At 66.0% G+C, this 57,671-nt stretch carries 55 protein-coding genes and 1 pseudogene (2 of these 56 cut by a window edge); 40 read left to right on the top strand and 16 right to left on the bottom strand.

Annotated elements, in window-relative coordinates:
- The 9 genes from B1790_RS13465 to B1790_RS13425 all read left to right on the top strand — a co-directional run.
- On the top strand, positions 1-921 hold the 3' portion of the coding sequence (locus B1790_RS13465; RefSeq protein ID WP_079923678.1) for an MCE family protein. The gene continues 474 nt to the left of window position 1, outside the view; only the last 921 of its 1,395 coding nucleotides appear in the window; the start codon falls outside the window, past its left edge; its stop codon occupies positions 919-921.
- A complete protein-coding gene (locus tag B1790_RS13460) occupies positions 918-1,949 on the top strand; it encodes an MCE family protein (RefSeq protein WP_079923677.1) in 1,032 nt (343 codons plus the stop codon). Before B1790_RS13465 ends, B1790_RS13460 begins: the two co-directional genes overlap by 4 nt.
- Before the next feature lie 5 nt (positions 1,950-1,954).
- The gene (locus B1790_RS13455; protein ID WP_233165107.1) at positions 1,955-3,301 is read left to right on the top strand and encodes an MCE family protein; all 1,347 of its coding nucleotides are present in this window, start codon (positions 1,955-1,957) and stop codon (positions 3,299-3,301) included.
- 2 nt (positions 3,302-3,303) lie between these two features.
- Positions 3,304-4,608 (top strand): virulence factor Mce family protein, encoded by a 1,305-nt coding sequence (locus B1790_RS13450; protein ID WP_079923763.1) that lies wholly within the window; start codon positions 3,304-3,306, stop codon positions 4,606-4,608.
- A 44-nt stretch (positions 4,609-4,652) separates the two neighbouring features.
- Complete coding sequence (locus B1790_RS13445; protein ID WP_079923764.1) at positions 4,653-5,762, top strand: virulence factor Mce family protein; 1,110 nt, start codon at positions 4,653-4,655, stop codon at positions 5,760-5,762.
- A gap of 3 nt (positions 5,763-5,765) precedes the next feature.
- Entirely contained in the window at positions 5,766-7,205 is a 1,440-nt protein-coding gene (locus B1790_RS13440) for an MCE family protein (RefSeq protein ID WP_079923676.1), read from the top strand.
- On the top strand, positions 7,172-7,798 hold the full coding sequence (locus B1790_RS13435) for a mammalian cell entry protein (protein WP_142271290.1): 627 nt from the start codon (positions 7,172-7,174) through the stop codon (positions 7,796-7,798). Before B1790_RS13440 ends, B1790_RS13435 begins: the two co-directional genes overlap by 34 nt.
- Before the next feature lie 107 nt (positions 7,799-7,905).
- Entirely contained in the window at positions 7,906-8,370 is a 465-nt protein-coding gene (locus B1790_RS13430; RefSeq protein WP_079923761.1) for a hypothetical protein, read from the top strand.
- Positions 8,371-8,402: 32 nt separating this feature from the next.
- Entirely contained in the window at positions 8,403-8,909 is a 507-nt protein-coding gene (locus B1790_RS13425; RefSeq protein WP_142271289.1) for a CAP domain-containing protein, read from the top strand.
- An 18-nt stretch (positions 8,910-8,927) separates the two neighbouring features.
- Here B1790_RS13425 and B1790_RS13420 read toward each other — a convergent pair whose 3' ends face one another.
- On the bottom strand, positions 8,928-10,586 hold the full coding sequence (locus B1790_RS13420) for a long-chain fatty acid--CoA ligase (RefSeq protein WP_079923759.1): 1,659 nt from the start codon (positions 10,584-10,586) through the stop codon (positions 8,928-8,930).
- A 431-nt stretch (positions 10,587-11,017) separates the two neighbouring features.
- On the opposite strand from B1790_RS13420, the gene B1790_RS13415 reads away from it, so the two are divergent.
- The 12 genes from B1790_RS13415 to B1790_RS13360 all read left to right on the top strand — a co-directional run bounded on the left by B1790_RS13415 (position 11,018) and on the right by B1790_RS13360 (position 22,283).
- Positions 11,018-12,031, top strand: a complete 1,014-nt coding sequence (locus B1790_RS13415) for a PDR/VanB family oxidoreductase (RefSeq protein ID WP_142271288.1) — start codon at positions 11,018-11,020, stop codon at positions 12,029-12,031.
- Between the two features lie 83 nt (positions 12,032-12,114).
- The gene (locus B1790_RS13410; RefSeq protein WP_079923675.1) at positions 12,115-13,407 is read left to right on the top strand and encodes a cytochrome P450; all 1,293 of its coding nucleotides are present in this window, start codon (positions 12,115-12,117) and stop codon (positions 13,405-13,407) included.
- Between the two features lie 71 nt (positions 13,408-13,478).
- Positions 13,479-13,877, top strand: a complete 399-nt coding sequence (locus B1790_RS13405) for an SCP2 sterol-binding domain-containing protein (protein ID WP_079923674.1) — start codon at positions 13,479-13,481, stop codon at positions 13,875-13,877.
- Between the two features lie 35 nt (positions 13,878-13,912).
- Positions 13,913-15,058, top strand: a complete 1,146-nt coding sequence (locus tag B1790_RS13400) for an NAD(P)-dependent alcohol dehydrogenase (protein ID WP_233165106.1) — start codon at positions 13,913-13,915, stop codon at positions 15,056-15,058.
- An 85-nt stretch (positions 15,059-15,143) separates the two neighbouring features.
- Positions 15,144-16,433, top strand: coding sequence for a CdaR family transcriptional regulator (locus B1790_RS13395; protein WP_079923673.1), 1,290 nt, complete (start codon positions 15,144-15,146; stop codon positions 16,431-16,433).
- A 78-nt stretch (positions 16,434-16,511) separates the two neighbouring features.
- Positions 16,512-17,819 carry a LuxR C-terminal-related transcriptional regulator gene (locus B1790_RS13390; protein ID WP_079923672.1) on the top strand — a complete coding sequence of 436 codons (1,308 nt, stop codon included), beginning with the start codon at positions 16,512-16,514 and terminating at the stop codon, positions 17,817-17,819.
- Between the two features lie 158 nt (positions 17,820-17,977).
- Positions 17,978-19,120: an acyl-CoA dehydrogenase family protein gene (locus B1790_RS13385; RefSeq protein ID WP_079923671.1), complete on the top strand. Its 1,143-nt coding sequence runs from the start codon at positions 17,978-17,980 to the stop codon at positions 19,118-19,120.
- Between the two features lie 52 nt (positions 19,121-19,172).
- Positions 19,173-19,925: a 3-hydroxyacyl-CoA dehydrogenase gene (locus B1790_RS13380; protein WP_079923670.1), complete on the top strand. Its 753-nt coding sequence runs from the start codon at positions 19,173-19,175 to the stop codon at positions 19,923-19,925.
- Positions 19,926-19,959: 34 nt separating this feature from the next.
- The gene (locus B1790_RS13375) at positions 19,960-20,958 is read left to right on the top strand and encodes a nitronate monooxygenase family protein (RefSeq protein WP_079923669.1); all 999 of its coding nucleotides are present in this window, start codon (positions 19,960-19,962) and stop codon (positions 20,956-20,958) included.
- Positions 20,955-21,350 carry a nuclear transport factor 2 family protein gene (locus B1790_RS13370; RefSeq protein ID WP_079923668.1) on the top strand — a complete coding sequence of 132 codons (396 nt, stop codon included), beginning with the start codon at positions 20,955-20,957 and terminating at the stop codon, positions 21,348-21,350. The genes B1790_RS13375 and B1790_RS13370 overlap by 4 nt, the downstream gene beginning before the upstream one ends.
- A gap of 13 nt (positions 21,351-21,363) precedes the next feature.
- Positions 21,364-21,687: a hypothetical protein gene (locus B1790_RS13365; protein ID WP_079923667.1), complete on the top strand. Its 324-nt coding sequence runs from the start codon at positions 21,364-21,366 to the stop codon at positions 21,685-21,687.
- Positions 21,688-21,908: 221 nt separating this feature from the next.
- On the top strand, positions 21,909-22,283 hold the full coding sequence (locus B1790_RS13360; RefSeq protein WP_233165093.1) for a DUF732 domain-containing protein: 375 nt from the start codon (positions 21,909-21,911) through the stop codon (positions 22,281-22,283).
- Positions 22,284-22,339: 56 nt separating this feature from the next.
- On the opposite strand, the pseudogene B1790_RS35650 reads toward B1790_RS13360, so the two are convergent.
- Both B1790_RS35650 and B1790_RS35645 read right to left on the bottom strand, forming a co-directional pair.
- Positions 22,340-22,705 (bottom strand): annotated as a pseudogene (locus tag B1790_RS35650) (ClbS/DfsB family four-helix bundle protein).
- A gap of 59 nt (positions 22,706-22,764) precedes the next feature.
- On the bottom strand, positions 22,765-22,950 hold the full coding sequence (locus B1790_RS35645) for a ClbS/DfsB family four-helix bundle protein (protein WP_255407271.1): 186 nt from the start codon (positions 22,948-22,950) through the stop codon (positions 22,765-22,767).
- Positions 22,951-23,109: 159 nt separating this feature from the next.
- On the opposite strand from B1790_RS35645, the gene B1790_RS13350 reads away from it, so the two are divergent.
- The 3 genes from B1790_RS13350 (at position 23,110) to B1790_RS13340 (ending at position 25,540) form a co-directional block, all read left to right on the top strand.
- Positions 23,110-23,688: a class I SAM-dependent methyltransferase gene (locus B1790_RS13350; protein WP_233165092.1), complete on the top strand. Its 579-nt coding sequence runs from the start codon at positions 23,110-23,112 to the stop codon at positions 23,686-23,688.
- Positions 23,689-23,792: 104 nt separating this feature from the next.
- Positions 23,793-24,656, top strand: coding sequence for an SMP-30/gluconolactonase/LRE family protein (locus B1790_RS13345; protein ID WP_158083818.1), 864 nt, complete (start codon positions 23,793-23,795; stop codon positions 24,654-24,656).
- The gene (locus tag B1790_RS13340; protein WP_079923664.1) at positions 24,653-25,540 is read left to right on the top strand and encodes an SMP-30/gluconolactonase/LRE family protein; all 888 of its coding nucleotides are present in this window, start codon (positions 24,653-24,655) and stop codon (positions 25,538-25,540) included. Before B1790_RS13345 ends, B1790_RS13340 begins: the two co-directional genes overlap by 4 nt.
- A 57-nt stretch (positions 25,541-25,597) precedes the next feature.
- On the opposite strand, the gene B1790_RS13335 is transcribed toward B1790_RS13340, so the two are convergent.
- Both B1790_RS13335 and B1790_RS13330 read right to left on the bottom strand, forming a co-directional pair.
- Positions 25,598-26,380, bottom strand: a complete 783-nt coding sequence (locus B1790_RS13335) for a MoaF C-terminal domain-containing protein (protein ID WP_079923663.1) — start codon at positions 26,378-26,380, stop codon at positions 25,598-25,600.
- A 23-nt stretch (positions 26,381-26,403) separates the two neighbouring features.
- A complete protein-coding gene (locus B1790_RS13330; protein ID WP_079923662.1) occupies positions 26,404-27,192 on the bottom strand; it encodes an SDR family NAD(P)-dependent oxidoreductase in 789 nt (262 codons plus the stop codon).
- 393 nt (positions 27,193-27,585) lie between these two features.
- Between B1790_RS13330 and B1790_RS13325 the strand changes: the two genes are divergently transcribed.
- From B1790_RS13325 to B1790_RS13280, 10 genes are all read left to right on the top strand, one after another.
- Positions 27,586-28,581, top strand: coding sequence for a helix-turn-helix domain-containing protein (locus B1790_RS13325; RefSeq protein ID WP_079923661.1), 996 nt, complete (start codon positions 27,586-27,588; stop codon positions 28,579-28,581).
- A 135-nt stretch (positions 28,582-28,716) separates the two neighbouring features.
- Positions 28,717-30,291 carry an ABC transporter substrate-binding protein gene (locus B1790_RS13320; protein WP_142271287.1) on the top strand — a complete coding sequence of 525 codons (1,575 nt, stop codon included), beginning with the start codon at positions 28,717-28,719 and terminating at the stop codon, positions 30,289-30,291.
- A gap of 26 nt (positions 30,292-30,317) precedes the next feature.
- Positions 30,318-31,316 (top strand): ABC transporter permease, encoded by a 999-nt coding sequence (locus B1790_RS13315; protein WP_198951992.1) that lies wholly within the window; start codon positions 30,318-30,320, stop codon positions 31,314-31,316.
- On the top strand, positions 31,313-32,173 hold the full coding sequence (locus tag B1790_RS13310; protein ID WP_079923659.1) for an ABC transporter permease: 861 nt from the start codon (positions 31,313-31,315) through the stop codon (positions 32,171-32,173). The genes B1790_RS13315 and B1790_RS13310 overlap by 4 nt, the downstream gene beginning before the upstream one ends.
- Positions 32,170-33,954, top strand: coding sequence for an ABC transporter ATP-binding protein (locus tag B1790_RS13305; protein ID WP_079923658.1), 1,785 nt, complete (start codon positions 32,170-32,172; stop codon positions 33,952-33,954). Before B1790_RS13310 ends, B1790_RS13305 begins: the two co-directional genes overlap by 4 nt.
- 125 nt (positions 33,955-34,079) lie before the next feature.
- Positions 34,080-34,691: an isochorismatase family cysteine hydrolase gene (locus tag B1790_RS13300; RefSeq protein WP_142271285.1), complete on the top strand. Its 612-nt coding sequence runs from the start codon at positions 34,080-34,082 to the stop codon at positions 34,689-34,691.
- Positions 34,692-34,714: 23 nt separating this feature from the next.
- The gene (locus tag B1790_RS13295; protein ID WP_142271284.1) at positions 34,715-36,022 is read left to right on the top strand and encodes an aspartate aminotransferase family protein; all 1,308 of its coding nucleotides are present in this window, start codon (positions 34,715-34,717) and stop codon (positions 36,020-36,022) included.
- Between the two features lie 40 nt (positions 36,023-36,062).
- Positions 36,063-36,974 (top strand): SMP-30/gluconolactonase/LRE family protein, encoded by a 912-nt coding sequence (locus tag B1790_RS13290; RefSeq protein ID WP_079923655.1) that lies wholly within the window; start codon positions 36,063-36,065, stop codon positions 36,972-36,974.
- An 85-nt stretch (positions 36,975-37,059) separates the two neighbouring features.
- Positions 37,060-38,214 (top strand): MFS transporter, encoded by a 1,155-nt coding sequence (locus B1790_RS13285; RefSeq protein WP_158083817.1) that lies wholly within the window; start codon positions 37,060-37,062, stop codon positions 38,212-38,214.
- 221 nt (positions 38,215-38,435) lie between these two features.
- Positions 38,436-38,975 carry an aminotransferase class III-fold pyridoxal phosphate-dependent enzyme gene (locus tag B1790_RS13280; RefSeq protein ID WP_079923653.1) on the top strand — a complete coding sequence of 180 codons (540 nt, stop codon included), beginning with the start codon at positions 38,436-38,438 and terminating at the stop codon, positions 38,973-38,975.
- Here B1790_RS13280 and B1790_RS13275 read toward each other — a convergent pair.
- Positions 38,959-39,330: a nuclear transport factor 2 family protein gene (locus B1790_RS13275; protein WP_079923652.1), complete on the bottom strand. Its 372-nt coding sequence runs from the start codon at positions 39,328-39,330 to the stop codon at positions 38,959-38,961. The two genes, B1790_RS13280 and B1790_RS13275, sit on opposite strands and share 17 nt — an antisense overlap.
- Before the next feature lie 191 nt (positions 39,331-39,521).
- Positions 39,522-40,520 (bottom strand): helix-turn-helix domain-containing protein, encoded by a 999-nt coding sequence (locus B1790_RS13270; protein WP_158083816.1) that lies wholly within the window; start codon positions 40,518-40,520, stop codon positions 39,522-39,524.
- A gap of 197 nt (positions 40,521-40,717) precedes the next feature.
- Between B1790_RS13270 and B1790_RS13265 the strand changes: the two genes are divergently transcribed.
- Genes B1790_RS13265 through B1790_RS13250 form a run of 4 tightly spaced genes read left to right on the top strand, consistent with a single transcriptional unit; the run spans position 40,718 to position 43,887 of the window.
- A complete protein-coding gene (locus B1790_RS13265; RefSeq protein ID WP_079923650.1) occupies positions 40,718-42,046 on the top strand; it encodes an APC family permease in 1,329 nt (442 codons plus the stop codon).
- Positions 41,941-42,504 carry an SDR family oxidoreductase gene (locus B1790_RS13260; protein WP_079923649.1) on the top strand — a complete coding sequence of 188 codons (564 nt, stop codon included), beginning with the start codon at positions 41,941-41,943 and terminating at the stop codon, positions 42,502-42,504. The genes B1790_RS13265 and B1790_RS13260 overlap by 106 nt, the downstream gene beginning before the upstream one ends.
- Positions 42,501-43,307 carry an SDR family NAD(P)-dependent oxidoreductase gene (locus tag B1790_RS13255; protein ID WP_079923648.1) on the top strand — a complete coding sequence of 269 codons (807 nt, stop codon included), beginning with the start codon at positions 42,501-42,503 and terminating at the stop codon, positions 43,305-43,307. Before B1790_RS13260 ends, B1790_RS13255 begins: the two co-directional genes overlap by 4 nt.
- A gap of 49 nt (positions 43,308-43,356) precedes the next feature.
- Entirely contained in the window at positions 43,357-43,887 is a 531-nt protein-coding gene (locus tag B1790_RS13250) for a TetR/AcrR family transcriptional regulator (RefSeq protein WP_198951991.1), read from the top strand.
- A gap of 13 nt (positions 43,888-43,900) precedes the next feature.
- On the opposite strand, the gene B1790_RS13245 is transcribed toward B1790_RS13250, so the two are convergent.
- The 9 genes from B1790_RS13245 to B1790_RS13205 all read right to left on the bottom strand — a co-directional run bounded on the left by B1790_RS13245 (position 43,901) and on the right by B1790_RS13205 (position 54,552).
- The gene (locus tag B1790_RS13245; RefSeq protein ID WP_079923646.1) at positions 43,901-45,364 is read right to left on the bottom strand and encodes an APC family permease; all 1,464 of its coding nucleotides are present in this window, start codon (positions 45,362-45,364) and stop codon (positions 43,901-43,903) included.
- A gap of 89 nt (positions 45,365-45,453) precedes the next feature.
- Entirely contained in the window at positions 45,454-46,860 is a 1,407-nt protein-coding gene (locus tag B1790_RS13240) for an aldehyde dehydrogenase family protein (protein ID WP_079923645.1), read from the bottom strand.
- A 30-nt stretch (positions 46,861-46,890) separates the two neighbouring features.
- Positions 46,891-48,009: an NDMA-dependent alcohol dehydrogenase gene (locus tag B1790_RS13235; protein WP_198951997.1), complete on the bottom strand. Its 1,119-nt coding sequence runs from the start codon at positions 48,007-48,009 to the stop codon at positions 46,891-46,893.
- A 39-nt stretch (positions 48,010-48,048) separates the two neighbouring features.
- Positions 48,049-48,846 (bottom strand): HpcH/HpaI aldolase/citrate lyase family protein, encoded by a 798-nt coding sequence (locus tag B1790_RS13230; RefSeq protein WP_142271283.1) that lies wholly within the window; start codon positions 48,844-48,846, stop codon positions 48,049-48,051.
- A complete protein-coding gene (gene hpaH, locus B1790_RS13225; RefSeq protein ID WP_079923643.1) occupies positions 48,831-49,616 on the bottom strand; it encodes a 2-oxo-hept-4-ene-1,7-dioate hydratase in 786 nt (261 codons plus the stop codon). Before hpaH ends, B1790_RS13230 begins: the two co-directional genes overlap by 16 nt.
- Positions 49,617-49,638: 22 nt before the next feature.
- Positions 49,639-50,760, bottom strand: coding sequence for a 3,4-dihydroxyphenylacetate 2,3-dioxygenase (gene hpaD, locus B1790_RS13220; RefSeq protein WP_079923642.1), 1,122 nt, complete (start codon positions 50,758-50,760; stop codon positions 49,639-49,641).
- Positions 50,761-50,811: 51 nt separating this feature from the next.
- The gene (hpaE, locus tag B1790_RS13215; protein ID WP_079923641.1) at positions 50,812-52,344 is read right to left on the bottom strand and encodes a 5-carboxymethyl-2-hydroxymuconate semialdehyde dehydrogenase; all 1,533 of its coding nucleotides are present in this window, start codon (positions 52,342-52,344) and stop codon (positions 50,812-50,814) included.
- A gap of 19 nt (positions 52,345-52,363) precedes the next feature.
- Positions 52,364-53,062: a GntR family transcriptional regulator gene (locus B1790_RS13210; RefSeq protein WP_079923753.1), complete on the bottom strand. Its 699-nt coding sequence runs from the start codon at positions 53,060-53,062 to the stop codon at positions 52,364-52,366.
- The gene (locus tag B1790_RS13205; protein ID WP_079923752.1) at positions 53,044-54,552 is read right to left on the bottom strand and encodes a fumarylacetoacetate hydrolase family protein; all 1,509 of its coding nucleotides are present in this window, start codon (positions 54,550-54,552) and stop codon (positions 53,044-53,046) included. The genes B1790_RS13210 and B1790_RS13205 overlap by 19 nt, the downstream gene beginning before the upstream one ends.
- 138 nt (positions 54,553-54,690) lie before the next feature.
- Here B1790_RS13205 and B1790_RS13200 point away from each other — a divergent pair, with 138 nt between their 5' ends.
- Complete coding sequence (locus tag B1790_RS13200) at positions 54,691-56,610, top strand: FAD-binding monooxygenase (protein WP_079923640.1); 1,920 nt, start codon at positions 54,691-54,693, stop codon at positions 56,608-56,610.
- Positions 56,607-57,671, top strand: the 5' portion of a protein-coding gene (locus tag B1790_RS13195) for an NAD-dependent succinate-semialdehyde dehydrogenase (protein WP_233165090.1). Its footprint extends 423 nt past the window's final position; 1,065 of the gene's 1,488 nt are visible here — the first part of the coding sequence; the start codon lies at positions 56,607-56,609; its stop codon lies off the right edge, out of view. Before B1790_RS13200 ends, B1790_RS13195 begins: the two co-directional genes overlap by 4 nt.

Genomic DNA, 57,671 nt, shown 5'->3' with positions numbered 1-57,671 from the left:
CCGGTCAAGTTGAACGCCGTGCTCACCGCCGTCGCCGACGCGGTACGCGGCCGGGGTGAGCGCATCGGTCAGGCCGCAACGGATCTCAACGAGGTGTTGACCGCGCTCAACGGACGCAGCGATGTGATCCGTTCGGACGTCAACGCGTTGAAGGACGCGAGTGACACCTACACCGTGGCCGCGCGGGACATCGTGTCGATACTGGACGCAGCCAGTACGACGAGTTCCACGGTGGTCGACAATGCGAGCGCGCTGGACGGTCTGCTACTGAGTGCCGTCGGTTTCGCGCAAGACGCAACGACTCTCGTTGGCGCGAGCAAGGACAGCTTCGTCGCGGCCGTCAACAGTCTCGAGCCGACGACGGAACTCCTCGAGATGTACAGCCCGACCTTCACGTGCACACTCCAGGGCGCGCAGTGGACAATCGACAACGGAAAGGACGTCTTCGGGGGTGACGGTCGAACTTTCGTCGTCGACGTCGCCCTGTTGCCGGGCAACGATCCCTACCAGTTCCCCGACAACCTGCCGGTCGTGGCGGCGAAGGGGGGACCCGGTGGGCGGCCGGGATGTGGATCGCTGCCGGATGCGACGAAGAACTTTCCCGTGCGACAACTGATCACCAACACGGGTTGGGGTACGGGTCTCGACATTCGACCAAACCCGGGCCTGGGTCAGCCGTGCTACGCGAACTACCTCCCGGTCACCCGCGCGGTGCCGGAGCCGCCGAGCATCCGTAAATGCCTGCCCGGTCCAGCGCCGGGACCGCAGCCCTACCCGGGGGCCCCGCCGTACGGCGCTGCGCTGTATGGGCCTGGCGGTGTGCCGCTCTGGCCGGGACTGCCGCCAGCAGGCGCGGCCGCTGCCGATCAACCCGCCGCCGTGCCGCCCGACTCCGCACCACAGGAAGCAGGAACGCCATGACCAAGAACCTTCGAGGTGTCAGCTGGCGCCTCGGGATCTTCATGACGGTCTGTGCGTTGGCCCTCGGCGCGACCGTGGTGGTGTTCTCGCAGTTTCGATCCGGTGGTGACGCGACTGATTATGCCGCCCAGTTCACCAACGTCTCGGGCCTTCGGGAAGGGGACATGGTTCGTATTGCCGGTGTCGAGGTGGGCAAGGTGGGCGACATCGTCGTCAACCGCGACGCAACCGTGCGTGTCAGCTTCACCGCTGACCACCAAGCGGTCCTGACGCAGGGAACTCAGGCCGAGGTGCGGTATGACGACTTGATCGGTGGTCGCTACTTGGCGTTGGTCGAAAACGCCGGGGACCCAAGGGTCTTGACGCCGGGAGAGACGATTCCGGTGGGCCGGACACGACCCGCCCTCGACCTGGACTCGGTGACCGGAGGCTTCCGTCCGTTGTTTCGGGCGCTGAACCCGCAACAGGTCAACGATCTCAGCGGCGAGTTGATCGGCGCCTTTCAGGGTGAGGGGCCGACGATTGCGTCGTTCCTCAGCCAGGCCGCGGCCGTCACCAACACGTTGGCCGACCGCGACGTCCTCATCGGCCAGGTGGTCGACAACCTTGGCAGGGTCATGGGTTCCCTTGGCGGTCAGACTGATCAGCTCGACAAGGCGGTGACCAACCTGGCTGATCTGATCCACGGGTTGGCCGAGCGAAAGACCGACATAACCAACGCCGTGGCAGCAACGAGTGCGGCCACCGACACGATCGCCGACCTCCTCGCCGAGACGAGGGCCCCCATCCACCGGGTGGTCACGGAGTCGGATCGTGTCGCGGGCAACGTGTTGCTGGACCACGAGTACTTCGACCAAATCCTCAACACGCTGCCGGACAAGTATCAGATGCTCAACAGGCAGGGAATCTACGGCGACTACTTCAGCTTCTACTTCTGCGACGTGGTGCTGAAGCTGAACGGCAAGGGTGGCCAGCCCGTGTTCGTCAAGGTCGCGGGTCAAAGCACGGGGCGGTGTGCGCCGAAATGAAGATCATCGAGTCGATCTCGCAACGAAACCCGGCGACTCTGGGCCTCGGCGGAATTCTCGTCGTGATCCTGATCGTCGCCGCGGCACTGGGGAATCAGATGTTGCCGTTCGTCAACCAGAACAAGGCCTACTCCGCCTACTTCGTCGACGCCGGGGGCCTGTTCGACGGTGCGATAGTGCAAGTGTCGGGTTACCCCGTTGGAAAGGTCTCGTCGATCGAGCTCGAGGGACCGGGTGTGCTGGTCACCTTCGACGTCCCGGACGACATCCACATGGGCGACCGAACCGAGGCGGCAATCAGGACCAAGGGTCTTCTTGGCACCAAGGAACTCGACGTGACACCGCACGGAGACGGTGACCTCAACGGCGCAATTCCGATGGAGCGCACGACGTCCCCGTACCAACTTCCGGACGCTCTCGGCGAGCTGGCCACCACGATCAGCGGTCTGAATACCAACCAGCTGTCCGACTCGCTGGCCACCATGGCGCAGACCTTCGCCGACACCCCGCCACAGCTGCGTGACGCCGTGTCCGGTGTGGCGCGGTTCGCGGACACGCTGAACAACCGGGATCAGCAACTGCGCAGCCTGCTCGACAACGCGGCGAAGGCCACCGGGGTACTCGCACGTCGTACCGACCGAATCGTCGGTCTCATCCAAGACACGAACGCGCTACTGGTGCAACTGCGTTCGCAGAGCGCGGCGCTGGACGGCCTGGCTGGCAACATCTCCGCAGTCTCCACGCAGTTGAAGGCGTTCATCGCCGACAACCGCAAGGAGATGAAGCCCGCGCTGGACAAACTCAACGGCGTCTTGGCCATCGTCGACGCTCGCAAGGAGCGAATCCAGAAGGCGCTCAAGGGTTTGAGCACCTATTCGATGTCACTGGGTGAATCGTTGGGTTCGGGACCGTTCTTCAAGGCATACGTCGTCAACTTGTTACCTGGGCAGTTCGTCCAACCGTTCGTGGATGCGGCGTTCTCCGATCTCGGCGTGGATCCGTCCACCCTTCCGCCGTCGGAGCTCAACGATCCGCAGGTCGGTCAGCCCGCCACCCCGCCGCTGCCCGTGCCGTACCCGCGAACTGGCCAGGGCGGCGATCCTCGCCTCACTCTGCCCGACGCGATCACCGGCAATCCTGGCGACCCAGGGTGCGGACCGCCCGGCGTTCCGCTTCCTGGCCCCACCGGGTGCTATCCATACCGGGATCCGCCCCCGGCACCGGCCCCCGGCGGACCGCCGCCAGGACCGCCCGCCCCAGACCCCGCCGGTGGCCAGTCCGCACCGGAGCCCACGCCGTCACCCGTGTTCGTGCCGGCGCCCGGCGAACCGACTGCAGGAGGCCAACCGTGAAGATGATCGCGAATCCGCGCGGTGCACTCGCAGTGACGCTGGTGGCAGTCCTCGTCGCTGCGGTGTTCGCCGTCGTGAAGATCGCCGACCACGTCGGAAAGACCTTGGTGGTGGGGTACTTCGACAACAGCACCGGGCTCTTTGCCGGTGACGACGTTCGAATCCGAGGAGTCTCGGTCGGCAAGGTCGAGAAGATCGAGCCCGAACCGCAACGTAGCAAGATCACGTTCTGGTTCGACTCCAAGTACAAGGTCCCGGCGAACGTGAACGCCGTGATCCTGTCACCGCAGCTCGTCACCGGACGCGCCATTCAGCTCACACCGCCCTATACCGACGGTGCCATCATCGCGTCCGGCGCGGTGATTCCGCAGAATCGAACGGCGGTGCCCGTGGAGTGGGACGACGTGCGCGCCCAGCTGGAGCGGTTGACTGACATGTTGCAGCCGACTGCGCCAGGGGGAGTCAGCACGCTCGGGTCCCTGATCAACACCGCCGCTGACAATCTCCGCGGCCAAGGGGCCAACATCCGTGACACCGTCATCAAGCTGTCGCAGACCGTTTCCGCTCTTGGCGACCACAGCGAGGACATCTTCGGCACGGTCAAGAATCTGTCGACGCTCGTCACGGCGCTTCGCGACAGCGGTGACTTGCTTGGACGATTGAACGTCAACCTCGCCGAGGTGTCGGGATTGCTTGCCGACGATCCGAACGAGGTCGGCCGAGCCGTCCAAGACCTCAACGATGTCGTTGGCGACGTCACGACCTTCGTGGCGGAGAATCGCGAACCGATCGGCACGGCCGCAGACAAGCTGTCGTCCATCTCGGTTGCGTTGAACGACAGCCTGGGTGACGTCGAGCAGACGTTGCACAGCCTCCCGACCGTCATGGCGAACTTCAACAACATCTACGAGCCGGCCAACGGATCGCTCACCGGTGAATTGATGATCAACAACTTCGCGAACCCGATTTCGTTTCTGTGCGGTGCGATCCAGGCGGCGTCCCGGCTCGGTGCGGAGCAGTCCTCGAAGCTGTGCGCCCAATACCTGGCACCGATCATCAAGAACCGGCAGATGAACTTCCTTCCGCTTGGCGAGAACCTGCTCGTCGGTGCGCAGGCAAGACCCAACGAGGTCACCTACAGCGAGGATTCGATGAGGCCCGACTTCGTTCCGCCCCTGCCGCAAGCAGATTCGCCCCCGCCGGCTGGACCCCCGTTGGCTGCCGAAGCTCCCGGGCCGGCCACCGTGTCGACCGATCCCGCGGCCGGCTTGCCGGGGATGATGGCGCCGCCCGGAGGAGGGTCGTGAGTCTTTCGTGGAACCGCCGCGCTGCGGTGTGTGTGGTGACCGTGATGGTGGCCGGGTTGTTGGCGAGTTGCAGCTGGCAGGGGATCAACTCGCTGCCGGTGCCCGGCACCGAGGGTAGAGGAGAGGCGTCGTACCTGGTGCAGGCGCAGATGCCCGACGTCAGCAATATTCAGCCCAATTCGCGAGTACGCGTCGCCGACGTGACGGTCGGTCACGTGTCCAAGATCGAGCTGCAGAACGGCCACGCGCTGGTGTCGATGCGCCTCAACGAGGACGTGAACCTGCCGGCCAACGCCACGGCGAAGATCGGTATGACGACGATATTCGGTTCCCTGCACATCGAATTGGCGCCACCGACGGATGAACCGCCGCAGGGCAGGCTGCACGAGGGCTCGGTGATCCCCCTGGATCGGGCCGGGGCCTACCCGACGCCCGAGCAGACGCTGGCGGCGTTGTCGATGGTCCTCAACGGCGGCGGCATCGGCCAAGCCGGGGACATCACCGAAGCGTTGAGCACGGCGATGCGCGGTCGCGAGTCGGATGTACGCAGCTTGATCGAACAGTCCGACAAATTCGCCGCGACCCTCAACGACCAGAGCGGCGACATCATCGCAGCAACCGACAGTCTCAACAATCTCGTCGCGAAGTTTGCCGAACAACAGCCCGTTCTCGACCGCGCCGTCGAGACGATTCCCAATGCGCTGGCGGTGCTGAACGATCAGCGCTCCAATCTCGTCGAGGCGGCCGACCAGTTGGGCAAGTTCAGCGCACTGACCACCGACACGGTGAACCAGAGCAAGGAAAATCTGGTCAAGGAGCTGAAACACTTGGGACCGGTGCTCGAAGCTCTGGGCAACGCGGGGCCTAGCCTGACGAAATCCCTTGGCCTGCTTCCGACGTACCCGTTCCCCAGTGCGGACATCGACAAGTGGCAGCGCGGCGACTATGCCAACCTGACGGCGGTGATCGACCTGACGCTGAGTCGGATCGACGCCGGGCTCTTCACCGGCACCCGCTGGGAATGTGACCTGACCTGGTTGGAGTTGCAGTGGGGCCGCACGATTGGCCAGTTCCCCAGCCCCTGCATGGCCGGCGGACCGGGCAACGTCAGCAATCCGCTCACCGCGCCGTACCGCATGGATCAGGGGCGCTGACACATGCACCTGAATCGACTGTCGCGAATCCAACTCGCGGTCTTCACCGTGGTGGCACTCGTCGCGCTCGGCCTCATGACGGTCCACTACATGAAGCTCCCGGCAAAGCTATTCGGCATCGGGCGCTACACCGTCGCCATGCAGCTTCCCGTCACTGGCGGACTGTACGAAAGCGGCAACGTCACCTACCGAGGTACGGAGGTCGGGCGCGTCGAGTCCGTTCATCTGAGTGACTCGGGCGTCGTCGCCGACCTCTCGCTCACATCGAATGTCGCCATCCCGAGCGACCTCGAGGCGCAGGTGCACAGTCAGTCCGCGATAGGCGAGCAGTACGTGGAATTGTTGCCGCGCAACGACTCCGCTCCGCCGCTGAAGGACGGAGACGTGATCCCGCTCAAAGACACGTCGGTGCCGCGGGACGTCAACGGAGTGCTCGACGCGGTCAAGGCAGGCTTGCGGGCAGTACCGCGGGACAATCTGAAGACCGTGGTCGACGAGTCCTACACGGCGGTGGGCGGACTCGGCCCGGAGCTCTCCAAGATCGTCAACGGCGTCACGGATCTCTCAACCGATGCCCGGAAGAACTTGGACCCCATGCTTGCGCTGGTCGACAACGCCAAGCCGGTGCTCGACACACAGACCGATACCTCGGACGCCATTGCCGGGTGGGCGTCCCACGTCGCCACGGTGACGCGCGAGTTGCAGCAGCACGACGGCGACGTGGCTGGAGTGATCAAGCGGGGCGGTCCGGCGTTGGACGAAGCGCGTCAGCTCGTTCAACGCGTTCAGCCGACTCTGCCGATCCTGCTCGCCAACCTGGCAAGCGTCGGCAAGGTAGGTCTTGCGTATCACGACAGCATTCAGCAGATTCTAGTGCTGCTACCGCAATTGGTGTCGATCGAACAGGGATCGCTGGCCGCGAACGTCAACACCAAACAGGACTACAAGGGCGCGTATCTGAGCTTCAACCTGAATCTGAATTTGCCGCCGCCGTGCACGACGGGCTATCTGCCGGCGCAACAGAGGCGAAGCGCCTCGCTGCAGGACTACCCGGATCGAGCGCCGGGTGACCTGTACTGCCGGGTGCCACAGGATTCCCCGTTCAACGTCCGCGGCGCACGCAACACCCCCTGTGAAACCGTGCCCGGCAAGCGCGCGGCGACGGTCAAGGAGTGCGAAGGCGATCAGCCCTACGTCCCGATCAACGACGGGTTCAACTGGAAGGGCGACCCGAACGCGACCGTCAACGGGCAGGACGTCCCTCAGTTGCCGCCGGGCTCAGCGCCTCCCGCGGGTCCGCCGCCGACGGCGGTCGCGTACTACGACCCCGCCACCGGTTCCTACGTCGGACCCGATGGTCGCCAATACACCCAATCCGAGCTAGCTCAGACCGCAACGGAGGACAAGACATGGCAAACGATGCTGCTCCCTCCGACACCTTGACGCTGCCCGAAGCGGTCGAAGGCGTCGGCGACACCGACTGTGAAGTCGTCGATCAAGACATCGACGGCGACGTCCCACCCGACCCGCCCGAGCGGCGACCCAGGGCGTGGCACTCGGCGCTTCGACGTCCGGCCACCTTGGGGGTGGCCATCGTCGTCGTGTTGTCTACGCTTCTGGGCTGGTTGGGATTTCAATACCACCAGGCGAGTCACGCGCAGGCCGAGCGCGGACGCTTTCTGCAGACGGCGCGTCAAGCTGCCCTCAACCTCACTACGATCGACTGGGAGCACGCCGAGGACGACGTTCGCCGCATCACCGAAGGCGCTACGGGAGAGTTCTACGACGAGTTCGCCCAGCGATCGGACGCGTTCGTGGGGGTCGTCAAGCAAGCCAAGTCCGTGTCGGTCGGTACCGTGACGGAGGCCGGCTTGGAGTCGCAGTCAGATGGCGAAGCCCAAGCACTGGTTGCCGTTTCGGTCAAGACGTCGAACACCACGGGGAACGAACAGGTCCCGCGTGCGTGGCGGATGCGAATCTCGGTTCAACGAACCGGCGATCAGATGAAGGTCTCACGAGTGGAGTTCGTGCCATGAAACTACTGAAGTCCGCGTCGCAGGTCGAGGAGTCCGACGACACCGTGCTCGGCACAAGTCAGGCCAGCCCACCCGTCCCTCGCCGCCGGCTCGGCTGGAGGTCGGCCATGTCCTACGTCGTATTGCCCTCTCTAGCAATGGTGTTGGCCATCGGTTCCGGCTACCTCAAGTGGCAGACCGCAACGATCGACGGGGCGCAGGTGTCGGGCGCCGAGGCAGTTCGAGCGGCGACCGAAGGCACCATCGCGCTGCTGTCGTACCGCCCCGAGACCGTCAAGCAGGATCTCGACGCCGCTCGGGGGCGCTTGACCGGTCAGTTCCTCGAGTCGTATGCGTCGTTGACGAACGACGTGGTAATTCCCGGAGCCCAGCAGAAGAAGATCACCGCCACGGCGACGGTGCCGGCCGCGGCGTCGGTGTCCGCATCTGAGACTCATGCTGAGGTGTTGCTCTTCGTCAACCAGACGACCACCGTCGGTAACGATACTCCCTCGAACACGGCCTCCAGTGTGCGCATCGGGCTCGACAAGGTCGACAACCGCTGGCTCATATCGGAATTCGATCCGGTGTGATTGACCGCAATCCGTGGAGAGGACCCATCCCGATGCGTCTCCAGAGAGCGGCACTGTCGTCGATCAGTGCGTGCACCATGCTGGTGCTCGTTGCCTCGCCGGCCCACGCCGACAACGACGACAACACTTTGGTGCCCAACAACAAGCGGCTGAACCACGGCGTCGTGGCGAACGTGTACACCGTTCAGCATCAGGCGGGGTGTACCAATGACGTGAGGATCGACCCGCGGTTGCAACAGGCAGCCCGATGGCATGCGAACGACGTGTTGACCGACCGAACCCTGGACGGTGACGTCGGTTCAGATGGTTCCACCCCCCAGTCGCGAGCCGACGCCGCCGGGTACCGCGGCCAGGTGGCTCAGACCGTGGCGGTCAATCCCGCCCTGGCGATCAACGGCGTCGACGTGATCAACCAGTGGTATCACGATCCCGTCGACTTCGCCGTGATGGCGAACTGTGCGTATTCCGAGATGGGAGTGTGGTCGGTCAACAGCCTCGACCGCAGTGTCCTGGTAGCGGTATACGGTCAACCACAATAGCTTTGGGCGACGGCTTGGCTAGTTGGACGTGGTCCCTGTAGTCGTCCGAACCGGGTGACGTTGAGCCAACTCGCCCGTCGCGAGCATCGAGCGCAGCTGCTTCTTGTCGAACTTGCCGACGCTGGTCTTCGGCACCTCGGCGAGGTAGGCGTATTCGTCGGGCAGCTGCCACTTGGCGAACCGGGTCTCGATGTGCGCGTTGAGGACTTCCGGTGTTGCGAGATGGGCGTCGTCGACGACGACACAGGGGAGGGGGCGTTCAGTCCAGCGATCGTCGGGTTTGGCGATGACGGCGGCCTCGACGACCATCGGGTGAGACATCAACGCGTTCTCCATCTCTATGGACGAGACCCATTCGCCACCGGACTTGATCACGTCCTTCATTCGATCGGTGATCTGGATGTAGCCAAGGGCGTCGATCGTCGCGACGTCGCCGGTACGGAGCCAACCGTCGTGAAAGTTGTCGACGCTGGCCTTCTCGTCGAGGTAGTAACCCGAGGCGATCCACGGGCCTGCTAGTTCGAGTTCGCCGGATTCATCTCCGTCCCAAGGTAGTTCGTCCCCGTTGAGGTCGACGATCCGGGCTTCCACCAGGGGTGCGATGCGGCCGGTCTTCGAGCGGTACCGCCAATAGTCGTCTCCGGTCGCCTCGGTGGGTGCCTCGGCGATGGCGACGAGCGGGCTCGTTTCCGTCATGCCGAAGCCCTGAACGAGGGGCGCACCGAACGTGTCCTCGAATCGTTGCATGAGTGACAGCGGGACCGCTGCGCCGCCGCAGACCGCCCGGCGCAACGACCCCAGGTCATCGGGGCTCGATGACGCCGTGCGAAGAACGTCGGCCCAGATGGTCGGTACGGCCGCGGCGAAGGTAACCCCTTCGGACTTGATGAGGCGCACCAACGGGTCCGCTTGCAGAAAGCGGCTCGGCAGTATCAATGACGCGCCGAGCATGCCGCAGGTGTACGGGAGGCCCCAGGCGTTCGCGTGAAACATCGGCACCGCCGGTAGTACCCGGTCCGTGGAGCGGACGTCGAGTGTGTCGGTGAGGCACTCGGCCATCACGTGAAGAACGGTCGAACGGTGACCGTACAGCACGCCTTTCGGATTTCCCGTGGTGCCACTGGTGTAGCAGAGGCTGGCGGCGGCGGTGCCGTCGACGTCGGGGTAGTCGTAGCCGTCGGATTGCTCGGCGATGACGTCCTCATAGCGGCGAGCACCGGGCAACCGGGACGCGCCGTCTTCTCCTCCGATGACGATGAAGTGTTCGACGCACCCGATGGTGGGCAGTATCCGCTGGATTTGCGGGAGCAGGGACTCGTCGACGATGAGGACGCGGTCCTTGGCGTGGTTGACGACGTACGCCAGTTGGTCGTCCGACAGGCGAATGTTCAAGGTGTGCAGGACCGCTCCCATGCACGGCACCGCGAGATAGGCCTCCAGGTGTTCCTGGGTGTTCCACGCGAGAGTGGCCACGCGGTCACCGACGCGAACACCCAGGGCGTGCAGGGCTGCGGCCAGCTTGTCGGCCCGTCGGACGACGTCACCAAACGTGCTCCGAACGACTAAACCGTCGGCGTCGAGCAACGTCACCACTTCGGCGTATGAGTTCATCCCGCGCATGCGTCGCATGACGTGGTGAAGTGTGATGTCGAAGTCGTCTTGGACTAACGATTGCACGATTGTTCCCCTGGTTCCGCGCACAGGTGGCTCACTGCCGTCCGCCGACGAAGGAGTTGAACTCGTTGCGCACCAGTCGATGCGCAGCGTTCCGACCCAGGGTAGTGAGCCGATGTGGTGTCCGACGATCTCCCATTTGCAGGAGTACGGTCCGCCGACCGAGTTGCCGAGCCGTCAGAGTGCTGTGTACAACGGGTCTTCGGGGTGGACATGCCCGTGAGGCGCTGTGGCCATTTTCTGCCTCGCGGCCGTGGATGTGGAGCGCTGCCGGTCGATCGCGACCATGGTGCAGAAAACCGTCGTAGCGCGCTCGGCGGCTGGGCGTCGGCAGCGCGGACAGTCTCCAATCGCTTCCGGAACCCTCGTTCGAGGTATGGCGGTCCACCGTCTGGCGGCTGGTGGGGACGGCGCCAGATCAGCAAGCTCGACCCATGCGGGTTGGTACTGATGACGGCGGTGACGGAGTCCGAGTGCGCCACGTCCCGCTGACCGAGGAACAGACGATCGAACTGGCGGTGGTGGGCCGCGAAGAGCTGGCTGACGACGTCGTCGGCCTGGTGTTCGAGGACAGTGCGGGCGGAGAACTCCCGCGCTGGGCTCCCGGCGCACACGTCGACTTGCTGTTGACCGAGACCTTGGTGCGGCAGTACTCGCTGTGCTCAAGCCCCACGGATCGGCGGCGCTGGAAGGTCGGAGTGCTGCTCGAACCGGATGGCCGTGGCGGCTCGAAACACGTGCATCACACCTTGCGTGAAGGCGCCATGCTGCGAGTCCGCGGTCCGCGCAACCACTTTGCGCTACGACCCGCCAGCCGCTACCAATTCATCGCGGGCGGAATCGGCATTACGCCGATCATGCCGATGATCGAAGTGGCCGAGGCCGACGGCGCTGACTGGAGCCTCCTGTACGGAGGTCGGCGTCGCACCTCGATGGCCTTCGTCGACGAGCTCTCCCAGTACGGGGACAAGGTGACCGTGTGGCCGCAGGACGAGTTCGGCATGCTCGACCTGGCCAGCGTGCTAGACACCCCGCGCGAGGACACATTGATCTACTGCTGCGGACCCGAGGCCTTGCTCCACGCCGTCGAGAACGCCTGCGTCGCTTGGCCGAATGGTGCACTGCACGTCGAGCGATTCGCTGCGAACCCGGCGGCACGGAGACCGCCGCAGGATTCAGTCGACGACTTCGCGGTCGTCTGCCAGCGGTCGGGCGTCACGATTGAAATCGGCCCTGACGACACCATCCTCGACGCCTTGCGTGCGCGGGGGATCAGCATGCTGGCCTCGTGCATGGAGGGGATCTGCGGCACCTGCGAAACCCCTGTGCTCGAAGGGATCCCAGAGCACCGAGACTCCGTTCTCAGCGACGACGAGAAGGCCGAGAACGACTGTCTCATGGTGTGTGTCTCGCGGTCGAAGACACCCCGGCTGGTGCTTGATCTGTGACGGAGACCGCACCCCCAACGAGGTATGCAGTTGCCCCGTCTGCCGGATCGTCACCGGGTCGGCCGAGTGACAACCTTCATGACATGAGCAGCACTGCAGAGCATTCCCCGATTGTCAGCGACCCCGAACTCGACTTGTCGGCCCGATCGTTTTGGGCGCAGGACTTCGAGACGCGGGACAAGGCGTTCGGACGCCTGCGGGCAGAGAATCCGGTCTCCTATCACCGGCCGTACGAGTCCACCCTGCTGCCGCCGGAAGAGGACACTCCAGGATTCTGGTCGGTCACCAAACATGCTGACCTCCGCTACGTTTCGCGCAATCCGAAGCTGTTCTGCTCGGGCAAGGGCGTCCTGATGGAGGACATGCCCGAGATCGTCATCACCGCGACCGCGTCGTTCCTCGTCATGGACGGTGAGGATCATCGGAAGATGCGCGGCATCGTCGAGCAGGCGTTCACCCCCCGCAACGTCCGCAAGCTGACCGAGTGGATCGCCCAGCACGCGAGACAGCGGATGGACGAGATCGTCGACCGCGGCGAGGGCAACTTCTCGGAGGACTACGCCAAGTACGTGCCGGGGCGAATCTTCGCGCACTTCTTCGGCCTTGACCGCGACAGCGACGAACAGCACATCGTGATGGAAGCTGCCGAGCGGATGCTGGCGTGGGACGACCCACGCATGGCATTGGGCCGAGATGCGCTGACGACGCACGCGGAGGAGTCCGAACGGATCCAGGAGATAGCGCTGGCGCAAGCCGAGAAACGCCTCAAGGACCCCCAGGACGACCTCATCAGCTGGGTCGTCAACGCAGAGTTCGAAGGCCAAAGACTCGACGAGTGGGAAATCGGCGCATTCTTCTCGCTTCTGGGTTCGGCAGCCAACGACACCACTCGGCACTCCATCGCGCACGCGGTGCGCTTGTTCTCCGAGAACCCCGATCAGCGGGCCCTGCTGCTCGAGGACCTTCCTGGCCGAGTCGGTACCGCGACCGAGGAGATCGTGCGCCACGCAAGCCCGGTGATGCACTTCCGTCGCACCGCCACCGAGGACGTCGTGGTTGGTGACGCCGAGATCAAGGCCGGTGAGCACCTGGTGATGTGGTACTGCTCCGGCAACCGGGACGAAGACGTGTTCGTCGACCCGGCGAGGTTCGACATCTTGCGAAGCCCGAACGACCACTTGGGCTTTGGCGCCGGCGGTCCGCACTTCTGCCTCGGCAACGCCTTGGGTCGGCAGATGTTGCGGTCGGTACTCACCGAGATCTACACGCGCATCCCTGACATCACCATGACCGGCGAGCCGGATTACCAGATCAACAACTTCATCCACGGCGTGCACGCACTTCCCGTGCGCTGGACCCCGCCTTCGTCTCGCTAGACGACGATCACGAATACCTCTGCGGCGCTGGATGTGTCGCTACCTCCAGGACAAGGACATAGGAGAACGCAATGAGCTACTACGCAAACGCCGAAGAGATCTACAAGTATCTTGGAGGTGTCTTCCGGGCCGCCAACGGGACCGAGGTCGGGCCGAAGCTCAAAGCGGCCGACATCGACCTGCAGGTCTACTACACCGACCCCGACGCCGCGATGACGGTGCGGCTGCGGGAGCCGACGATCGAGGTCACCGACGGCGGCGACGACGCCGAGGCCGACGTCAAGCTGTACATGACCGCCGACATCGGCAACAAGTTCTGGCGTGGTGAGTACAACCTCGGCGTCGGACTGGCGAAGGGACAGGTGAAGGCCAAGGGCCCGGTCAACAAGATCCTCAAGCTGGTGCCGTTGACCAAGCCGCTGTTCCCGGTGTACCGCGACCTCGTGGCCGAGAAGGACGCCGCCGTCTAAGACGGCGCGACGACGAGGAGACGGCCTTGACCGACATCGCATCCGGCAGCCCAGCTGCAACCTCGGCGGACCGGTCCCAGCGAGGGGCCCGTGCGGCGATACTCCGCGCGGAGGGTGAGCCGCTGTCGCTGGAGGACGTGCACCTGGCCGAGCTCGCGGACGACGAGGTGCTGGTTCGCATCGCCGGGGTCGGGGTCTGTCACACCGACATCTCGGCGGCCAACGGGATGGTGCCGCTTCCCCTGCCTGCGGTCCTCGGCCACGAGGGTGCCGGTGTGGTCGAGGCGGTCGGCGCGACGGTCACCAACGTGGTCTCGGGTGATCACGTGGTGATCAGCTACGCGTATTGCGGCGAATGCGACACGTGTACGAACAAGACACCCGCCTACTGCGAACTGTTCGCACCGCTGAACTACTTCGGCGAACGACTCGACGGCACCGTGACGCTTCGGGCCGGAGACGAGGAGGTACACGGCAACTGGTTCGGGCAGTCCTCCTTCGCCAGCTTGGCGATCGCCAGCGCTCGCAACGTCGTCAAGGTACCCAAGGATCTGCCGTTGCATCTGCTGGGGCCGCTCGGCTGCGGTCTGCAGACCGGCGCCGGTGCGGTGATGAACGTGCTGTGTCCCGACGAAGGCGACAGTTTGGCCGTCTTCGGTTTGGGCGCTGTCGGTCTGGCCGCCGTCATGGCGGGCAAGGCGCTCGGATGTAGCAGTGTCATCGCCGTCGACGTCAACCCGGCGCGGTTGGAACTCGCCGCCACGCTGGGCGCCACTCACCTGTTCAACCCGGCCGAGACGAAGGATCTCGTGTGGGACATCGTGACAGCCGTTCCCAACGGGGTGAACTGCTCGCTGGACGCGGTTGGGTCGAACATCGTCATCCGCCAGGCGCTGGAGATTCTGCGATCGCCGGGACACTGCGCAACGGTCGGGTTTCACGGTCTGCAACACGACATCACCATCGACCAGGGCCATCTGCTGCTCGGCCGGCGGTTGTCCGGTGTCATCGAGGGAGACGCCGATCCGCAGACCTTCGTTCCGCTACTCGTCGACCTATACCGAGCTGGCAAGTTCCCGTTCGACCGGCTGATCTCCACCTTCCCGTTCGAGGGCATCAACGAGGCGATCGCCGCGTCGACGGGTGGCGACGTCGTCAAGCCCGTCGTCGTCTTCGATTGATCCAGCAACCACCTCAATCCCGCCGAGCGGTCGCAGCGAGGTGCTACGGTCAGCCCTCTCGGGACACCCGACGAGGAGGCTGCCGGTGGCACAGGACGGTGTGCTGGTGACGCCTGAGGACGCCGCCGCAGTTGCCGAGTCGGTGAACGTGTCAGAACTCGCCGAACGCATCGGTCTGCGCGCGGTCGAGGTCATCGCCGAGCTCCACGATTCGAACGACAAAGACCTCGTCCAGCTGACCGTCGAGGCCGCACTGAGCAACGTCGACGCCGTCCTCCGCGGCTTCGCCGCGTCGAGATCGCCAGCTTCGGCGCGACCACCCGGACAGACGCTCGGTTGGGTGTCGACGTTGGCCCAACGCGGAATCAGCGTCGCCGCGATTCCCCGGTGCTACGTCGTCGGACTCGGAATCTGTGACGCCGCGCTGCGCGAGGCGGTCAACCGGCTCGACGCCTCGGAGGAGGCCAAACGGCACTTGTCGAATGCCGCGTCGCAGTACCTGTTCGAGTACTGCGAGAAGATCTCGGGCGACCTGGTAGACCACTACGAACGCGAGCGCGAACTGTGGGTTCGCAGTGCGGATTCGGTGCGTGCCGAGTTGGTGACGGCGATCGTCTCCGGCCGGCCTGCCGACCCACGCGTTACCAGCGCCGCGTTGGGGTACAACCTCGACCGTTCGCACGTGGCCATGGTGGTGTGGAGTGACCCGCAAAGTCCCGACCGACCGCCCCTGCAGGCGCTCAAGCGAGCCGCCGCCGACATCGCCCATCATCTCAAGGGAATCGAACTGCTCGTCGTACCCACCGGCGCATCGATGGTGTGGGCCTGGACCAGCGGCCCCAGTGTCACCGCGTGGCCCCCCGAAGGATTGAGCGTCGACGCTCCGCTGATGGCCGCCATTGGCGCGCTGGCGCCCGGCCTTGACGGCTTCGTGCAATCCCACAAGCAGGCTCGCGACGGGAGACGGATGAGCGGCGTGTACTCCCGCCCCGGCGGCACCGTGACCGTTCATCGAGACGTCGCATTGGATGCGCTTCTTACCCAGGACCTGGCCGCGGCGGGCGTCTTCGTCGCGGACGAGCTGGGGGAGCTGAGCCTCGACAACGAGCGCAGCCGCAGGTTGCGCACGACGCTGAGCACGTTCTTCGCCGAAGGCCAGAGCTGGGGCCGCACCGCCGAGAGGTTGGGGGTCCATCAGAACACCGTCATGTACCGCGTTCAGCAGGCGAAGGACCTACTTGGACGGTCGCTCACGGAGCGTCGCCTCGAGCTGGAGGTGGCCCTGCGGTTGGCCGAGGCCGATGCGAAACTGAGCCCCGGCGGCCTGGCCAGCTCCGGCATACCCGACTTCCGATCGGAACGTGGCGAACTGTGACCAGCTTCCAGTAACCGCGAGCAAATTTGGAAGCCGCTTCCATTCTCATGTGCCGCGAGTCTCCATAGCGTCGTCGTTGTGACTACCGCCACCGTCGACATCGCCGTCGCCGCGGATGACCGTTGGCCTGCCGCCACCGAAGGTCTTCGCGCCGTCCCGCCCATTCGCGCGATCCGCGTTCCCGACGACGAGGACTGGGCGCAGGTTGGCGCTTCGCTGCGCGACGTTGCGTTGCGCGACCGGGTCCGCGCCGTCCTGGCGGAGTACGCGGAGTTGGTCGGTGTCGGTGGCGGCGACACGACCGGGGTCGACTGCGATTTCACCAGCATTCACGCCGCGCTGTCGTCGGCCTATGACAGCCTCGGCGCTCTCGCGGAGGCGTGCGCCGTCACGGCCATGGGGTCGGCCGCCGTCCGCCACCTGACGTTGATGTCCGAGATCGGTCAGCTGCAGGTCCAGGTCGCCCAAGCACAAACCAAGCAGAAGCAGGACCGCTTCGCCGCGGTGCGAAATGCCCTGTCCCGTCTTCACGGCGTCGACTCGACCGAGCAGATGCTCGAACGCGCGTCGGCGGAGTTGTGTCGGTGTGGCTTCGACAGAGCCATCATCTCGCGAGTCGAGGAGTCGACGTGGTGGGTCGAGGGTGTCCACGTCACAGCAGATGTGGAGTGGGCCGACGAGATCGCCCGGGTGGGGCGCGATCACCCGATGCAGATCGACCATCTGCTCGTCGAAAGCGAGATCATGCGTCGGCGCGCCCCGGTATTGGTTCGTGACGTGCAGCAAGACCCGCGCATCAATTCGGCCATCGGACAGGCCTCGTTGTCTCGGTCCTATGTTGCCGCCCCGATCATGCCCGACGGACGCATCATCGGAATGCTGCACGCGGATTGTTACAACAGCCGCCGTCACGTCGACGACGAAGACCTCGCCGTCCTGTGGATGTTCGCCGAGGGCTTCGGTTACGCGTACCAGCGGACCATGCTCAGCGAGCGACTTCGGTTGGCGCGCGACGAGATTCAGCACATGGCGCGTGGCATAGCCACCGCCGCCGACGACTTGTGCACACCGGAGACGATGCTCGGGAGTCCGCGGCCGCAGTCCAATGCGACGTCGCCGCCGCCGGTCGCCGCGTCGCTGGCCGCCAACACGTCCGTAGAGACACTGTTGTCGCGCCGTGAAGTCGAGGTCGTCTCGCTCATGGCACAGGGTATGAGCAACGGCGCGATCGCCACGCACCTCGTCATCTCCGAGGGCACCGTCAAGACCCACGTGAAGCACATCCTGCGAAAGCTGAAGGCCTCCAATCGCGCCGAGGCGGTGTTCCGCTACATGCGGATGGCGTCGGTGCACGGCACACCGGCGGCGGGCAGCGCGGTTCGTTGATCGCGGGTGGCTGGTTGCTACTTCACGTGGGGACCTCCCGTTCGCCGTAACCGCGTCCCCCAGGTGAGCACTTTCCACGCCGTGCCATTCCTTGCGACCGTGGGGGCACGGCAGTCTGTTCCAGTGCCAGCACTCATTTCACGTCCGAGGAGCACTCGGTGACCGTCGACCGCCTGCTGCCAAGCGATGAAGCAGGGGAACTCATCCAGCTCACGCGCACCATCGCCGACAAGGTACTTGCCCCGATCGTCGATGAGCACGAGTCGATGGAGACGTACCCCGAAGGGGTGTTCGCCACGCTGGGAGCAGCAGGGCTGCTAAGCCTGCCGTTCCCGGCGAGCTGGGGTGGTGGTGAGTTGCCCTATGCGGTCTATCTGCAAGTGCTCGAGGAGATCGCGTCGCGATGGGCCGCCGTGGCGGTGGCCGTCAGCGTGCACAGCCTGGCGTGCAACCCCATGGTCGTATTCGGTACCGATGACCAACGTCGGCAGTGGCTGCCCAGCATGCTGGGTGGCTCCACGGTTGGCGCATACAGCCTTTCGGAGGCCGGGGCTGGTTCCGATCCGGCAGCGCTGACGTGCCGGGCGGCACGAACCGCCGGAGGCTATCGCGTCAACGGTGCGAAGGCGTGGATCACCCACGGCGGCATCGCCGACTTCTACACCCTGTTCGCCAGGACCGGTGACGGTCCGCGGGGTGTCTCGTGCTTCCACATTCCGGCGGGTATCGAGGGACTCAGCTTTGGCAGCCCGGAGGAGAAGATGGGCTTGCACGCAGTGCCCACGACGACTGCGCATTACGACGACGTCTTCGTACCCGAAGAATGGCGAGTGGGAGCCGAGGGGCAAGGTTTGCCCATCGCGTTCGGTGCCCTCGACGCCGGTCGCCTGGGAATCGCCGCCGTCGCCGTCGGGTTGGCCCAGGCCGCCCTCGACGAGGCCGTTCGCTACGCGAGCGAGCGAGAGACGTTCGGCCGCAGGGTGATCGATCATCAGGGACTCGGATTCATGCTCGCCGACATGTCGGCAGCCGTGGTCAGCGCGCGCGCCACCTATTTGGATGCCGCCCGACGACGCGATGAAGGCCGCCCGTATTCGGCGCAGGCGAGCGTCGCGAAGCTCGTCGCGACCGACGCGGCGATGAAGGTCACCACCGACGCGGTGCAGGTGTTCGGTGGTGCCGGGTACACCCGCGACTACCGCGTCGAGCGCTACATGCGCGAGGCCAAGATCACTCAGATATTCGAAGGCACCAACCAGATTCAGCGCCTGGTCATCGCGCGCAACCTGGCGCGCACGTAGCACCACTCGACGACTCACCACGGGCGTGGCTCATGGGAGCGAAAGGACGTACATGGAGATCAAGGATGCCGTAGCGATCGTCACAGGAGGAGCCTCCGGCTTGGGGCTGGCCACCACGAAGCGTCTCCTGGATGCCGGTGCATCCGTGGTCGTCTTGGACGTGAAGGGCAAGGACGTCGTGACTGCACTCGGTGCGCGGGCGAGCTTCTCCGAGGTCGACGTCACCGATCCGGAGTCGGTGTCGTCCGGACTCGACGTCGCGGAAGGGGCTGGGCCGCTGCGCATCGTGGTCAACTGCGCCGGTGTGGTCAACACGGTCAAGACGCTGGGCCGTTCGGGACCGTTTCCCTTGGCCGACTTTCGAAAGGTCGTCGAGGTCAACCTCATCGGCACGTTCAACGTGATCCGGTTGGCCGCCGAGCGCATCGCCCGGACCGAACCCATCGGTGAGGAGCGCGGCGTCATCGTCAACACCGCGTCGGTGGCGGCATTCGAGGGACAGGTTGGCCAGGCGGCGTATTCCGCATCCAAGGGCGGCGTGGTCGGCATGACCCTGCCGATCGCCCGCGATCTCGCGCGCGAGTTGATTCGCGTCGTCACCATCGCGCCGGGGTTGTTCATGACGCCGATGCTGGCCTCCCTCCCCGAGGAGGCGCGGAGGTCGTTGGGGCAGCAGGTGCCGCATCCGGCTCGGCTCGGCGATCCCGACGAGTACGGCGCGCTCGCGGTGCACATCGTCGAGAACCCCATGCTCAACGGCGAGGTGATCCGCCTGGATGGTGCGATCCGCATGGGTCCGCGATGAGCAAAGAGAGTCCGATGAGAAGTGAGGTAGGCGAATGACTTTGACCACGAAGTTCACCGAGGTGTTCGGTGTCGAGCACCCCGTCGCGCAGGGTGGCATGCAGTGGGTGGGCCGCGCGGAACTGGTCGCGGCCGTGGCCAACGCCGGTGCGCTCGGGTTCATCACCGCGCTGACACAGCCGACCCCCGCCGATCTGGCCAACGAGATCGCCAAGTGTCGCGAGCTCACGGACAAGCCGTTCGGGGTCAACCTGACGATCCTGCCGTCGATCAAACCCCCTCCGTACGAGGAGTACCGCCAGGTCATCGTCGACGCGGGTGTAACGGTGGTGGAGACCGCGGGTTCGAACCCCGCGCCCCACCTGAAGATGTTCCACGACAACGGAGTCAAGGTGCTGCACAAGTGCACCTCGGTGCGGCACGCGGTCAAGGCGCAGAGCCTGGGGGTCGACGGCATCAGCATCGACGGCTTCGAGTGTGCGGGTCATCCCGGCGAGGACGACGTCCCGGGCCTCGTGTTGATTCCGGCCGCGGCCAAGGAGATCGAGATCCCGATGATCGCCTCTGGCGGTTTCGCCGACGCCCGCGGTCTGGTGGCCGCACTGGCCCTTGGGGCCGATGGCGTCAACATGGGGTCGCGGTTCATGTGCACCGTCGAATCCGGCATTCACCAGAACGTCAAGGACGCGATCGTGGCCGGCGACGAACGGGGGACCGAGTTGATCTTCCGCAGCCTGAACAACACGGGTCGTGTTGCCAGCAATACCGTTTCGCGTGAGGTCGTCGAGATCCTCGACCAGGGTGGCGCCTTCGAGGACGTCCGTCATCTCGTATCGGGGGCCCGCGGACGTGCGGTCTACGAGACGGGTGACCTCGACGCCGGCATCTGGTGGGTCGGGACGTCGATGGGCCTGATTCACGACGTTCCCACCGTGGCGGAACTGGTGCGGCGTATCGCCGAGGAGGCCGAGCATCTCATCGAGGGTCGACTCGCAGACATGGTGGTCCCTGCCGCTGCATCGGTGGCGTCGTGAGCGCCCCCACGATCGAGCGTTGGTACGACTTCATGCGGAGCGGCCGGACGGAACTCCTCGATTCGCTCCTTGCCGACGAGGTCGTCTTCTACTCACCGGCGGTGCACGCGCCCAAGCACGGTCGGTCGACGGTGAAGACCTTCCTGGTGGCCGCCGAGCAGCTGTTTACCGGTACCGACTTTCGCTATGTCGCGGAATGGTCCGAGACATCCTCCGCCGTGCTCGAATTCGCCGTCGAGATCGACGGCATGCAGATTGAGGGCGTCGACGTCGTGCACTGGAACATCGACGGGCAGATCACGTCCTTCAAGGTCTTGGTGCGCCCCTTCAAGGCGCTACAGACGGTGTCACGCCGCATGGCGGAGATTCTCGAGATCCATACGCCCGGGTAGGAAGGCGCACCCCATGGAGAACCCCATCCGTCCAGTCCTGCGACTGCTTAGGGCGGTACTCGTCGTCATCCTCGGGTTGTGCCTGTGGAACACGGTGCAAGCGAAGGCCGACGCGTCCGGGGGGCAGGTCGTCGGTCAGGGCACGTGGGCTCAGGAGGACGGCGCTCCGGCCGACGACCCGTGCCAATTGGCAGTCTCCTTCCTCTGCCGATTCATGCCAATCGCTCCAGATCTCGACCACAACCTCGATCTGACGCGGCTGCAGCCAACGGGGCCAGGGGCACCACTGCCCGAGGACCTGCCGCTGCCAGATGTCTGCGCGTTCGGCTGTGTGTAGCCATCGCACGTATTCGACCAGCTAACAGGGAGTTTCGCCATGGGTATTGGTACTCAGGTCGATGATTGGACGAAGCCGCTTGGCTCTCAGCGTAGTTGGGTGAATGTGGGCTGCGGCCTCCGGCGCCAGACAAATCTGATGAACCGCTCCGCGAACCTGGATCGTGGGGGACGGCGATCACTGGCATCTGCCTTGGTGGAATGCGCGCGCGGAGGAGTCCTGTGACCGTGCCGCCGAGCCCACCACGGGCGGTCACCGTGACAGTCGCAGTGGCCACGATGGCGGTCATCGGAATGTGCGTTGCGCCGCAAGCGGTTGCAGTTCCCGGACCAGAGGTGGAATACGTGTACAACGTCCTCGTGCGACGCCACTTCGACTTCCCCAACGGCGACGCACTCGGGTACGGATGGGCCACGTGTGACAAGGTCCGACACGGTGTCGCGTACGCCGACGTGCTGAGCGACGTGAAGCGCGAGGTGTTCCCGGACGACGAGCAATCGGCCAATTACGTTGTGTCGTATGCGGTCGGAATCCTGTGCCCGGCCGACATCTCGCGCCTGCGCGACTCGGCGGCGGGTTACCGTCCGCCCGGTTAGACCAGGCGCGCCTTCCGTTATCCGCGTCAGCTGACCGGACTGCCGGACAACCCGTTTCAGGCCAAGAAGTGGGCCACCAGGTCGACGAAGGCGGCGGGATCGTCGTCGTGAACGTAGTGACCGGCGCCGGGGATCTCGGCCCAGCGCACCAGCGGTTGACGTCGGACCATGTTCCGAAGCCAGGTTCGGATGCGGGCGCGCGCATTGGCATAGGGCAACGAGGTGTTGAGCGAGATCATCCGCCCCATGGTCCACTTGCCCTACCAGGGCGCGCCGTAGAGCTCGTCGTCGGTTTATCCCTCAACCAGGGCGAGGATCAGGTCCTTGGCCTCGACGAGTTGGGCGCGTAAGCCGTCCCAGTCGTAATCGTGATGTTCGGCGTAGTCGCGCTTGGCGAGAAGGCCGAATTCGTTCCACCTGATTCCGGCGGCCGGAAGCTCGTCGGGCAGACCCGCGGCGCGGCGCCGATGCCGGTGAGGACTTACTGATTCCAGCCGAGCAGGTAGGCCACCAGATCCGCTGAAGTCATCGTGATGTCCTTGACGTGTCCCTCGAGGACGGGCTGCCGTACGGCGTCGGGTGGAACCCGGTCGAGGTCGCCGCTGAGCTGAGCGAAGGTCTTCTCGACAGCGGCGAGAAGCTCGTCCTTCGACGTGGGAACGGCCATGCGATCCTCTCGTGTGCGCGGGTCGAGAGGGGTGGCCGCGGGTCGGGTCTCACCGTCGGCTCTAGCGACGACGTGGACCCCACGGAGAGCTCGTCGGCGGCTATGTTGTGTGCAACCCGAATGCGGATCGAGATGCCCGGGCCGTCGCTACGGAGATTGATGTGCAAGAGAATTGGTGACTTCCCCTATCCGCATCAGATAGCCGGGCTGCTGGACAACCCGCTGCGGCGGGCGCTGGAGAATTCGTCGGCTAGCATCGACGCGATCGGTCTCAATGGTGGCGAAAGCGTCGTGGAGATCGGACCAGGGCCGGAGTTCTTCAGCGTCGAGATCGCTCGACGGCTCACCACCGGACGGCTGGTTCTCTTTGACATCCAACCCGAGATGTTGGACAAGGCGCGCAGGAAGCTCGACGGTGCCGGGCACACGAACGTGGACTATCACGCGGGGAGCGCGGACGCCGAACTTCCCTTTGTCGACGGCCAATTCGACGCCGCGTTCCTGGCCGAGGTCATCGGTGAAGTGCCCGACAAGGACGCGTGCCTTCGGTCGCTGGCGCGGATCGTCAAGCCCGGGGGAGTGCTGATCTTCCACGAATCGTTCCTCGATCCGGATCGGTTGACTCTGACCGAGTTGCGCGCGCTGGCCGAACCGCACGGGTTCGAGCTGGCCATTGCCCGTGGGAGTCGGTGGAAGGACGTCGTCGTCTTTCGCAAGCCGCGGGCTCCCGCTGCGTAGTCGGTGACGGCCGTGCCGGCACGATCACGGTTTGACCACGCATGGTCAACGACAGAGGACTCACGGTCAAACGAGCGCCGTCGTGGGCGACGATCGTGGGGGACATGTCACAACTACGATGCGTCGCAGAGCGTCTGGGCCATCCCCAGGGGCCGGATGTCGCCGCTGACGGGTCGGTGGTCTTCGCCGAGACCTACACAGGTCGGATCCTGCGCTGGGACGCCGTTCGGGGCATCACCACGGTCGCCGACGTAGGCGGCGGACCAAACGCAGCTCGGTTCGGCCCCGACGGCTTTCTGTACGTCACCCAGAACGGCGGGCAGGCCGCGCAGTGGCGGTCATCGCGGCAACGGACACCTGCGCTACAGCGCCTTCTCCTCGGCGACGACGGCACGGCCACCGGTCCGCCGCAGACGGTGCTGACCGGCGTCGCCGGCGTGTCCTTTTGCGCACCACACGATCTGGCATTTGGGCCCGACGGGACGGTCTACCTGACTGACTCCGGAGCGTGGGATCCGGAGCGTCGTCCCGACCAGGGGCGAATCATCGCCGTCGACCCCGACGGGACGGGGCGCGTCGTAGCCGAAACCGGGGCGACCTTTCCCAGCGGCGTCGCGGTCGACGCCGAGGGGACGCTGCTGTGGTGTGAGTGCTACACCAATCGGGTGATTCGCCTGCGCCCCGGCGGCGTGCCCGAAGTCCTGTGCACGCTGCCCGAAGAACAGCTGCCGGAGTCCCTGCTTCTCGGCGCGGACGGCACGATCTGGATCGCCGGGCTGTTCGCCGGTGGGATCGTGGTGCTCGATTCTCGGGGGCGCCAGATCGATCTGATCGAGACCGGGGGCCTGCCCCTGAACTGTGTACTTTCCGGAAAGACCTTGTACGTCACCGATTTGGGCGACTACGACGATGACCGGCCCGATGATGAAGCCCAGATGGTGGGCCGGCTACTGGAGGTTGCCCTGTGAATGCGTTCCCGCACTTGGAGATCGTGTCCGAACCGCTGTGGCATCCGGAGAGCCCGGAGATGCTTCCCGACGGCGGCTTGCTCTTCGCCGAAACCGACAGCGGCCGAATCTGCGTGCTCTACCCGGATCTGTTGGCCACCTTCGCGGTGCCGGGCGGCCGGCCATACGGAGTGCTGCTTGGCAGCGACGGGCGCTACTACGTTGCGCAAAGCGGCCACCTCGATCCGAACCGGTGCGCGCCACGGTCCGTGCCACCCTCGCTGCAGCGGATCAGTGCCGACGGCACAGAGGTGGAAGTGTTGACCACCACCGCCGATGGTGTGGACTTCACCGCACCGAACTCTCTGACCTGGAGCGCCGACGGCATGCTGTACATGACCGACTCCGGCCATTGGGATCCCGATACGCGATCGGACCGGGGCTATCTCTACGCCGTGCGCGCCGACCACAGTGCCCATGTCGTGGCCGATCTGGGCCACACCTTTCCCAACGGCGTCGTGGTGGAAGCCGACGGTTCGGTGGTGTGGGTCGAGTCCTACACCGGACGGGTGGGCCGACTGCGGCGCGACGGCTCAACCGAACACGTGACGACACTGCCGGACGGGCACACCCCCGAGGCGGTCAAGGTCGACAGTGCCGGCAACCTGTGGATCGCGAACTTCGAAGGGGGCGGAATCGACGTCATCGCTCGCGATGGCACACCGCTGGAGCACATTACGGTCGGCGGCGTTCCGATCAACTTCCTGATCCACGACGGCTGGCTGTACGTCGTCGACTTCGGGCTCACCGCAACCGAAGACGAATTCGGCTACCGCCCGGGTCGCATCGTGCGGTTGCGCTCTGACCACACGATGGCACCGGTCATCCGGGGACGACTGGACTGACGGCCAACGGCACCCTGGCCGAGCGCGCAGTGACGCCGCTCGGCCAGGTTGCAACGCTCAGACGGCCAGCGGGTTCGGGTACTCGGTCTTGCTCAGCACCCGACCGTAGGCGCCGAAGGTGAAGTGTGTTGGCGCTGCGTCGGACTCGCTTCCGAAGGCTGCGCAATACGAGCGCAGCGCACCGAAGTCGAGGACCATCGAGGCGCCCATCGTGATGACCTTCTCCGAGAACGTCAACAAGTAGGTCTGGTCGCGCAACTTGTAGACCACGCAGGGGTCGGTGTCGGCCAAGGGATATTCCGCGCCCTTGAGGCAGTGCCAGACGTACCAGTCCGAGTTGAGGTAGAGGTGCTCGTAGACGTCTTGCTCGCTGTACACCCACATGGCTCGCACGCCGGCCAGTTCGGTGGTCGGGGCGAAAGGTTCTCCGACCGGCTCGGTCCCGCCGAGCACCAGGTGCTCGGTCCGCTGCCGGACCGTCGGGGTGTTGGGTTCGCGCGGGCCCAGCTCGTTGCGCACCCATACCGCGTGCCCGGAGGTGAGATCGACGATCACCGCGGACGCGGCGGCGGGCTCGCTACCGGACTCGTCGACGGCGACCAGGTACAGCCCGTCGTCGACGAGGAGCGCCTCGTAATCGTCGGTCTTGGTCGCGCCGCCATCCACCGACCAGCTCAGTGATCGGTCGTCGTGGAAGTGCAGCTGAAGTCGCGGCGCGCCGTCGGCGAGCAGGACCAGTTCGCGACCGGCCAGATCGCCGCTGCGCTCGGCCTTGTTCGCCGCGAAATTGTCACCTAGACCGAGGTTTTGCTCGCTCACGGTGGTGCTGTCGGTGCTCATGTGTTCGCTCTCTGTGGTGATGGTCAGTGGTAGTGGTTCATTGCCGTCTGCCCGCCGTCGACGGGTATGACGGCCCCGGTCACGAACGTCGGAGCGTCGATGATGAGGTAGCGGACCAGGTTGGCAACTTCGTCGGGACTGGCCGCCCGAGACATCGGGTTCATGTGGCGCAGCCATTCGGCGGACACGGTGTCGACGAAGTCGGCGATCATGGGGGTGCGGATCCACCCCGGAGCGACGACATTGGCCGTGATGTTGTACGGCGCGAGGTCGACGGCGAGGCTGCGCCCCAGTGAGTGCAGACCCGCCTTGGCGGCGTTGTAGTGCGCGAGTCCGGCGTCACTGACCATGCCGCTCACCGAACCGACCAGCACCATGCGCCCACCGCCCTGGGCCTTCATCCGCTTTGCGGCATGCATGCAGGCCAGCGCCGCGCCGTTGAGCACGACGTCGACCATCTCCAACCAATCCGCATGGGTCAGCTCGTCGAAGGGTGCCACGTGCAGTGCCGCCGCGGCGCTGACCAGCGCGTCGATGCGGCCGTGCTTCTCCTCGACGGCGGCGAACAGTCGGTCCACTTGGTCGTACTTGCCGACGTCGGTGACGACGCCGTCGATCTGCGCCTGATCGTCGATCAGTTGCAGTTTCTGTACGGCCTCCGCCAACGCATCGGGCCGCCGCCCGGCGATCGTGACGTGGTAACCCTGCTCGACCAGCGCAGCGGCGACGGCGTATCCGATGCCGCTGGCGCCGCCGGTCACCACCGCTACCGGCGCGTCGGCGCTCAGGGCTTGGGAGTAGGCGTTGGTCATCGATGATGCTCCGTTCGATTGGTCATGGGCTGAGCCGGGATGTCGGGGTCGACGGGCGGGTGGTGACGGAATTTCGGCACTCGCGGCGGTGACGCTCAAAGCCGTTGTCCGTCAACGTGTTTAGACGAAGAGATCGTCGATGTAGAGTGTCGACCCGGCGCGGATCGGCAGTTTTGGTCACGGCGGCGCTCCTTCGTGGTCCACGTGGCCTCTTGTGTCTAGTGCACCGACGGGCGAGCGGATTGACGCACAGACGCCTGATCTTGTTCGCCCGAATCGATGCGGTGAAGCCGGTGTTCGGCGGTACCATCCGGTTTTCGCCCCGAGTGGCTTCGTCGGACGGGGATCGGTCGACGCCATGCCGAAAGACCGTCCGACACGAGAGAGGTTCCGATGTCAGTTCTGATCGAGACGCTTGACCTGCCCAGTCGCGAGCGGGCCGACTTCTGGCGGAGTTCGATATCGGAGTCGTTCGTCCCGATGGACACGACGCTGTCGTCGCCGGTGGACTTCGCGGGCAGCATCCGGGGCGGTGCGCTCGGCACACTTCAGGCCTACGACGTGACCGCCGACGCGCACATTTCCCGCCGGACGCCCAAACAAGCCGCGGCTGCCCAGGGCGACTTCTTCAAGCTCAGCGTGCCGTTGCGCGGCTACTGCGTCGTCATGCAGGACGGGCGGGAAGCTCCGCTCACCCCCGGCGACCTGGCCGTTTACGACACCAGCAGGTCTTACACCCTGGCCTTCGAGGACACCTGCGAACTGTTGGTGCTGATGTTTCCGCAGCAGCTGCTGCGCATTCCGCGCGAGGTGTTGTCGGCGCTGACCGCGCAGCGGGTGTCCGGGCGGCACGGGGTGGGTGCGTTGGTGGCGCCACTGCTGAAGTCGCTCGTCGAGCACATCGACGAGGTCGACGCCTCCCAGTCACAACGAGTGGCCGACACCGTCCTCGATCTGTTGAGCACGGTCCTGGCCGACCAGATCGGCGGCAACCGCGAGCCTGCGCGAGGCGGCTCTGGTGCCATCCTGGTGCAGGCCAAGTCCTTCATCGAGTCACATCTGCACGATGTCGACCTCACTCCCGACGCGGTGGCGTTTTCGGTGCACATCTCGACGGGCTACCTACACAAGCTGTTCCGCCGGGAGGACACCTCGGTGGCCCGCTACATCCGGGACCGTCGGCTCGAACACTGTCGGCGTGACCTGGCCGACCCGCATCAAGCGTCGTTACCGGTGAGCATCGTTGGCGCGCACTGGGGTTTCATCGACGCCGCCCGGTTCAGCCGGGTGTTCAAGGCTGCCTATGGCACGTCACCACGGGAGTACCGGTTGAGTCGCGACGTCAACGGCGTCATCAACTTGGCTGCCGATCTCGGCATGGGGCACTGACCGCGGGCTGAGCGCCAAGGGCGAAGCGTCCACAGCAGGACAAGGTCCGGCGTGTGAGCGACAACTCAGTGCGGTTTCGGGCACCTAGCTTGATTTCATGCGAACGACGTGGATCAAGCGAACGAGGTCGGTGCGATGGATCTGAATCGCCGCGAACTATTACGACGTGGAGGGCTGACCGGACTCGCGCTCGTCGGTGGGGCCGCCGTTCTGTCCGCCTGCGGCGGCGGCGGTGGAACCGGCCCGTCGAACTTCGCGACCACGGTGGCTCCGCCCTCCGGCCCGCCGAAGCGGGGCGGCACCATGATTCATGGCACCGCTGGCGGAAGTACCGCCGACAGCCTGACGGCGTACAACATCAACTCCGGCGCGGACTTCTCGCGTTGGCGCGCTCAGTACGAAACGCTTTGGGCGCCAAACGAGAACTACGAAATCAAGCCGTTCCTGCTTGAGTCCTACGACGTCAATCCCGGACTCGACGTCTGGACGCTGCGCCTCAAGAAGGGCATCGAGTTCAGCGATGGCCGGACCGCGACGATGCACGACATGCTGTTCTCAATCCAGCAACTAATGAGTCCCGAGGTCGGATCGGCCCTTGGGATCGTCTCCGCCGGCATCGATCTGGCCAACACGACGGTGCTCGACGATCTGACGCTTCGCGTCAAGCTGAAGAGCGGTTTGGTCAACTTCCCCGAAATCATGTGCTTCGCCGCGCTGGTGCCGCGGGGGTATGACCCCGAGAAGCCGATCGGGACCGGACCGTACAAGATCTCGGAGTTCACCCCGGGCAGCCTCACGCAGTTCGTGCGCCATCCCAACTACTGGCAGAACGGCAAACCGTACTGCGACGAGCTGCACATCGTCGAGTTCCAGGACGAGTCGAGCCGCGTCAACGCGCTGTTGGACGGCCAGATCCTCGCCGCCGACAGCATGGAGTTCGCCCTGCTCGACCTCGTCAGGGGCAAGCCGGGGGTCAACGTGCTCCAGCAGAAGACCAACAGCTGGATCCCCTTGCAGATGCGTTGCGACAAGCCGCCTTTCGACGACGTCCGGGTCCGGCAGGCCTTCCGGTTGCTGATCGACCGCCCGGCCATGAACGAGGGCGCCTTCCAGGGCCATGCAGTACTGGCGAAAGACCTGTATTCGCAGAATGATCCGATCTTCGCGGCTGCGCTGCCCGACCGGGTGCGCGATCTCGACAAGGCCAAGTTCCTGCTCAAGCAGGCCGGTGCGGAGAATCTTCAGGTCACCCTCACCACCGGGGACCTGGGTACGGGGGTCCTGTCCATGTCGCAACTGTTCGCCGCGCAGGCCAAACAGGCCGGGGTGGACGTCGTCATCGACAAACTCGATTCGGCCAGCTTCTACGGACCGAACTACGGCACCTACCTCTTCTCCCCGAACGTCTCCGCGCCGGCGGACTACTTGCGCACCGTTCAGAGCTTTGACGGTCCAGACTCGCAGCAGAACTTCACCTTCTTCCACGACGACGCCTTCAGCTCGCTGTACTTCCAGGCCGTCAAGGAACAGGACTTCGGAAAGCGCAAGGAACTGGCGTTCGCCATGCAGCAGATCCAGTACGACACCGGTGGGCTGATCATCACCGGCTTCTACGACGCGTTCGACGGATACAGCACCAAGCTGAACGGGCTGGTGCCCAACGTATCCGGCTTGGGAATCTACAACTACGCCGACCTATGGCTGTCCTGACGGGGGCGCCGAACACCGAACTTCCAGTGCCAGCCGCCGGATCCGCCGGCGGCCGTCGCCGCGGCGGTCTGCTGTGGTGGACGGTGCGTCGGTTGGGGACCGGCGCACTGGTGCTGTGGTTCGTGTCGTTCATCGTCTTCTTCGCCACTCAGATGCTGCCGTCGGATCCGGCTCGGGCGATCCTCGGGCGCACTGCCACACCGGAACTCGTCCGTGCGCTACAACTCAAACTGCACCTCGACCGACCAATCATCGAGCAGTACTGGATCTGGTTCAGTGGCGTCCTGCAGGGCAATTTCGGCGAGTCGCTAGCCTCACACCAACCGGTGACGACGGTGTTGGCGCCCCGGATCGATAACTCGCTGTCCTTGCTGCTGATGGTGTCGGTGCTGATGGTGCCGTTGGCGATGGGCATGGGCATCGCTCTTGCCGTCCGGCGAGACAGCTTGATGGACCGAACGGTGACCAACACCTTCATCGCCACGATGGCACTGCCTGACTTCGTCGTCGGCACGCTCGTGCTGATCGTCTTGTCGACGTCGGTTCTGCAACTGTTTCCGGCTGCGTCGCTGATACCGCCGGGAGCCAGTCCGTTTGCCTCGCCACAGTTCGTGGTGTTGCCGGCGCTGACCCTGCTCATCACTACCGTGCCGTTCGTCGCGCGACTGGTTCGCGGCTCGATGATCGAGGCACTCGACTCCGAATACGTCGCGATGGCGCGGCTGCGTGGGGTGCCTGCCCGGACCGTGGTGTGGCGTCACGCGCTGCCCAATTCGCTGGTCCCCGCCCTGCAGGCCTCGGCGATGATGATGAGCTATCTACTCGGCGGCGTCGTCGTCGTCGAGTACGTCTTCAACTATCCCGGGCTGGGGCGGGCGCTCAACGACGCCATCGCCTATCGCGATCTGCCGTTGATACAGGCGATCACGTTCATCTTCGCCGCCGGTGTCGTGCTGTTCAATCTGATCGCCGACCTGTTGACGGTGTTGCTGACGCCCAAACTACGGACGAGGGACGCACGATGACATCTGCCACCGCTACGGAGCGCCGGGGACTTTCGGCGGCCATGCGCAACGGCCGCCTCGTCGTCGGTGGTGTCGGCACGCTGCTGATCCTGTTGATCGCGCTGGTGGGACCATTCCTGGCGCCGCACGCGGCCAGTGACATCGTCGGCGCGCCGTATCAGGCCCCTGGGCCCGGCTACCCCTTGGGCACCGACTACCTCGGCGGAGACGTGCTGTCACGGGTTCTCGACGGCGGACGCACGGTGGTGTCGATGTCGTTGTCCGCCACTGTGATCGGCGTGATCCTCGGTACCGCCGTCGGCCTGATCGCCGGCTATTCGCGCAACGTGTTGGACCGCGTCATCGTGTGGGCCATGGACGTGGTGCTCGCATTCCCGGGCCTGGTCTTGGTGCTGCTGTTCGTGGCGCTGCTCGGCCACAGCCCGCTGTTGCTGGTCACTGTGGTCGCCATCGGCTGGGTTCCGGTGGTGGGCAGACTGGTTCGCGGTGCGACGGTTCAGGTCGTCGAGCAGGAGTACGTCGAACTTGCCGAGATGATGGGCGTGGCCCGCTGGCGAATTCTGACCCGCGACGTGCTTCCCAACATCATCACCCCAGTGATCGTGCAGACCGGTGCCGTACTGACCTGGTCGATCGGCCTGATCGCCGGGATCAGCTTCCTCGGGTTTGGAATTCAACCGCCGCAGGCGGATTGGGGTCTCATGATCAACGAGAACAGACCGGGCCTTGCCCTGCAGCCATTGGCGAGTGTGCTGCCCATCGTCATGGTCGGATTGTTCGCGCTCGCCACCAACGCCTTCGGCGACGGAATCAACGAAATCGTCACCGGATCGAAGACTCGGGAGAACGGGTCGTGACCGCGACGCCAGTGGTGTCCGTTCGCGGACTGGAGATTTGTCTGACGCGCGGTGGTGCGCCGATCGTCGGACCGGTGGATTTGACCCTGCAGGCCGGCGAGATCGTGGCGCTGGTGGGGGAGTCGGGCAGTGGAAAGACGACGATCGGCTCCGCGCTGCTGGGCTACACCAGATCGGGTGCTGGTATCACCGCGGGCTCGATCACGTTGGCGGACAAAGAGATTCTGGCCCTGGACGCGGCAGCGTTGCGCGATGTCCGGGGCAGGCTGGTGTCATACGTGCCGCAGGATCCGGCCACCGCACTCAACCCCACCCGCCGAATCGGCGTTCAATTGCGTGAGACGGTGCTCGTGCACCAACCCGCAGTGGGTGGCGCCGAACTCGACGAACAGGTGCAGCGGGTGCTCGGCGAGGTCCGGTTGCCTGCTGACGCCCAGTTCCTCTCCCGATTCCCGCATCAGCTCTCCGGTGGTCAGCAGCAACGACTGGTGTTGGCAATGGCCTTCGTTCTGCGGCCGCGGGCGATCGTGCTCGACGAACCGACCACGGGTCTCGACGTCACCACGCAGGCACACGTCCTGCTCACCATGCGCGAGCTGTGCAAGCGTCACGACGTCGCGGCGCTGTACGTGACGCACGACCTTGCCGTGGTGAACGGGCTGGCGGACCGCGTCGTCGTGCTCTACGCAGGCCGGGTCGTCGAATCCGGCTCGGCCACCGAGGTCTTCGCGGCGCCGCGGCACCCCTACACGCGGGGGCTGCTGGCCACCATCCCCGACATGGACGCGCGACGCACACTGCTGCCGATCCCCGGCGTGGCCGCACGGCCGGGCACCCGTGACGAGGGTTGTGCCTTTGGGCCCCGCTGCGACTACCGCGCGCCAGAGTGCGACGTCAGCGTGCCCGAACTCGTCACCTCGGCCGGCGGACGACAGGTGCGCTGTGAACGAACTAACCTGTTGCCCACTGGACCGGTGACGTCGGCGTTGGCCCCTCCCAGGTCGGCCGCTCCGGCGTCGGGCCCACCCGCGGTGCAGATCGTCGACGTGACGTGCGCCTACAGCGGGGTTCAGGTCGTGCACGGTGTGTCCTTCGCCGTCGACGCCGGTCGGTGTCTTGCAGTGGTCGGTGAATCCGGATCGGGTAAGACGACGCTGTCGCGGGTGCTGGTCGGACTGGTCGAACCATCCGGCGGCGAGCTGCGGCTGGCCGGGGAGCTCCTCGCGGGCCGGGCGCGGTCTCGGCCGGCCGACGCCCGCAGGCAGATGCAGTACGTCTTCCAGAACCCGTTCCGCTCCCTCAATCCGCGCATGACGATCCGGCAGAGTCTGGCCGTCCCGCTGGCCCACTTCTTCGGGGTACGTGGTGCGGAGGCGCAGACCCGGGTAGACGAAGCGCTCGAACAGGTTTCGCTGTCGCGGCGACTCGCCGACGAACGACCCCGTGCGCTGTCCGGCGGCGAGCGCCAACGTGCCGCGATCGCCCGTGCTTTGCTGTGTGATCCGACGATTCTGGTGTGCGACGAAGTGACCTCGGCGCTCGACGTATCGGTGCAGGCATCGATGATCGACCTGCTCGACGAGCTGCGTCGGGACAACGATCTGACCCTGGTCTTCGTCACCCACAACCTCGCGGTCGTACGCGCCATCGCCGACGACGTCCTGGTGTTGCGCAGCGGGGCAGTCGTCGAATACGGCACCGTCGAGGACGTCTTGGACCGCCCCAGTCAGGACTACACGCAGGCGCTGCTGGCCGACACCCCGCGGCTGACCCATGCGTGAGCGACGGGCGCACAGCGGTCAGGTTCCGTGCCGACAAGGTCAGTAGCGACAACGACAACACCGCGCCACAGCGCGCAACCACAATCGAGCAGTACCCGGCAAGAACCAAGAAGAGAGCTGTTGCGATGACCGAGATTTCGTCGATCGACCCCACGCGCGCTGCGCTGATCGTGCTCGACATGCACGTCGGGGTGGCCGGACCTGGATCCGATGCCGGGGAGCACGCCGAGGCCCAGAACACGGTGGCCAACATCGCCGGTCTGCTCGAGGTCGCACGCGCCAATGAGGTGCTGGTGATACATGCCCACCATCGCAGTGCCACCGGCGTCCGGCCGGGTGGCCTCCTGCCCCCGCTGTTTCGGGAGCTGGCCGACGACCCCGACATGCAAGACAGTGCCGCGGACATGGCCATCATCGCCGGACTCGAGCCGCGCGACGGCGAAATCGTGGTCCACAAGGAACGTTTCGGTGCCTTTGCCGGGACCGGTCTGGACATGATCCTGCGTGCCGCCGCGGTCGACACCATCATTCTGACCGGCACTTACACCAACCTCTCGGTGGAGAGCACCGCCAGATACGGGGCCGACATCGGCTATCGGTGTGTGCTGGCGGCCGACGCGCTGTGCTCCATCAGTGCCGAGTGGCACGACGGCGCCTTGGAGCACGGGCTGTCGGTCATTTGTGAGATCGGGTCCAGCGCCGAGGTCGAGTCCGCGCTGGGAGTGGCGGGCCGGTGAGTTCTAGCGTGACCAATGGCTTGATGACTGCCGAGGAGGCCCGCGCATGGCGCGACGCCGACGGCAAGTACTTCTCGCACGGCGGTGAGGCCGATCCGCCGGTGCCGCCCTGGCTGCTGGTACGTGGTGACCGGTCGACGGTCTGGGACGTCGACGGCAACGAGTACCTCGACGCGCACGCCGGCGCGTGGCTGAGCCAAATAGGCCATGGCCGAACCGAAATGGCCGAGGTGGCGGCGGCTCAGATGTCCACCCTGGAACACTTCACCACACACGCGGAGTTCAGCAGCATCCCCGCCGTGGCGTTGGCGCAACGGCTGGTCGAGCTGTCCGGCATACCCGACGGCAAGGTCAGGTATGCCTGCTCGGGCTCCGAGGCCGACGACGACGCGCTGCAGATCGCCAGGAACTACCAACTGCTGCGGGGCATGCCGGACAAGAACGTGGTGCTGACCCTGGCGGGCTGCTACCACGGGCACACCTACGGTGGTCTCGAGCTCTCCGGTCGGCTGCCGTCGTACATGTCGGGTGCCACCGTGTCGCTGACGTTCCCGGACGTGCTGTCCCCGGAACGTTTCGGGCCCGACGGCATCACCGAATACTGCGTCGCAGAACTCGAGCGGACCATCGAGCGGATCGGAGCCCACCGGATCGCCGCGCTGTTCGGTGAGCCGATCTTCGGGCCTGCCGGCATGGTCGGCCCTCCCAAGGACTATTGGCCGCGAATGTGCGAGGTCCTTCAGCGACACGACATCCTTTGGGTCGCAGACGAAGTCGTGACCGGCCTTGGGCGCACCGGACGCTGGTTCGGCAGTCACCACTACGGCGTCACTCCCGATGTCATGGTGCTCGCCAAGGGGTTGGCCAGTGGCTACGCCCCGATCGCAGCGATCGTGATCTCCGGTCGGGTGGCCAAGACCATCCACGGCACCCACGCAGGTGGCTCCTATGCCGGGCACACCACCAGTTGCGCTCTGGCATTGCGCAACATCGAGATCATCGAGCGAGAGAATCTGTGCGACAACGCAGCTGCGCGCGGAGATCAGTTCCAGGAGGAGCTGGCCGAGCTGTTGGCCCTGCCATGTGTCCGTGCCGTCACCGGAGTCGGCTTGATGATCGGCGTGCACCTGCAGCGGGCAGGCACGCCGGGGGCCTTGCGCCCAGGGCCGGCTGCGCCGTCGCTCGACACCCTGATTCGGCAGCGCACCGGGGTCATCCTGATGGGTGGCTACGAGCACCTGCTCATCACGCCGCCGTTGATCTTCACACCCGCTGAGGTCACCCGAACGGTGGGGGCGCTGCACGGCGTTCTCGCCGATCTGAGCGCATGACCGTCACACGTAGCCCACACCACCACCGAATGAGGACATCATGGCCACACTGATCGACGTCGACGTGCTGGAGAACAACTTCGGCGAGATGCCCCAGGGCGCCGACCTGCTCGCAGACGGCCGGTTCATCTGCCTGGACGTGCACTCCGGCGTGTTGAACGCCTGGCCGGCAGGGCCGGACGGCACCGCAGTCGGTAAGACCACCTCGGGGCCGATTGCGTTGACGATGGGATCCGACGGGCAGGCGTATCTGGCGCACACCGGCGGCCGCATCGGCGACTTCTGGCTTGCCGACGACGCGATCCCACCGTGCGTGCAGCGCGTCGACCTCACCGACGGATCGGTTGAGACTGTGCTGACCGAAGTCGACGGCGTAGCGCTGGTCTCCCCACACGACCTGGCGTGGGGAGCCGACGGTCGGCTGTGGGTCGCCGACTCGCACATCTGGGAGTTCGACCCCGCTCTGCGTCAGGAGCGCAGCGGTCACGGTCGGATCATCGCGATCAGTCCCAACGGTGATGCCGAGACCGTCGTCGACACTGGAATCACCTTTCCCGCAGGCATTGTCGGCGAGGCCGACGGTTCGGTCGTCTGGACCGAGGGGTACACCGACCGGGTGCGTCGCGTTCGCCCCGACGGTTCGGTGCACACCGTCGCCCAGTTGCCCGACGGGCACACACCCCACGGCGTGAAGGTCGCCGTCGACGGCTCGCTGTGGGTGACGTCGTTCGGAAGCGGCACGATCGACGTCATCGCCGCGGACGGTTCGTCGGTGCAGCACTTGCCGCTCGGTGATGCGGACCGGCCGATGAACCTGACCTTCGACGGCCAGAACTTGTTCGTGGTCGAATTCTTGGAGGACTCCGCCGGCGAGATGGTCGGACGGTTGTTGCGAGTGCGGACCGACTCCTCCGGCGTCGTCCCGTTGCGGGGGGCGCTCGATCGGGGCTGACATCGGCCCGGACGTCGAGGCGGACGCAGTCGGCGGCAGCGCAACGCGCCTCGGGCCGTACCGGCGTGTGTTGGGGCGCCCCGGGGTGTCCGCCGTGCTCGTGGTGTTCGTGGTGCTGCGCATCCCGCTTGCGGCCGCACCACTGCTGCTGACGTTGCACGTCGCGCTCGAACTGGATCTGGGGTTCGCGAAGTCGGGGCTGGTGGCCGCCGCCATGGCGGCCGGCACCGCGATCGGCGCACCGCTGGCCGGCACTGCCGTCGACCGATTCGGGCTGCGAGCGGTCATGGTCGTCACCACGGCCGCCGAGGCGTTGTTCTGGGGCACGGCGCAGCACGTGCCCTACCCGGTGTTGCCGCCACTGGCGCTCGTCGGCGGGCTACTGGCGATCCCGGCGTTCTCGCTGTCTCGGCAGTGTCTGGCGGCGATGCTGCCCGCGTCTGAGCTGCAAACCGGCTACGCGCTGGACTCGATGATGTTCGAAATCGCCTACGCCATCGGCCCGCCGATCGCAGTCCTGCTGTTCACCACCGTCGGTCGTGAGGTCGCCTTTCCCGCCGTCACCGTGATCATGCTGCTTGGCGGCGTAGCTCTGACGGTTCTGAACCCGCCGGTGCGACCGCCGCGGACTGATCCGGAGGTCTGGACGAAGACCGACGGGCGGTGGTGGACCCGCCACACCGTCGGGCTGATGATCGTGACCACGGGGGCGACGTTGGCGCTGCTCGGCATGGACGCGGCGATCACCGCCCAACTCCGGGACCTCGACCAGACCCGCATGCTGAGCGTGGTCATCGCCGTCAGTTGTGCCGCGTCGTTGGCGGGCGGTTTCGTCTACGGTCTGCTCAGCAAGCCGATCGCACCGTGGCTGCTCCTGGTGGTGATGAGCGCTGCGGTGGCACTGATCGCATGCGCGCACTCCTGGATCGTCATCGTCGTGCTGGCCATTCCGTCGGCGGCGTGCTGTGCGCCGCTGCTGGCGGCCGCGGCGGAGGCACTTAGCCGACAGGTACCCGACGGGGTGCGTGGCCGCGCGATGGGCCTCCAATCCTCGTCGCTCACCCTCGGCGGCGGCGCAGGCGCCGCGTTGGCTGGGGTCGTCGTCGACCGGTGGAGCCCGAACATGGGCCTTCTGGTGGTCGGCGGCGTCGGTGTGGCGCTGGGGCTGCTCGGCGCGCTGTTCACCCGCTCAGCGCCTGCGGGACTTGACGATTCGCCGAGCGGGCTGGGGCTCACTTGACCGACAGGGGGACAGAACTTGTCTTCGGCGGTACATCAGAGCCACTCGGCCACCCAAACGCTCAGAGATGGCCCACTATTCGTCTACGTCACACGTTGACGACCGATTGCACCGCCAAACCCTGGAGGGCGCTCGATCCGCAACCCATCTGAAACCCCACAAGTCCTGTCCCGACCAGTTCACGCCCCGCTCGAGCGCCCAGTGCTGGCAGCCGGGTTCGGCTGCACCATCACCGACACCGCCGGCGCCAGCTACTCGACGCGTACGCCGCAGCAGGAATCCTGACGCTGGGATACGGCCAGGTCGAGATCGCCGACGCGATTGCCGAGCAGATGCTCACCCTCGAACACTTCACCACCGGCGGACCGCTGTCCACACCCGCGGTCGTCGACCTTGCCGAGCGGTTGGTCCGGCTGGCACCGGCCGGAATCACCAAAGCCAGCTTCCTGAGCGGAACTCCGGAGGCCTGCGACGAAGCGGTGCGCCAAGCCAGGGAATACCACCATCGCGGTGGCGAACCCGATCGCTACACGATCCTGTCGGTCATCGGCGGCGACTATGGGCGCACCCTGGCCGGTGCGGCGCTCGACGGCAGTCGTACCCATGACGGAATCGGGCCGCTGCTCGACGGATTCGTGCACGTGCCGCCGCCGACGGGGGCCACGGGCGACACGGAGTCCCTCGGGGTCGCCGAGTCTCTGGACGCCTTGCGGGCCGAGATCGAACGCGTAGGAGGTCAGGCGTTCATTCGGTCAGCATGAAGGTCTTGCTGACGATCTGCCAGCGCTCGGATGCCCGCACCAAGGTGAAGTAGTTGGTGAAGTTCGCTCCGGCATAACCGGTTTCGTCGAGTACGGCCCTGGCGACGTCGCCGCTCACCTCTACGTCGCGGATCGCGTGGTGGTAGTCCTCGATCCATTCGGCGGGATCTGGTCCGGTGGCGACGACTTCGAGGAAGCCGCTGATCGGCACCGAGACGTATTCGTCGCCGAGGTAGCCCCACATGTGGGCGTCGTCGCTGAAGGCCGAGGCGACGGTGGGTGCGTCGGCCGTCGTGACACCGCGCACGTAGGTCTCCACCACGTCGACGACGTCTTGGTCCGGCTGGTTACTCATCTGAAATCTGCTCCCTTGGCTCGAATCTTTCCGTCTCGGATTCTTACGTCGAAAGAGGTCCGCCGGTGGGTGGCGCCGCGGTTTGACCACACACGGCCAACGACAGGGGGCTCATGATCAAGCAATTGCGGTCATATGGCGCGATTGCGAAGCGTCGCAATGGTTTCGGGCGCCTTGGGGGGAGGCCGGTCCTAGTCCGCGGCATCGCCGAGCAGCTGGTGGGCACCAGCGGTGGCGTGGCTTCGGTATTCGCGGGGGCTGACCCCGTATTCGGCCTTGAACAACCGCGAAAGGTGGGCGGGGTCGGTGAGCCCCCAGCGCTGGCCGATCTCGCGTATCGACACGTGGGTCGAGTACGGGTCCGACAGGTCTCGCCGGCACTTCTCCAGCCGGCGGGTGCGAATCCACTCCGCGACGCCGACACCCGTCTCGGCAAAGAGATTGTGCAGGTGACGAGTTGAAATGTATTGCGCGCGAGCGATCGTGACTGGTGACAGCGACGGGTTGCCCAGGTTCGCTTCGATGTGGTGTTGAATCTTGGCCAGCCGACTCGACGCGATGCCCTCACGGTCGGAACGGGAGCCGACCTCGTCGGCGCAGATCGTGCCAACCAGGTCGAGCAGCGAGCGCGTGAGCCGGGCCGACGACGGCCGCGTCAACGCGTCGAAGTCGCTCCCCACGGCCAGCAGCGCCGGGCAAACGATCCTGCCCAATGTGCTGCCCGCCTCCACTGGGACGGCTGTCACGCTTCGCACCGCGTCGACTGGCACGTCGATCATGGAACGCGGGAACATGAGCACCAGCGATTCGAAGTCGTGGTCGAACGCCAACGTGTAGGGCAGCCCCGCGTCGTAGATCGACATGTCTCCCGGGCGAAGAACGGCCTCGCGTCCGTCCTGGATCAGCAGTCCGGTCCCGCTGACGATCACCGACAGCTTGTAGAGTCCGGCATCTCCGGACGCGGCGGCGGCAACCTCGTCGTGGGTCACGGTGTGCGCGGACGCGGACAGCCAAAACCATCCGACGCCGCCCGTGTTGTGTGTGCGCAGCGCGCCGGTGAAGTCGCCCCTGTCGTTGGACTCGACGTCGAGTGGGACGAACGACGTGCTGATCAGCCGACGCCAGTCGTCGAGGCTCGTCACCGACTGGGGGGTTGGACTCTGCGGTGTTGGACTACGTGTCTCGGACATGAACTGCTCCCGACGAAAGTTAATCCGCGAAGCATAACTCGCAGGTGGCACCCGGCGCTGGGCGCAGCGGTGGTTTGCGGGTGTGCGCTCAGATGCAACTTCAGTGCGCTGGACGGCAATGGCATTTTGCGCGATGGGCAGCATGCTTTTGGCTACAGCGCAATCCCTTTGGGTGCGCACGCATTGTCGGAGGTCACATGGCTCTGGAAACCACCCCGCCAGCCGAATCCACCGGTCCGACTCACGACGGGGTCCTGCGCGGCGACGCGCTGGGCACCGCGGGAATCGCCTTTCTGGTGCTGGCGGCCGTCGCTCCGCTCACGGGGATGGTGGTGGTTGCCGGACTGGGGATCGCACTCGGCAACGGCGGCGGGATGCCCGGTTCCTTCGTGATCGCGGGCGCGATCCTGTTTCTGTTCGCCGTCGGGTACGCCCAGATGAGCAAACACATCACCAACGTCGGCGGCTTCTACGTCTACATCTGCAACGCACTTGGCCGCCCGCTGGGCTTGTCGAGCGCACTCATCGCGTTGGTCGGCTACAACTGCTTCGTCGCAGGCGCCGTGGGGACGTCGGGTGCGTTGACGGGCACCGTCGTCGACAACATCTTCGGCCTCGACATCCGCTGGGAGGTGTGGTCGGCGCTCTCGGTGCTCGCCGTCTTCCTTCTGTCGCGCCGCGGCGTCGACCTCTCCGCGAAGGTGCTAGGGGTGTCGCTGATCCTGGAGGTCGGCATCCTCGTCGTCTTCGACGTCGCAGTGCTGTTCCAGTCCGGGTACGACCTGACGGCCTTCAGCCCGGGGATCGTCTTCAGCGGATCGGTAGGCCTTGGCCTGTTGTTTGCGGCCACCTGCTTCATCGGCTTCGAGGCGACGGCGCTGTTCAGTGAGGAAGCCAAGGATCCGCAGCGCAGCGTGCCGCGTGCCACCTACATCGCCGTCGTCTGCATCGCCGTCTTCGCCGCGATCACGTCGTTGGCACTGGTCAGCGCCATCGGGGTCGACGGCGCTCAGGAGGCCGGCGTGGAGCACCTGGCGAAGGGTGATCTGCTGATCGCGACGTCGCAGGGCGTGCTGGGAACCTTCCTGACCGACGTCATGCAAGTGCTTCTCGTCGTCAGCCTGTTCGCCGCGTTGCTCGCCCTGCACAACGCGGCCAGCCGCTATATCTTCGCGCTCAGCCGGGCCCAGGTGCTGCCGACCGTGTTGGCCAAGACCACCGCCGGGGTGCCCCGCAATGCGAGCACGGCGCAGGTCGTCTTCGCCTCGGCGGTGGCCGGGGTGTTCGCGGCGCTCGGCCTCGATCCGATCGCCGCCCTGACGGCCTCGATGACCGGCTTCGGCACGTTGGCGATCATCTGCCTGCAGGCCCTCGCGGCGGTGTCGGTGGTCGTCTTCTTCCGACGTCGGGGTGACCGGGCGTGGTGGAGCACCTTCGTCGCCCCCGGTCTTGGCGCGCTGGGGCTGGCGACGGACCCCTGCACGGCGTTGTCGCCGCCGCAGGCATCTCCGGACGTTTCGGGCTAGGCACCGACGAGTTGACCGCGGCGGATTTCGCAGACGTCTACCGCGTCAACGTGATCGGCTCGTTTCTGTTCGTTCAGCAAGCGTTGCCGGCGTTACGCCGGGGACGGGACGCGCGCGTGGTCCTGATGGGATCGGATTCGGGCTTCGTGGCGAGCCAGGGAATGTTGCCCTACATCGCCAGCAAGGGCGCTGTTCGGCAGCTCACCGCGGCGCTGTCGGTGGAACTGGCCCCCGACGGCATTTGGGTCAACAGCGTGTGTCCGAGCGTCGTCGACACGCCGATGGCCCGCGACGATCTGGGCGACGACGCGTTCGTCGGTGCCGACTTCCCGGTCCTGAGCTCCCATGACGTCGCCCATCACGTGTTGAACCTGTTGTCGCCAGCCAACCGGGGCATCAACGGGACGAGCGTCGTGTGCGACTTCGGCTACATGGCGCGATCCGGCTTTCCGGCATGACCGCCGTCGAGAGCGGTCGCGTCGCCATCGTCACCGGCGGCGGATCCGGTATCGGCGCGGCCATCGTCCGCCGGTTCGCCGCGGAGGGCTTGCAGGTGGTTGCCGTGGGGCGCGACGCGTCGCGGTTGGAGCGAATCGCCGCTGAGACCGGTGCCGACACCATGGCCGGTGACGTGTCGCGCACCGTTGACGCCGAGCGGATCGTCTCCTCGATCATGGACCGTTACGGGCGGCTGGATTCGTTGATTGCCAATGCGGGTGGTCACGGCTACCACGCGGTCGGCGACACCACCGACGAGGAATGGGCGCAAAGTATGCGCGGGAACCTCGACACCGCGTTCGTGATGGCGCGCGCGGCGATTCCGCCGTTGGTCGACACCAGAGGCTCGATGGTGCTGGTGTCCTCACTCGCCGGGCTCTTCGCGGGTCCGTCGGTCGCCGCCTACACCGTGGCCAAACACGCGATGATCGGGCTGTCCAAGTCCATGGCTCGGGACTACGGCCCGCGCGGGGTGCGGGTGAACGCCATCTGTCCAGGTTGGGTCCGCACCCCGATGGCCGACGCCGAGATGGCGGAGTTCGCCGCCAGCAGGGGGGAGTCGGAGGCAACGGCCGAGGACGGCTACCGCCTCGTCAGCACCGACGTTCCGTTGCGGCGGGTGGCAGAACCTGCCGAAATCGCCTCAGCCGTATGGTTTCTCACCTCCGACGATGCGTCGTTCATCAGTGGTGCCACGTTGGTCGTGGACGGTGGGGCCCATGTCGTCGACGTGCCGACCATCGAGATCGGCCGACTGGAGTAAACGCGGAAATCCGTCAACCTTCGGTTGTGGTGATGATGGATCTGGCTGCGTGCAGACCGCGGTGACGGCCGTCGCGAGAAAGGGCTTGCGCGGTCTCACGTTTCGCGCCGTGGCCGAGGAGGCTGGGGTGAACAACACCCTGATAGCCCATCACTTCGGGTCACGCGACAAGCTGCTGGAGGCTGCCCTCGAATGGAGCGTGGATCGCGCCATTGCCGGCGCCGATCTGTCGGAGTACGCGAGCGGCGCACCGGCGTTCAGGACCGCGTTGATCGAAAACGTGTTTTCCGAACCAGACTCCGCGGCGTTCCAGTACGAAATGATTCTGGAAGCCAGGAGGCGCCCGGAACTGCAGCCCGTAGTGCGAGAGCTGTACCGCAAATACGTCGACAGGATCGCAGCTGGCCGGCTCCGCGATGGTGAACCGGCCAGCGACGCCCTCAACCTGGCGCTGTTCGCCGCGCTCGACGGCCTCATGCTTCAATTCATCTGCGGTTCAATAACTGTCGATCAAGTCACCGATGCCGTCGACGCGTTGGCGAGCGTCGTAAACGGCGGCGCCGTGGTCGCGGACGACTGACGCGAGCTCGCCCTCAGACCAGCGCGGCCTGATAGTCGACTCCCGGGCGAATGAGGGCCCATATGTAGCCCGCGGCGGCGAACACCGGAATCAGGATCAGCAGCCACTTGGCGATGCCACCCTGGCCGCCGAGCAATGCGTCGTAGTTGGTGATCGCCAGGTAGGCGACGTAGCCGAACCCGACAATCGAGAGGATCGGGCCCAGCACCGTCACCCACAGATTCCGTTCGAGCTTCGTCCTCGCGAAGAAGGCCACCACCGACACCGAGGTCAGGATGAGGATGGCGATCAGCGCCACAGTCCCCAGCGACAGCAGCCAGCTGTAGGTGACCGTGATGGGGTCCGCGCCGGCGAGCTGGAAGGCGGCCAGGATGACGGTCAGCAAGACTCCGACGCCCAGCGCAGCAGCGGTGGGGGTGCCCTTGCTGCTTGCCGTTCCCAGACGAGCGGGCAGGACGTGCGCGCGGCCCAAGGCGTAGACATAGCGAGCGAACATGTTCTGGAATCCGATGAGCATCGCGATGAAGCTGGTCACCACGAGCACCTCCATCGAGGTGCTCAGCCAGCCTCCGACCTCCCGCTCGGCGATGGCGAACACGAAACCGGCGGGATCGGCGGTGGCGGCGGCCTGAACGGAGTCGTTCCCCGCCGCGTTGCCGAGCGCCCAGGCGGTGAGTGCGTAGAACCCGCCGATGAACGCGATCGATCCGTAGACCGCACGGGGGATCGTTCGACGAGGGTTCTTGGCCTCTTCGGAGAACACCACCGTCGCCTCGAATCCGGTGAAACACGAGAAGGCGAACAGGAACGCCACTCCGAGCCCGGGGCCGACGAGGTCGGAGGGGTTGAAGGCCGCGAACGAGTTGCCCGACGGGCCGCCACCGCCGACGATGATCGCGACGTCGAGCACGACGAAGACGGCGATTTCGAGTGCTACCAACACTCCAAGCACCTTGAGGCTGAGGTCGATCCCCAGCATGACCAGGCCGGTCACTGCGAAGAGCGCGACGAACATGATCACCCACGGCGGAACCTCGACGCCCAGCTTGTCTGCGACCAAGGATTGCGCGAAGACCGAGAATTGGGACCACAGCGCCGCCTGCAAGGTGCCGTAGAACAAGATCGCCAGCGCGGCGCCGGCGGTCGCGACTCGCGCGCCGAGGCCCTGGGCCATGTACGCGACGAAGCCGCCGGCGTTGGTGATGTGTCGGCTCATCGCCACGTAACCCACGGAGAACACCGCGAACAGCAGTGCGGCCAACAGGTACACCATCGGCGTCGTGGGCCCCTGGACGGAGAACACGATCGGCGATGCGCCCACGATTGCCGCCATGGGCGCGACCGCGGCGACGACGAAGAAGATGATCGCCCCGGCCCCGAGGTGGCCGGGCCGCAGGCCCGCCCGATCGGAGTCGTGCGTTGAAACCGGCTGTGCGCCTGCGTCTTCGCTGGCTGGCGACGTTTCGAGGTTGGACATTGACGACTCCGAGGTTGGGGTAGACGGCTGTTGTGTGGGAGTGGGTGGGCGGGTGGTGTTGCAGGCTTGGGGCGTTCCGAACGCGGGCGTCAGCCGCTGATCACCTGCGGCACCGAGACACCCTTGAGTCCCTCGACACCGAATTCGAGTCCGTAGCCTGACTTCTTCACTCCGCCGAAGGGAATCATCGGATGGATGCCACCGTGGGAGTTGATCCACACCGTGCCGGCCTGAAGGCGAGCGGCCACCGCGCGGGCGGCGTCCTTGTCGGCCGACCACACGGAGGCGCCGAGGCCCACGTCCAGACCGTTGGCCATCGTGACGGCCTGGTCGACGTCGTCGTATCGGATGATGGGGAGTGCAGGCCCGAACTGCTCCTCGGTGACCAGCGGATTCCCGTCGTCGACGTCGGCGACCAAGGTCGTGGGGTAGAAGTTGCCGACGGCCTCGTGGTCGGGCGTACCGCCGAGCAACACCCGTGCGCCCGAGCCCTTGGCGGCGTCGACCAGCTTGGACACGATGTCGTACTGCTGCCGATTCTGAAGTGGACCAAGCACATTCGCCTCGTCGAGCCCGCGGCCCATCGGCATCGCCTTGGCGACATCGACGAGTGCGGCGCACACGTCGTCGTAGACGTCGGCGTGCACGTATAGACGTTTGAGAGCCGCACACGTCTGACCGGTGTTGATGAAGGCACCCCAGAACAAGTCCTCGGCGATCGCGCGTGGGTCGACGTCGGGAAGGACAATGCCCGCGTCGTTGCCGCCGAGTTCCAAGGTGAGGCGCTTCACCGTGTCCGCCGACGCCCTGATGATGGCCTGTCCGGTCGCGGTCGACCCGGTGAACATCAGCTTGCCGATGTCGGGATGGCTCGACATGCGGGCACCGATGTCGCCCTTGCCGGCCACGACTTGCAACACGTCGACGGGAAGAGCGCCGTTCATGACGCCGACCAGAGCCAGCACGCTCAGCGGGGTGTACTCCGACGGCTTCACCACGACGGTGTTGCCCATCCGCAGCGCGGGCGCGATCTGCCACATCGTGATCATCATGGGCCAGTTCCACGGGCCGATCGCCCCGACGACACCGACTGGCCGGTAATGCATTTCGGCGTGGTCGGTGTCGTCGTCGACGAGCACCTCGCCGGGCAAGGGGGTGTCGGCGGTCGCCCGCAGCCACTTGGCACACGCACCCACTTCGAAGCGTGCGTTGGGCCCGTTGAGCGGCTTGCCCTGCTCGCGTGACAGGAGTTCGGCCAACGGTTCGGCGGCCGCGTCGATCGCGTCGGCGGCGCGCAGCAGCAGCGCCACGCGGTCCTCGTCGGTCAACCCGGCCCAGGCCGGCTGTGCGTCGCGGGCGCGGGCGACCGCGGCGTCGAGATCGGCGACGGTGCGGAACCGAACCCGACCGACGACCTCGCCGGTGGCGGGATCGACGATCTGGTCGCCGGCGGTGTCGGTGACGTCCTCGAGCAGAGATGCGTAGGTGACCGTCATGGTGGGTCCTTCCAGGAGGCTAGGGCGATTTCAATCAAAGGTGATGACGCCGCGGATGTTCGTGCCCGCGTGCATGTCGTCATAGGCTTCGGCGACCTGATCGAGGGTGTACTCCGTGGTGATCAGTTCGTCGAGCTTGAGCTGTCCGGCGAGGTACATCCGGGCCAGATTCGGGATGTCTCGACGCGGATTGGCTTCGCCGAAGAGCGATCCCTGTAGACGCTTCTGCATCAGGGCCAGGTCGCCGAGCAGAATGGGCGCGCCGGCAGCGGTGATGTCGCCGAGTCCGGTGAGGACGACGGTGCCTGCCTTGCGGACCGACGCCAACGCCTGGGCGACGTGGTCGCCGTCGACGACGCCGATGGTCACGATGGTGGCGTCGGCGCCCTGGCCGTTGGTGATCGAGCGGGCGTAGTCGGCTGCCTCGTCGATCGTGGCGTAGGCGTGGGTGGCGCCAAAGGTCTTGGCCTGCTCCAACTTGTACGGCACCGGGTCGACCGCGATGACCGCGGTGGCCCCGGCGTGTACGGCGCCCTGCAGCGCGTTGGCACCGATGCCGCCGATGCCCATCACGATGACGGTGTCCCCGGGTTGCACGCGAGCAGAGTTGACGGCCGAACCCCAACCGGTCGGCACCCCGCAGCTCAACAACGCCGCCTGCTTCAGCGGCAGTGCCGGGTCCACCTTGACGACGGAAGCGGTTGACGCCGTGGTGTAGTCGCTGAACGTCGAGATGCCGCACTGTTGGCCGACGGGAGCACCGTCGAGGTGCATCCGGAAGCTCGTCGTGTCCTCCGCCCTGGCGCCGGTGAGCAACGACGCGCCAAGGTCGCAGAGGTTCGACATGCCACGGGCGCAGAACTCGCAGCGTCCGCAGGCAGGCAGGAACGAGAACACGACGTGGTCGCCGATCGCGTAACCGGGGGTGTCGGGGCCCACCGCGGTGATGACACCGGATCCTTCGTGACCGCCGGCAAACGGATAGATGCCCACCGGCACGTCTCCCGTGGCGGCGTGGTCGTCGGAGTGGCAGAGCCCGGCCGCGGCGAGTTTGACGGTGACCTCGTTCTGCCGAGGGTCGTCGAGGTCGACGGTCACCGTCTCATACCGGCCGGGTGCCTGCCGGATGACCGACGTGCGCGTCTTCATTGACATGCGTTGAGTCCTCTCATTGAAATGAAGTCATCTTCAATAGCTTTCGCGATGGCCGTCACCGGAGACGAACTGTGCGGCAAGCGCTTCGGATCCGCGTGCGAGCAGTGCGACGTCGGCACCCACCAGCACGAACGATGCGCCGGCCTTCACGTAGTTCCTGGCCTGTTCGGCCACGAAGGCGTTGACGCCGATGAACTTTCCGGTCGGCAGCACGTCGGTGAAGGCCTGCTCGACCCGTGCGACGACGTCGGGGTGGGTCTGCTGACCCAAGAGTCCCATGGAGGCGGCCAGGTCGCTGGGGCCGAGGAAGACGCCGTCGATGCCGGGGGTTTCGGCGATGGCCCGCGCGTTGTCCACGCCCTCGGTGGTTTCGATCTGGACGAACACCGAGACGTGCGTGGCGCCGTCGAGCAGGTAGCCCTCGACTCGGTTCCAGCGCGCCGAGCGAGCCAGCGCGCTGCCGACGCCGCGGATGCCGGCGGGCGGATACTGTGCGGCGGCGGCCACGGTGCGAGCCTGTTCCGCCGTCGAGACCATCGGCACGAGGATGGTCTGGGCGCCGAGGTCGAGTACCTGCTTGATGACGACGGCGTCGCCCGACGGCACCCGGACCACGGGTGTGGTCGGGTATCCGGAGACCGCATGAAGTTGTGCGACAACCGATTCCAAGCCGTTGGGCACGTGCTCCATGTCGACCAGTACCCAGTCCAGTCCCGAACCGGCCATGATCTCGGCCGACGTCGGCGACCCCATGCAGATCCACCCGCCGTACAGGGGGCCGGTGGCAGCGGCCAGCGCGTCGCGCAGGGTTCCGTTCAGACGAAGCGGCACGAGATCGTTCCCATCGGTCCGTAGTCGGCGAGCACGGTGTCGCCCTGATGCACCCACATGGGACGGGTGAACGATCCGGCGAGGACCACCTCTCCGGCTTCCAGTCGGTCGCCGTGCTGGGCCAGCTTGTTGGCCAGCCACGCCACCCCGGTCGCGGGATGGTTCAGCACGGCGGCGGCGACGCCGGACTCCTCGATCGTCTCGTTGCGATAGAGCAGCGCGGCAACCCAGCGCAAGTCGACGTCGCCGATCCGAGTTGGGTTGCCGCCGTAGACCAGTCCACCCGTGGCGGCGTTGTCGCTGATGGTGTCGACGATGGTGCGCCCCGCCATCTCGATCCGCGAGCTGAGGATCTCCAGCGCGGGCACGACGTACTCCGTGGCGCGGAGAACGTCGAAGATCGTGGCGTTCGGGCCGTCGATCGGGGCGCCGAGGACGAAGGCCAATTCGACCTCGATGCGGACGTTGGAGAAGCGGTCGTGCTCGATCACCGCGCCGTTGTCGAAGACCATGTCGTCGAAGATCGCGCCGTAGTCGGGCTCGGTGATGCCGGTGGCCATCTGCATCACCTTGCTGGTCAGTCCGATCTTGCGGCCGACGAGACGGCGACCGGCCGCCAAACCGCGGCGGCGCCACTCGTTCTGGACGGCGTAGGAATCCTCGACGGTCATGTCGGGGTAGCGCGCCGTCAGCAGTGGCACCGTGGTTCGGTCCCGCTCAGCGGTCGCCAACTCGTCGGCGATGGCCGTGATGGTCTTGGCGGATAGCATCTTTTCTCCTTGGAAGTGGTTGTCAGAGCTGGGCGCCGAGCTTGTACTCGCCCTTCTTCCAGTCAGGCATGTCCTCGTCGCTCGGGCGGGTGTAGGAGAAGCCGTCCGCACCGATGGTGACGTCGATCTCGCGGGCATCCGTGCGGGCCTTCACCGGCTGAGGATTGCCGTCGAGGTCCAAGACGAGCGAGGCGTCGGTGTACCAGCTCGGCACCACCGGGGTGCCCCACCAGTCGCGGCGCTGGTTGTCGTGCACGTCCCACGTGACGACCGGGTTGTCGGGGTCGCCGGTGTAGTAGTCCTGGGTGTAGATCTCCACGCGGTGACCGTCGGGGTCGCGCACGTAGAGGTAGAACGCGTTGGACACGCCGTGGCGGCCTGGACCGCGCTCGATGCGGTCGGACATGCGCAGCGCGCCCATCTTGTCGCAGATGGCGATGATGTTGTGCTTCTCGTGGGTGGCGAACGCGACGTGGTGCATGCGGGGTCCGTCGCCACCGGTCATGGCGGTGTCGTGGACGGTGGGCTTGCGCCGCATCCAGGCGGCGTAGACGGTACCGTCGTCGTCCTGGATGTCCTCGGTCACGCGGAAGCCGAGGTCTTCCATGTAGGCGACGGCCTTGGGCACGTCGGGGGTGACCTGGTTGAAGTGGTCGAGGCGCACCAGCGCGCCCGGGGTGTAAAGGTCGTAGCGCCACGCGAGGCGTTCGACGTGGTCGACGTCGTAGAAGAACTCGTACGGGAAGCCCAGCGGGTCCTCCACGCGCACCGAATCGCCGATGCCGTTGGTGAAGCCCTCGGCGCGACGCTCGACGCGGCAGCCCAGCTCGGTGTAGAAGGCGACGGCCTTGTCGAGATCCTCGGGCGTACGGACCCGGTAGGAAAAGACGGCCACACCGGCGACCGGTCCCTGGCGCAACACCAGGTTGTGGTGGATGAACTCTTCGAGCGAACGGAGGTAGACGGCGTTCTCGTCTTCCTCGGTGACGTGCAGGTCCAGCACGTCGACGTAGAAGTTACGCGACCGCGCCAGGTCGGTCACCACCAATTCCATGTAGGCGCAGCGCAATACGTCTGGTGGGGGAGAGGATGGCGTGGCGATGCGCTGTCTGGCGAGTTCGGGCGATTCCGGCGTCGTGGTCATGGTCGGTGTCCTTCGAGGTGGTCGGGGAAGTGTCGCTGGTGTGACTGTCGCTCAATGGCTTTCGTGGCTGGGCTTGCCGAAGGTGGGGTTGTGCACCTTGCCGAGGGTGATGTGGACGGCCTGCTGATCGGTGTAGAAGTCGATCGACCGGTAGCCCCCCTCGTGTCCGAGCCCGGATGCCTTGACCCCGCCGAACGGCGTCCGCAGATCGCGAACGTTGTTGGAGTTCAGCCACACCATGCCCGCTTCGATGTTCTGCGAGAAGTTGTGCGCTCGCTTCAGGTCGTTGGTCCAGACGTAGGCGGCCAGCCCGTACTTCGTGTCGTTGGCCAGCGCGAGGGCCTCCTCGTCGGTGTCGAACGGGGTGATCGCGACGACGGGACCGAAGATCTCCTCCTGGAAGATGCGCGCGGTCGGCGCCACGTCGGCGAATACGGTGGGAGCGATGAAGTTTCCGTCGGGGAAGCCGTCCGGGCGGCCACCGCCGGCCACCAGCCGAGCCTCGGTCTTGCCGATCTCGACGTAGCTCATCACCTTGTCGTAGTGCTCGGGGTGGACGAGCGCGCCGACCTCGGTCTTCGGGTCGTGCGGGTAGCCGACGACGACCCGCTTGGCCTGCTCGGCGTAGCGCGTGACGAACTCGTCGTAGATGGAGCGCTCGACCAGGATGCGGCTGCCCGCGGTGCACCGTTCGCCGTTGAGGGAGAAGACGCCGAAGATCGTTGCGTCGATGGCGGCGTCGAGGTCGGCGTCGGCGAACACGATCGCCGGACTCTTGCCGCCGAGTTCCATCGACAGTCCCTTGAGGAACGGTGCGGCGTTTCCGAAGATCAGTTGGCCCGTGCTGCTTTCGCCGGTGAACGAAATCAGCGGCACGTCAGGGTGTTTCACCAGTGCGTCGCCGGCGTCCTCGCCGAGTCCGTTGACGAGGTTGAACACGCCCGCGGGTAGCCCGGCCTCCTCGAAGATGCCCGCCCACAACGACGCGGACAGCGGCGTGAACTCGGCGGGTTTGAGCACGACGGTGTTACCGGTTGCCAAGGCCGGTCCCAGCTTCCAGGACTCGAGCATGAACGGCGTGTTCCACGGCGTGATCAGGCCTGCCACGCCGATCGGCTTGCGGTTGACGTAGTTGATCTGGCGTCCGGGCACCTTGTAGGTGTCGTCGGCCTGCGCGACGACGAGATCGGCGAAGAAGCGGAAGTTCTCCGCGGCTCGGCGGGCCTGACCGAGCGCCTGGGTGATGGGCAGCCCGGAGTCGAAGGACTCTAGTTCGGCCAGCCGCGCGTCGCGCGACTCCACGATGTCGGCGATCCGGTGCAGGATACGGGAGCGTTCGCGCGGCAGCATGCGAGGCCACGGGCCGTCTGTGAAGGCGGTTCGCGCAGCGGCGACGGCCAGCTCGACGTCGGCCATCTTGCCTGCGGCGGCCGTCACGTACGTCTCGTTGGACACGGGATCCAGCACGTCGAACGTGTCGCCGTCCAGGGAGTCGACGAAGGCGCCGCCGATGTAGTGCTGCAAGTGGTTTGGCAGATCGGCGGGCACGTGGCGGGCAGCTGTCGAGGTAACGGTGTCGGTCATCGTTGCTCCATTCGAGGGGTTAGGCCGGGAGGCCGTAGTCGTCGCGGTCGGGATGTTCGTGGGCCAGGTAGGCGTCGAGAGTGGCGGTGCGGTGGCGCCGGGCGGCGTCTTCGATCTCCTGCAGCGGTGCGCCGGCTTCGATGAGGTCGACGATGGTGCCGTGCTCGCACACCGATTCGTGCGCGCGGCCGGGAACGAAGGAGAAGGTGGACGAGCGCAGGTGGCCAAGGCGGGCCCATTCGGCCTGCACCAAGGTCACCATGCGGGCGTTGACGCACTTGGTGAACAGGGTGGCGTGGAATTCCTGGTTGAGACTGGTGAACAGCAGGGGGTCGAAGTGGTCGAGCGTGGCGATCATGCGCTCGTTGATCGCGCGCGCCTGCTGCAGGTCGGCTGCGGTGAGTCGGCGTGCGGCCAGGGCGGTCGCGGCGCCTTCGAGGACGCTCAGGGCCACCATGCTGTCGCGGTACTGCGCCTCGTCGACCATCGCCACCTGCGCGCCCACGTTGTGCTCGAAGGTCACGAAGCCCTCGGCCTCGAGCTGCCGGATCGCCTCACGCACGGGAACGACGCTCATGTCGAGTTCCTTGGCGATCGCGCCGAGCACCAGCCGGTAGCCGGCGGTGTATTCGTTGGCGGTGATGCGTTCTTTGATCCACTGATATGCCTGCTGCGACTTACTCTGCCGCACGGCAGGTTTCACCGACTCACTCGCCATTGGGCATACCTCTTCTTCCACTCGGCGTTCGGCGGAAAGAGCCCGTCGACGGGATGGCCAGCGGCGACCTGTTCGGCGATCCAGCCGTCCTGGACTTCCTGCTCGAGCGCCGCGTCGGCGACCTCCTCGGCCAGCCCGGGCGGAATGACGATGACGCCGTCACCGTCGCCCACGATGACGTCCCCGGGCTGCACCGTCGCCCCGCCGCAGGCGATGGTGAGATCGAAGTCCCACGGCACGTGCCGGCGTCCGAGGACGGCGGGATGGGCGCCTGCGGTGAAGACCGGAAGCCCAATCGCCACGACCGCGTCGAAGTCGCGCACGCCGCCGTCCGTGACGACACCCGCGGCTCCACGCGCCTTGGCGCGCAGCGCAAGGATGTCGCCGAGGGTGCCCGAGCCGGTCTCCCCGCGGGCCTCGATGACGATGACCTCTCCTGGCTTCACGGCGTCGAACGTCCGTTTCTGTGCGTTGTAGCCACCGCCGTGCGACGTGAACAGATCTTCGCGGTTGGGGACGAAGCGCAGAGTCTTCGCCGTGCCCACCAACTTGGTGCCCGGCGCGATGGCCGACACCCCGTCGATCGACACGTTGTTCAGGCCCCGTTTGCGCAGCTGTTGTGACAGTCCGGCGACGGGTACCGAAAGGAGCTTGCGGCGAAGCTCGTCGGTGAGTGTGGGAGTTTCGGCAGAAAGGCCTGCGGCCTCGCGAGATCCCCATGCCTCGGCCCGTTGGTGGTCGTCGACGCTGGGTAGGGAACCCACGGCGGGGTCGAACTCGGTGTTGCCGTTGACGACCGTGGTGCTCAGACGACCCGAGGACGGAGCGCCCGGCGCCGTCGGGGCGTCGACCTCGACGTCCACGACGTCGCCGGGGACGACGACCGACGAGCCGGCCGGTGTCCCGATGAGGATGACGTCGCCGGTCTCGAGGGTGAAGTGCTGCGACAGGTCGGCCACCAACTGAGCGCAGGGGAACAGCAGCGTCTCCGAGGTGTCGTCCTGTACCAGTCGGCCGTTGACCCAGGTGCGCAGGCGGAGCGCGGCGGGATCCACGGTGCGGGCGTCGATCACGTTGGGCCCCAGGGGGGTAAACCCGTCGCGGCCCTTGGAGCGGACGTTCGAGCCCTTGTCGTTGGCACGCAGGTCGTACAGACCGAAGTCGTTGGCGGCGGTGACCCCTGCGACGTGATCCCAGGCGTCGGCGATCTGCACATGGCGCGCGGGAGTGCCGATCACCAAGGCGATTTCGCCCTCGAAGGCCAACAACTCGGTACCAGCCGGTCGCTCGACGGTGTCACCGGTCGACGCCACCGAGCTGGACGGCTTGAAGAAGTAGGAGGGGTTCGCCGGCCGTCGCCCGCGCTGATCGGCGCGCGACGTGAAGTTCAGGTGAATCGCGACGATCTTGCCCGGAGCGAGAACGTGGTTCTGGGGGGTCACGCTGCGTCGTCCATCCGCTCTTGCATCATATTTGAAATCGTATATCATCTGTGACGTGGATCGCAAGCAGTTTTCACGGTGCCCCACAGCACAGCGGGTGGGCAGTCGAATGCGGGACTTCGTGGACGCGTCACCCCACGAAGCGGACCCGTCGAGTCCAATCCGAATGATGACGAGAGGCTGAGCATGCAGTTCCACCACCACGGATACGTGTCCGGCGACCCCCGTGTTCAGCCGGCGGCCGGAGTCGGCCTCGACCGCCCCGACGATCTGCCCGAGCACGTCGACGTCCTCATCGTCGGCACCGGTCCCGCCGGGATGATCGCCGCCGCGCAACTGTCTCAGTTCGCGAACATCACCACTCGAATAGTGGAACGTCGGCCGGGGCGCCTTGCAGTCGGACAGGCCGACGGCATCCAGGCGCGAAGCGTCGAGACGTTTCAAGCCTTCGGATTTGCCGAACAGATAGTCACCGAGGCCTACCGCATCACCGAAATGGCTTTCTGGAAGCCGGATCCCGACGATCCGTCGCGCATCGTGCGGACGGCCCGTACTCAAGACGACACGACCGGCATCAGCGAGTTTCCGCACCTGATCGTCAACCAGGCCAGGGTGCTCGACCACTTCGCCGAGGTGATGGCCAACTCTCCGACCCGGATGCGTCCGGACTTCGGACTCGAGTTTCGCTCCCTAGAGGTCGACCAGGACGCCGACTACCCGGTGACGGTGACCCTGGCGCACACGTCGGGCGACGAGGTCGGCGACACGCGTAAGGTCCGCGCGAAGTACGTCGTCGGCGCCGACGGGGCCCGCAGCGCCGTCCGCGACGCCATCGGATGCACACCCAAGGGCGACAAAGCCTTCCACGCCTGGGGCGTCATGGACACACTCGCCGTGACCGACTTTCCCGACATCCGCACCAAGTGTGCCATCCAATCCGGCACCGGCGGCAGCATCCTGCTGATCCCGCGCGAGGGCGGCTACCTGTTCCGGATGTACGTCGACCTGGGCGAGGTGCCCGAAGACGACAACGGCAAGGTCCGCACCACCAGCATCGAGCAGATCATCGCCAACGCCAACGAGATCCTGCACCCCTACACGCTCGACGTCCGCGACGTGGCCTGGCACAGCGTGTACGAAGTCGGACACCGGGTCACCGACCGGTTCGACGACGTCACCCCCGAGGACATCGGCCTGCGCACACCCCGCATCTTCATCACCGGCGACGCCTGCCACACCCACAGCGCCAAGGCCGGCCAAGGCATGAACGTCTCGATGCAAGACGGCTTCAACATCGGGTGGAAGCTCGGCCACGTCCTCGACGGACGCAGCCCCGAATCGCTTCTGTCGACGTATTCCAGTGAGCGCCAGGTGATCGCGCAGAACCTCATCGACTTCGACAAGCAGTGGTCGCACATGATGGCCAAGCGCCCCGAGGACTTCGACTCACCGTCCGAACTCGAGGACTTCTACGTCAAGACCGCCGAGTTCCCCGCCGGATTCATGACCCAGTACCAACCGTCGATGATCGTCGCCGCGCCGGCCCACCAGCTGCTCGCCGAGGGCTTCCCCATCGGCAAGCGTTTCAAGTCCGCACCCGTGATCCGTGTCGCGGACGGCAATCCCGTCCACCTTGGCCACCACCACCGCGCCGACGGGCGTTGGCGGATATACGCATTCGCCGGACCGACCGGGGCAGCGGGCGCTCCGGTGCTCGATGAGTGGGCGGACTGGTTGGCGAACTCACCGGACTCGCCGGTGGTCGCCTACACCCCGAAGGACGTCGACGTCGACGCCATCCTCGACGTGAAGGTGATCTATCAGCAGGCCCACGTCGACGTCGACCTGGCCACCGTGCCCCCGATCTTCCTGCCCCGAGTGGGTCCGCTGCACCTGGTCGACTACGAGAAGGTGTACGCCGCCCAGCCGGGCGCCGACATCTTCGACGCCCGCCAAATCGACCGCCGCGGCGTCGTCGTCGTCGTCCGGCCCGACCAGTACGTCGCCCACGTGCTGCCACTGACCGCGACGAGCGAGCTGGCCGACTTCTTCGGCGACGTCTTCATCCCGCAGTACACCGCCCACCTGACGAAGGACTACGCGTGACCGCCATCCGAGAACAGGTCGCTAAAGACCGAGACCTGCTCGCCGCCGTACCGCACGAGCTCCTCATCGCCGGCGCCTGGCGGCCGTCGAGTTCGGCTGCGACGCTTGACGTCTACGACCCTGCCACCGGTGAGGTGATCAAGCAGATCGCCGACGCCACCCCCGCCGACGGGATGGCCGCCTTGGCGGCCGCAGACGACGCCGCGCAGTCGTGGGCCGGCACCAGCGCACGGCAGCGAGCCGACATCCTGCTCCGGACCTTCGACATCGTCCAGGAACGCAAGGAGGACTTCGCCCTCCTGATGAGTCTGGAGATGGGCAAGCCGCTGGCCGAGGCGCGCGGTGAGGTGGCCTACGGTGGCGAATTCCTGCGCTGGTTCAGCGAGGAGGCGACGCGCATTCAGGGCCGCTACGGGGCGAATCCCGAAGGCACCGGCCGCATGATCGTCACGCAGCACCCGGTGGGACCGTGCTTCCTCATCACCCCGTGGAACTTCCCGCTGGCCATGGCCACTCGCAAGATCGCCCCCGCCCTGGCCGCGGGCTGCACGGTCGTCGTCAAGCCGGCCGCGCTCACGCCGTTGACCACGCTGTTGCTCGCCGACGTGCTGCAACAGGCCGGGCTGCCCGACGGTGTGCTCAACGTCGTCACCACCTCGAAGTCCTCCGCCCTTTCCGCGCCGATCATCGCCGATCCGCGGCTGCGCAAACTGTCCTTCACCGGCTCCACGCCCGTCGGCCAGCGCCTGCTCGAGCAGGCGGCCAAGGGGGTGCTCCGCACGTCGATGGAACTGGGCGGCAACGCACCGTTCGTCGTGTTCGACGACGCCAACCTCGACGACGCCGTCGACGGGGCGATCGCGGCCAAGTTCCGCAACATCGGCCAAGCATGCACCGCCGCAAACCGATTCATCGTGCACCGCTCCGTGCTCGAGGAATTCACCCGACGCGTCACCGAGCGGGTCGACGCGTTCACCGTGGGACGCGGCACCGAACCCGGCGTGACGATCGGTCCCCTGATCGACGACGCCGCGGTGGCCAAGGCCGAGGCGTTGGTTTAC

It is taken from the genome of Mycobacterium sp. AT1 (assembly GCF_002043095.1).
Lineage (GTDB): Bacteria > Actinomycetota > Actinomycetes > Mycobacteriales > Mycobacteriaceae > Mycobacterium.
Note: the sequence above shows the minus strand (reverse complement) of the source record. Positions and strands in the feature narration are given on the sequence as shown.

Bases quoted from the DNA above. Each gene is read 5' to 3' on its own strand.
- B1790_RS13450 (WP_079923763.1), top strand. From the start codon at position 3,304: ATGATCGCGAATCCGCGCGGTGCACTCGCAGTGACGCTGGTGGCAGTC.
- B1790_RS13335 (WP_079923663.1), bottom strand. From the start codon at position 26,380: ATGAGCACCGACAGCACCACCGTGAGCGAGCAAAACCTCGGTCTAGGT.
- B1790_RS35645 (WP_255407271.1), bottom strand. From the start codon at position 22,950: ATGGCCGTTCCCACGTCGAAGGACGAGCTTCTCGCCGCTGTCGAGAAG.
- B1790_RS13210 (WP_079923753.1), bottom strand. From the start codon at position 53,062: ATGGCGAGTGAGTCGGTGAAACCTGCCGTGCGGCAGAGTAAGTCGCAG.
- B1790_RS13245 (WP_079923646.1), bottom strand. From the start codon at position 45,364: ATGTCCAACCTCGAAACGTCGCCAGCCAGCGAAGACGCAGGCGCACAG.
- B1790_RS13320 (WP_142271287.1), top strand. From the start codon at position 28,717: ATGGATCTGAATCGCCGCGAACTATTACGACGTGGAGGGCTGACCGGA.
- B1790_RS13460 (WP_079923677.1), top strand. From the start codon at position 918: ATGACCAAGAACCTTCGAGGTGTCAGCTGGCGCCTCGGGATCTTCATG.
- B1790_RS13300 (WP_142271285.1), top strand. From the start codon at position 34,080: ATGACCGAGATTTCGTCGATCGACCCCACGCGCGCTGCGCTGATCGTG.
- B1790_RS13350 (WP_233165092.1), top strand. From the start codon at position 23,110: ATGTGCAAGAGAATTGGTGACTTCCCCTATCCGCATCAGATAGCCGGG.
- B1790_RS13440 (WP_079923676.1), top strand. From the start codon at position 5,766: ATGCACCTGAATCGACTGTCGCGAATCCAACTCGCGGTCTTCACCGTG.
- B1790_RS13290 (WP_079923655.1), top strand. From the start codon at position 36,063: ATGGCCACACTGATCGACGTCGACGTGCTGGAGAACAACTTCGGCGAG.
- B1790_RS13410 (WP_079923675.1), top strand. From the start codon at position 12,115: ATGAGCAGCACTGCAGAGCATTCCCCGATTGTCAGCGACCCCGAACTC.
- B1790_RS13405 (WP_079923674.1), top strand. From the start codon at position 13,479: ATGAGCTACTACGCAAACGCCGAAGAGATCTACAAGTATCTTGGAGGT.
- B1790_RS13435 (WP_142271290.1), top strand. From the start codon at position 7,172: ATGGCAAACGATGCTGCTCCCTCCGACACCTTGACGCTGCCCGAAGCG.
- B1790_RS13265 (WP_079923650.1), top strand. From the start codon at position 40,718: ATGGCTCTGGAAACCACCCCGCCAGCCGAATCCACCGGTCCGACTCAC.
- hpaE (WP_079923641.1), bottom strand. From the start codon at position 52,344: ATGACCGACACCGTTACCTCGACAGCTGCCCGCCACGTGCCCGCCGAT.
- B1790_RS13200 (WP_079923640.1), top strand. From the start codon at position 54,691: ATGCAGTTCCACCACCACGGATACGTGTCCGGCGACCCCCGTGTTCAG.
- hpaD (WP_079923642.1), bottom strand. From the start codon at position 50,760: ATGACCACGACGCCGGAATCGCCCGAACTCGCCAGACAGCGCATCGCC.
- B1790_RS13240 (WP_079923645.1), bottom strand. From the start codon at position 46,860: ATGACGGTCACCTACGCATCTCTGCTCGAGGACGTCACCGACACCGCC.
- B1790_RS13270 (WP_158083816.1), bottom strand. From the start codon at position 40,520: ATGTCCGAGACACGTAGTCCAACACCGCAGAGTCCAACCCCCCAGTCG.
- B1790_RS13235 (WP_198951997.1), bottom strand. From the start codon at position 48,009: ATGAAGACGCGCACGTCGGTCATCCGGCAGGCACCCGGCCGGTATGAG.
- B1790_RS13295 (WP_142271284.1), top strand. From the start codon at position 34,715: ATGACTGCCGAGGAGGCCCGCGCATGGCGCGACGCCGACGGCAAGTAC.
- hpaH (WP_079923643.1), bottom strand. From the start codon at position 49,616: ATGCTATCCGCCAAGACCATCACGGCCATCGCCGACGAGTTGGCGACC.
- B1790_RS13345 (WP_158083818.1), top strand. From the start codon at position 23,793: ATGTCACAACTACGATGCGTCGCAGAGCGTCTGGGCCATCCCCAGGGG.
- B1790_RS13330 (WP_079923662.1), bottom strand. From the start codon at position 27,192: ATGACCAACGCCTACTCCCAAGCCCTGAGCGCCGACGCGCCGGTAGCG.
- B1790_RS13255 (WP_079923648.1), top strand. From the start codon at position 42,501: ATGACCGCCGTCGAGAGCGGTCGCGTCGCCATCGTCACCGGCGGCGGA.
- B1790_RS13445 (WP_079923764.1), top strand. From the start codon at position 4,653: ATGGTGGCCGGGTTGTTGGCGAGTTGCAGCTGGCAGGGGATCAACTCG.
- B1790_RS13425 (WP_142271289.1), top strand. From the start codon at position 8,403: ATGCGTCTCCAGAGAGCGGCACTGTCGTCGATCAGTGCGTGCACCATG.
- B1790_RS13325 (WP_079923661.1), top strand. From the start codon at position 27,586: ATGTCAGTTCTGATCGAGACGCTTGACCTGCCCAGTCGCGAGCGGGCC.
- B1790_RS13275 (WP_079923652.1), bottom strand. From the start codon at position 39,330: ATGAGTAACCAGCCGGACCAAGACGTCGTCGACGTGGTGGAGACCTAC.
- B1790_RS13365 (WP_079923667.1), top strand. From the start codon at position 21,364: ATGGAGAACCCCATCCGTCCAGTCCTGCGACTGCTTAGGGCGGTACTC.
- B1790_RS13430 (WP_079923761.1), top strand. From the start codon at position 7,906: ATGTCCTACGTCGTATTGCCCTCTCTAGCAATGGTGTTGGCCATCGGT.
- B1790_RS13415 (WP_142271288.1), top strand. From the start codon at position 11,018: ATGCGGGTTGGTACTGATGACGGCGGTGACGGAGTCCGAGTGCGCCAC.
- B1790_RS13380 (WP_079923670.1), top strand. From the start codon at position 19,173: ATGGAGATCAAGGATGCCGTAGCGATCGTCACAGGAGGAGCCTCCGGC.
- B1790_RS13375 (WP_079923669.1), top strand. From the start codon at position 19,960: ATGACTTTGACCACGAAGTTCACCGAGGTGTTCGGTGTCGAGCACCCC.
- B1790_RS13310 (WP_079923659.1), top strand. From the start codon at position 31,313: ATGACATCTGCCACCGCTACGGAGCGCCGGGGACTTTCGGCGGCCATG.
- B1790_RS13205 (WP_079923752.1), bottom strand. From the start codon at position 54,552: ATGATATACGATTTCAAATATGATGCAAGAGCGGATGGACGACGCAGC.